Genomic DNA, 57,671 nt, shown 5'->3' on the forward strand with positions numbered 1-57,671 from the left:
AACCCGCCGCGACCACCCACTCCCGCCGTCACACTGGTCCCACCCACCAAACCAACCAGCAGACGCCAGAAAGCCACCTAAATCACCGGTATTGGGTCTAAGGCCTCCCATTTCGGGGTGCTCGGACAAGTAGAGGATCCGCGACTCGCATCCACCACGGCGGTCGCCTGCCGGGTCATGCCGGGTCATGCCCGCTCAGGACAACCGGTATGTGTGGAACCGGTTGGAGCGGATGTTCCCGAAGGACGCCGAGAGGTACGGAATCCCCTGATCCGGTTTGATCGTCAGACTCTTGCCTTTGTAGTGGACCTTGTTGTACACGGTCACGCACCGGCCCCGGAGATGGCCGTCCTTGCGCCATGTCCCTGCGCTGCTCCACACCGAGGCGCCGCCGTTGAGGCCGACGTAGGCGGTCGTCTCGGGATACCACGGCATGTCCTCCGAGACGAGGCTCACGACGCCCGTGTATCCGGGGCCGGTCCAGCCGCACACCCATCCGGACGTGCAGGGTTCGGACGGGGCGGTGGTGTCGGTGGAGCCGGCCCGTGCCGTGGGGGCGAGGGTGACGCTCGCCGCGATGATGGCGGCGGCCACCATCGCGCTTCTCTTGGTGATCATGATGGTGGCTCCTTGTCCGTGCCGACCGCGACGAAGGGCCCATGGCACCCCGGGCGGGGGCGGCCAGAAGCCAGGGCGCGTGGAAGGTACCGGCGACGGGGGAGCGGCTAGCGTGCTGTGACCGCATAGGTTCACCGGGTTAACCGTTGGATGGTGTCCTTGACCGCCCTGTAGGTTCCCGGCGTGAGTGACGACGGCAAAACTCGGATTCGATTCGCCGCGGAGGCGGATGCAGGCGTGATCGCACGCATCCACATGACTTCTCGGTCGGCGACTATGCCCTATCTGCCGCCGCAGAAGCGCAATCACGAGCAGGTGACCCGATGGGTCCGGGAGGTCCTGCTCAAGCAATGTCGCACCTGGGTCGCAGTGCGTGATGCGGAGATCACCGGCTATGCCGCCCTTGACGGCGACATGCTCGAACACCTCTATCTGCGCCCCGACGTCCGTCGGCAGGGCATCGGCACGCTACTCCTCGACGAGGCCAGGCGGCACAGCCCGGACGGGGTGTCTCTGCACGTCTTTCAGCAGAACACCGATGCCCGCGCGTTCTACGAGCGCCACGGTTTCACCGTCCTTGACACCAGCGACGGCGATCGCAACATGGAGAACCTGCCGGACATGACCCTTCGCTGGACACCCGCCCACACTCGGTGAACCGTGCCGCACGGACGAGCCGCACGGCGTGACCGGTCCGGTCACGCCGCGTTGGCGAGGGGGCGTCCGCCCCAGCGGATGCCTTTCTCGCTGCGGATGCGGGCGCGTTCCTTGCGTTCGGCGGCCAGGACGTCGCGGTGGCGGGCGTTGGCGTTGCGCCAGCGGAGGTAGGCGTGCAGGGCCCGGGTCTGGACGGAGTGGTTGGGGTGGTTGGAGTTGGCGATGGTGAACTGCCTCAGCGGTCCGAAGTGGGCCTCGATGGGGTTCGCCCAGGAGGCGTAGGTCGGGGTGAAACACAGCTCGACTTTGTTCTTCTTCGCCCAGCGGCGGATGTCAGCGCCCTTGTGGGCGGACAGATTGTCCAGGATCACGTAGATCGGGGCTCCGTCGGGCCGGGCGGCGCGTATCGCCTTGAGCGCGGCCAGCGTGTTCCCGGCACCTTTCCTGCGGCGGTTGACGCCCCACAGGATGTCGTCGCCGATGGAATAGCAGCCGTGGAAGTAGCGCACCCCGTGGGTGCGATGGTAGGTGGCCGGCAGCCGGTCGGGATGTTTCCGTCCCGCCCAGCACGAGCCTGCGGTGGGCCGGATACCGAGCGGGCCGAACTCGTCGAAGGCGAAGACCCGGTCGGGGAAGCGGTCAAGGACCTCCTCGATCCGGTCCAGCTTCGCCTCGCGGTCCGGGTCGGGGGATTCCTTCCATGTCTTGGTGCGCTGGAAGGTGACACCGCGGCGGGCGAGAAGGCCGCGTAACGCCTCACGGCCGATGAGTATCACCCGGCCGTGGACCTTCCGCAGGTAGGCGACGAGTTTGCGCAGCGACCAGCGGGTGAAGGGCTGGCCGAGCTTGGTCGGGCGGGTGGTGGCCGTCTGGACGACGAAGTCCTCGTCGTCAGGACTGAGAAGGCGGGGACGGCCTCACGCCCACCGAGGGTCCAGACAGGCCAGACCGATCTCATTGAAACGGTGGATCACGTCCCGGACGGTGTCCTCGTCGGCCTGCACCAGCTGGGCGATCACCGGTACACGGTTCCCGCCGGCCGAGGCCAGCAGCATCATCGCCCGCCGATGGCGCACCGAGCTGGTGCTGCCCCGGCGCACGATCTGCTGCAGTTTCTGCCCCTCCTGGTCGGTCAGTCTGCGCACACGGACAGGCTCGGCCACCGCGCCTCCAGCGGTCGGATCGGATGTCACCGCACATCCAACCGCCACGACCGCCGACCCGGCGAACCTATGCGGTCAGAGCACTAGCCGGACTGTTTGTCCGAGGGCGGATGTCGTTGCGCGCTGCATCCGCTTCGACGCTAGGACCGGCCGCGACGGGCCGCAACCTGTGCCGTGGAAAGCCACGCCGGAAGGACACGGGCCGGATGCCGTGGCCCTGCATCCGCGGGGCATCCGCACCTCGCCGGGCGATCCGGGCGGCGTCGTGGGCGTGCTGTTGAAGGCGGCGAAGCGTTCCTGGGCGGTCCGAGCCCGCGGCAGGCGCCGTGCCCGTAGTCGGACTCGCGCTCCCCTGGCGAGGCAAGCGGTGGCCACTACGACCGGGACCGCCCCGCGACCTGCAACCGCCGGCCACGGACACACTGTCGGCGGGGCGCGTCCGGGACCAGGCGATGACACTGGCAGGGCAGGGCAGGGCAGGACGGTGACCGAGCGCACCGGGACGTCGCCTGCCGCCCCATCCAGCCGGTCCGGCCGGCCCGGCCGCTCCACGCGACAGGTCCGCACTACGGCGGCGTGACGCCGCGGCGTGCGCCTATTGTGTCTTGCTCCGGTCGAACCAGATGGTGGCGAACGTCGGCACGAGCCCGGCCCAGAACAGTACCTGCGGCACCAGCCGATCCGTCCACGGAATCTGGGCGATCAGCAACGCACACAGCATCGCCCACGCCGCCTGGGCCACCACCACACGCGCCCACCGGCCACGCCGGATCAGCGACTGGACGTTCAACTGGACGCCGGTGCGCCGTCGGCGGTAGCGCAGCAGGGCGCCGACGATCCAGATGGCCGTCATCGGCACCAGAAACCACAGACGCTGGCCCAGCGAGAGCGGCAGCTCCCGCTGCTGCTCGCCCTCGACGGCGAACAGGTCCATCATCGCTCCGGCAAGACCCACGCAGAGCAGGGCGAGCCAGCGGACGCCGCGCAGCATGCGGTAGGTTGCCTGGTCGAGGCCACGCTGCATTGTGCCGGATTCGGGCGCCGCGGCGAGCCCGGCCGCGTACAGGTCGGCGGCCTCTACGGCCTTGACGCCCGGGGCGTTCGCTGCCCTCCTGGTCTGACGCTCGAGGGCCTCGGGATGGCCGGGGTCGAGCCGGAGGATGGCCTCGTCGAGTTGACCGGAGAGGGCACTGTCGCCCGACATGCTCGCGATGAACTGGGCGATCTCGTGGGCGAGGACCTCCTCGGGGCCCAGGCGCAGTGCCTCCCTCGCCAAGTCGGCTGCCTCACGGGAGAGCCGGACCATGTCGTCGGGCTTCAACTCGGCGGGCCTGTGTTCCCGGATGTGCCGCGCCACCGAGGTACGGAACACGGCGTCGGCGAGCAGTGCGTAGCCGTACCAGTGGTCGGGGGCGACGCGGACCGCTTCGCGCAGCACGGACTCGGCCTCGAACCATCCGCCCTTGTCGGGCAGTCTGCTCAGCGCCTTGGCACGCAGGACGAGTGCGCCGTAGTCCTCGGGGGCGAGCGCGAGGGCCTTGTCGGCTGCCTCCAACGCCTGTTCGGTCCGCTGCGTGTTCAGGTCGCAATAGCCGATCTTGGCCCAGGCCCGGACGTCTTCAGGGTCTTCGGTCAGGCGCCGTCCCAGTAGTTTCCGTGCCTGGTCGTAGCGTTGGAGATCAAGGAGCGCCTGGGCTCGTTCGACGCTCGGGTGCAGGGTGGTCACAGCTTCCGCTTCCTCTTCAGATAGGCCACCAGGTCGTCGTACATCCCGCCCTCGTTCGCGTACATCGCCACATTGCGGGCGGACGCGAACCACTGCTCGGTCGAGGGCGTGATCTGTCGGGCCGCGGCCATCAGGTCCTTCATGCCGATCATGCGCACGGCGCCGGTGCGGGCCGAATCCATCAGTGCGTACTCGGCCGCAGCCTCGCAGAGATGGGCCAGATCGGCCCCCGACAGACCGTCGGTGACCTTCACCAGCTTGGCCAGGTCGATGTTCTCGATGGGTCTTCCGCTGAGGTGGTAGCGCAGGATCGCCTCTCGTGCCGGTCCGTCGGGCGGCAGCACCAGCACGGTCCGGTCCAGCCGGCCGGGACGGCGCAGGGCGAGGTCCACGTCCCACGGCACATTGGTGGCCGCGAGCACGAACACCCCTTCGTTCGCACCGGCGTCGACGCCGTCCAGCTCGGTCAGCAGCTGATTGACGGTGGTGCGCATGGCACTGCTCTGGGTACGGCTGCGCTTGCCGCCGAGGGCGTCCAGCTCGTCCAGGAACACCACGCACGGAGCCTGACGGCGGGCGGTCTGGAAGATCTCGTGCATATTGCGCTCGGAGTTGCCGATCCACATGTCCAGCACGTCGTTGACCGAGACCGAGAGGAAGCCGGCCCCGAGCTCACCGGCGACGGCACGCGCGATGAAGGTCTTGCCGCAACCGGGCGGCCCGTACATCAACAGGCCACCGCGCAGGCTCTTGCCGTACAGGCGGCGCAGCTCCGGGTTCCGCAGCGGCGCCAGGAACGCGGCCTCCAGCCGCTCCTTGACCTCGTGCATCCCGCCGACGTCGGCCAGGCGGACCGTTCCAGGCCGCTCCACGTCCCAGGCTCCGACGCCCGGAACACCGCTGTCGTCCGCAGCGAGCGGCGGCTCCACGAAGCGTGGTGGTACGGCATCGCCGACCTGGTCCTCCGCGGCTTTCCAGTCGAAACCCGCGGAGTGTCCCGGGGTTGCTGCCGGGGGCTTCGCCGGCCCCGCGACCTGTGGCGCCACGGGCGCGGACGCAGCCGGCGACACGGGGACCGAAGCCGGCGTTGTGGCGGCCGGCGGTTCGGGGGCGAGGGCCGGCGGTGCGGGCGCCGACGGTTCGGTGTGCCCGGGGGCCGGAGCACCCATGGCACGGGCCATCAGCGCACGCGCCTGGGCATCACCGGGCGCGTGCTGCAACGCGACCGCCGCCTCAGCCACCGCCGCGTCGGAGTGCCCCGCGTCCAGCAGCAGTTCGGCGAGGTGCAGCCGCAGGGGTACGTCATCGGGCGCGGCCGCGACGGCCGTACGCATGCTGTGTATGAGGGGGGATTCCGCAGGCATGGCCCACACTCTACGTAGTCGGCACGCGTGGCCTTCGGACGCCCCTGCGCCCACATCGGCTGTCGGCGACATCGCCGTGCACGAGGAGCGCCGGGACGAGCCCAAGAACACGACTTCCAGGGGACTTTCAAGGACGAGCTGCTGCTGTACGTCAAGGGCGGACCGGAGGACTGTCCCGGCTGTTGCCCGAGGGGTCGGTCGTGCCGGCACACGGGGCCGCGAGATCTCACTGCGGCATCTGGCCTCCGCACCCTCCGGGTTCAGCGCTCCCAGGCAGTTTCGCTTGATGCACCGTTCGACGGGCGCTGCTCGTGGGTCTCCCGTTGTGAGGCCGGTGGCCGGGCTCCCCACGCTGCCGGGGAGCCGGTGCCACGGGGGCTGCCGATGGCTCGCACCGCCACCCCGGCGAGGCCCGATCATCTGGTGCCCGGCCGGGTGCCACGAGAGGCGCACCGCTGGTCTCCGCCCAGGCCTTCGCGGCCGTCGCTCTCGTCGGCGACCGTTCCCACGCAGGGACGGTCGCCGACGAGAGCGGGGCGTTGCATCCCCGCGCCCGCCGGTCGGCGGCACGCGGGCCGCGGTGCAGGCGGAGGAACCTGCGAGTGCCTCAGGATTCGGTCGTGGGTGCCAGCCCCACCAGGACCTGCTCGGTGGTCACGGTGTCGTTCAAGGCGCAGCGGATTTCCTCGACCGTTCCCGCGAACGCGGCGAGGACACGGTTCTCCGTCTTCATCGCCTCGACGATCGCCAGGGTCGCACCGGCTTCGACCCGGTCGCCGACCGAGCAGGGAAGAGAGACGACCATGCCGGGCATCGGGGACTGTACGGCGTTGTCGGCGGTGTCGGACTCGTGGTCGGTGGGGGTTCCGGATGCCAGCGCCGTCCTGTGGCCGTCCACGACGATCTCGAAGCCTTCGGCGGTGCGGCGTCCGCTCCACAGCCTGCCTCCTACGAGGCCTCCGACCAATGTGCTGCGGGTGAGCGGCGTGACACGGAACCGCTGGTCGTACACGGCGACGTCGACCGCGCCGCCGGCCGCGGCTTCGAACGTCTCGTCGTCGCCGCGCTCCAGGGCGGTGGCCAGCATGTCCTGCAGCTGCGGCATCCGCCGTGCGCGCGGCCCCAGAGCGTCGGCCAGACCCAGCGACAGCCGGAAGTCCGCCCGTTGGGCCGCGGCCGGCAGCCATGGGCGCAGTGCCTCCCAAGACCGCAGGGCCGATTCCGTGTCCGTCGCATGCTCGACCAGTACGCGCTCGGCGAGCGTGCGCACCGCTGCCCGCTTTCGGCGGAGCAGTCCCGTGCCGCCAAGGCGTCGACGGCGATCCGGTCCAAGAACACTGCGTTGTCGGAGCCGAGGGTGCGTTGCGGCAAGCGCACCGAGCGCCGCGGCGCGCACCGGGTCCTGCTCATTGCGTAGGCGCCCCATCGTGGTCAGCAGTTCGGTGATCGTCCTCCGGCTGCCGTCCCGGGCGGCGCCTGCCACCAGCACCGGCCACGCGGCGGCCCGGTCGCCTGCATCGGGCCGCCGGATCGCGGCCAGGAGCGCGGGACGCGCCTCGTCGAACGGACCGTGGGCGAGAATGTCCAGGTGGTCCAGCCAGTACCACCCGCCTTCGCCACTGGGTGCGGCCATCACTCGCCGAACCTCCGCCCAGCGGCGTTCGCGGGGGAGCAGGCCGAGCACTGCCAGAGATGGTTCCCCGCGGGTACCGCCGGCGATGACCTCGTCGAGGAACGCCGGGCGCCGGCCGGGGGCCATGGCCTTCAGCAGCGCGGCGAAGTGGCGGTCGCGGTGCAGCCGGTGGCGACCGAGCGCAGTCAGCGAGTCAGGCCCGGCCATGACGAGCCTGCGCAGTATCGCGTGCGGTGGCACCGGCTCGTGGCGCTGTCCGTGACGGTCGGGGGAAGTGATCCAGCGGATCACACGCTCGGGATCGGCGGCGACCAATGGCCCGAGGCCGGTGTTGACTCACGGCGGCAGGCTGTGCGGTCCGTACCGCTCCAGCAGCGTCAGCACCCGCTCCGGTCGCAGGGTCGCGAGCGCTGTGACCGTGGTGGCATGCAGGCGCCACCAGTGCTCCCGCTGCTGTCCGCCGGCACGGTCGGCCAGAGCAGCTTCGGCGTGGTCCAGCACCGGACCGGGATGTCGGCGTGCGAGCTTCGTCCAGCCGTCGACGGCGTGCCCGAGCCCGGGCAGTTGTTGTGACACGTAAGCGGTGGAGCATGCCGGCAGCAGGCGAGCTGCCTCGGCGTCGCCCCATTCCTCGCGCAGGCGCACGGTCAGCCGCTCGGCGAGCGCGGTACGGCCGCAGGAGGCGAGCAGGTGTACCAGCCGCTGCCGCAGGGCGGCCGGGGCGTCGTTCGTACGCGGCCTCCACCGCCTCGTCCGGCACCGGCAGTACCCGGGCGGCGCGGAGACGTACCCGGCGACGACCGGGTCGGGATCGGCCAGCCGTTCGGCGAGGAACCCGGCGTCCCCTCCGGCGGTTGCCGCCAGCGCCGCGAGCCGCCGCTCGTATCGGCCGCCCGCGTCCAGGTCGGTGAGCAACTGGGCGAGTCGCCCTTCGCCCACCAGCCGACGGGCGGTTCTCGCGGTGAGCGTGAGACGTGCGGGGAACGGCAGCGGTTCGAGTGCGGAGAGCAGGTGTTCCGCGGCGGTCGGTATGCGCCGAGTGTGCCCGATGCGATCCGTTCACGCGATCGATTATGTGGGTGGGTCCGTGGTGTGAACCGGGTTTCGGCGTGGAGCAGTTCGCGCATCACGGCCTCGGGCACCGACGCCGGTGGACGGCGGCGTGTTCGCCGGTCTCCGCGCCGCAGGGGAGGGTCAGCACGCCGCACGCCGGGCCGTCGGACCACTGTTCGCCAGGCGCCGGGATTCCTGACCACGTCGTTCGGACCGACGGCCCGGTCGAGGGCGTCCGGCCGACGGCGCGGGGCGCGAGTCCGGACGCCGACGGCCGCTGCGCTCACGGTGATGCGGGGCTCCCGGCCGGCGGACGACCCACATCACGTCCTCTCGCGTCAGCCGTGCTGCCGGAGGCGGCTCACCATTCCGGGAAGGCCCGGAGGAGTGGGAAGCGGCAGCTTGTTGACGCTGTGCTCCCGCTGCGGTGCGGGAGCCTGACAGGTCACGTCCTTCGCCGGGAGCCTGCCCGTGGTCAGATACGCGGTAGCCGTCTTGTCGGCGCACGACTTGGAGCCGTAGATGCCGTGACCGACACCTCCGGCGACCGTGACCATCCGCGATCCCTTCATGGCCCGGTGCAGGCCGAGACCGCTGACCAGAGGCGTCTGGGAGTCCCACTCGTTCTGCAGGACGAGTACGCCGGTCTTGTTGTCGATCCTGGTGGCGGACTCGCTGCCGCTCTTCTTCCAGAACGCGCACGGTTTGATGTGGGAAGCGAAGTCGCCGTACAGCGGATACCTCGCCTTGTCCCGGATCGCCTCTCGGCGGTACTGCTCGGCGTCGCGGGGCCATGCGCGAGTGTCGGCGCAGACGACGGTCCAGAAGCTCGCGTCGGCGTTGTCCGAGGGGACGGCGCCGCCGAAAGCCGGCGGGGCCGGGCGCTCGGGCGTCCTGGACCCACCGGCTGAGGCAGGGGCCTTGCCCGCGGCGGCCTTCTTGAGCTTGACGACCGTCTCGGCGGCATCGCGCACACTGAAGAACATGGCGCGGCTGCCACCGCGGATCGCGTCGCCGGACATCGGCGTGCCCTCGAACTCGATCGGCTTGCGATCGGCCTGGGCGACCAGGTCCCAGAAGGTCTTGCGGACCGCCTTCGGCGTCCTGCCCAGCCGGTACGTGGCGTGCCGCTGCGCGGTCCACTCACTCCAGCGCCGGAACGCGGGCTCCGCGCCCTCCGCCCAGACCTGGATCATGCCCCGCCAGATCCGGGCGGGGTCGACGGCGCTGTCCAGCACGAACCGGTCGGCGCGCTGCGGGAACATCTGCGTGTAGACGGCTCCGAGGTAGGTGCCGTACGAGTACCCGAGGTAGGAGATCTTCTTCTCGCCCAGCACGGCCCTGATCACGTCCATGTCACGGGCGGTGTTGCGGGTGGTGATGTGACGCAGGTTGTCGCCCTGCTTCGTGTGGCACTTCTCCGCGACGGTCCGGGCCCACTTCACGTCCTTGGAGAACGTCTTGGTGTTGAACGGGCGTTGCCAGTCCAGTTCCTCGTCCGTCAGGCCGCAGGTGACGGGGGAGCTCCGGCCGACGCCGCGGGGATCGAAGCCGACGAGGTCGTACTTCCTCTTCACGGAGGTGGGCAGGTCGGGCGCCAGCATCAGTGGCATGTCGAGACCCGAGCCTCCCGGGCCTCCGGGGTTGAGCAGCAGCACACCGTGGCGTTCGGCGGCGACGCTCGTCTTCATCCGCGATATCGCGAGGTCGATCTTCTTGCCGCCTGGGCGGCCGTAGTCCAGTGGGACCTTGACGGTGGCGCACTGGTGGGAGGCCGGGGCGTCACTGCTGCAGCGGTGCCAGGCGGGCCTCTGCCGGAGGTACTGCTGCAGGGGGTTCTCGACGGCGGAGGCGGTGGCGGGTGCCAGTGCCGGAATCAGCGTCGCGACGGCACTCGCCGCCACAACAGGGGCCAGTCGTCTGTTTCGCACGTGTGGAGGGTCCTTCGCATCAGTGCGTGTGGAACACAACAACTCTTGCGCACAGGACAGTTGGGGCGAGTCCTTCGCCAGGTCGGTATGTGTCCGACTTCGGATTGATGCGCCGTGCGGGTTCATGGTCCCCAAGTCGTACGTCCGCGACCGGACCGCGCCGCCTGCCGGGACGTCCGCGTCTCACTTGCCTGCTGCCGGGCCGCCCTGAACCACGACGTGGACGGGCCGCGCGTACTGGAGGGCGACCGGCTCCGCTGACGGTTCTTCATGTCGATCTCTGCGGCTTCCGGCCCATGCGAGCCGGCGGTTGCGCGATGGACACTCGTGTCCGCTGTCCGGAGTCGTCTCCGATCGCTCAGCTGGAAATCCTGTCCGCGACCGTCCGCGCAACCTGAGCGGGCGAGAGATCAGTGGTGTCGATGACTTCGGCCTCCTGCCGCAGCCAGGCAAGGGCGTTCTGGTAGCGAGGGATGTGGTCGAGGCGCCACTGCCGGGCACCGGTTTCGACCGTGTCACTCTCGATGCGTTGGACCAGCGTGTCCGGACCGGCGTGCCAGCACGAAGTGTCGCACCGGAATCCCGGCCTTCGCCAACCCGGCGTGGATCTCTCCCCAGTACTGCTCGACCAGCACCGACTGGGGGATGACGGGGACTCCGCCGACGAAGTCGAGGACCTGCGACGCGGTCTCCACGACCAGACCACGCCATGGCCGCCATTGCTGGAAGTCCGTGACGGGAACGGAGCCGAGGACATGCCGCAGCATGTAGCCGACGGTTTCGGAGTCGAAGACTCTTGGGTCCGGGAGGAGCGCGGCAAGTTCCTTCGAGGTCGTCGTCTTGCCGGCGCCGAAGGTTCCGTTCAACCAGATGATCACGCTGGTGACCCTGTCCGCGGGGACGGAACCACTGCAGGCGTCCCGGCCGGTACCGGTCGGCGGGATCCCAGGCGACGCGCGCCACGAGTGCCGTCGGTGCTGAGAAGTCCGCGTCATGGTCCTGCCACGTGGCGGGGCCGACGGCGCGGACCGGTGAACGGGGCGGCACGGCGGCACGTATGGGGTTGGGGTACCGCGTCCCGCGGTGCCCGGCGTCGGTGACGCCGTGTCGGACCGGCAATGAGGGTGACGGATGAGGCACGCGCGACGCAGGATGCAGAGGATCGCGAGGTTCGCGGCCGCCGGTGGACTGCTCTGCGGCGGGCTGATGGTGACGAGCGCCATGGCGAGCGAACCGGCCGTCCCCGGACCGGAGAGAACCGGCGGGTCCGGTGAGCAGGTGGCCGACCTGATGTCACGGCTCGGCCCGTCACGTACCGCGGGGACCTGGATCGGGTCCGACGGCCGTCCGGTCGTCGCGGTGACCGATGCGGACGCCGCGGCCGAGACCGCTCGGGCCGGCGCCCGCGCCGAGGTCGTCCGGTACAACATGGACCGGCTGCGCTCGGCCACCGAAGCGCTGAGCGCGGCGCCCCGGGTGCCGGGCACGGCCTGGGCGGTGGACTACAAGACCAACAGGGTCGTCGTACGCGCCGACAGCACCGTCTCGGCAGCCGACTGGTCACGCCTCACCCGCCTCGCCGAACGGATAGGCGGCTTCGTGCAGATGGAACGGACCAAAGGCGCCCTGTCCACCAGACTCAACGGCGCGGACCCGATCTTCGCCCGCAACGGGCGCTGCTCCGCCGGGTTCAACGTGACCGACGGCAGCCGCAACTACATCCTGACGGCAGGGCACTGCGGTCCCCCCGGTACGGTCTGGTTCCAGGACGAAGTGGGCACCCGCGGGGTCGGCACCACGACGGCCGGCAGGTTTCCCGGCAGCGACTTCTCCCTCGTCTCCTACGACAACGACGACCCGTCCGCCGCCCGCGCGTTCGTAGGTGTGGGCGACGGTCGCAGCGTGGCGATCTCCACGGTCGCCGACCCCGTCGTCGGCCAGGAGGTGTTCCGCAGTGGCAGCTCCACCGGCGTGCGCTCCGGACGCGTGACCGCACTCAACGCGACGGTGAACTACCGAGAGGGTACGGTGACCGGCCTGATCGAGGCGTCGGTCTGTGCCGAACCCGGGGACAGCGGGGGACCGTTGTTCGCGGACGGACGTGCCCTCGGCCTCACTTCCGGGGGCCGGGGCGACTGCACCACAGGCGGCACCACGTACTTCCAGCCGGTCGGCACCGCGATGGCCGCCCTCGGAATGAGGCTCGCCGGCACACCGGCGGACGCCGGCCCGGTCGCGGGCTCGGCCACCCCGCCCTTCACCGCGGGCGCCTCCGCGCCGGCGCCGGCCGGCGTGCCCCCGACGGCCGCCTGGACCTTCGGCGTCCAGACCGTCACACCGGGACTGCTGGTCGTGGCCGTGAGCCTCGTGGTGCTCGTGGGCTCCGGCTTCATCCGGTCCGCTCAGGACCGCAGAAGCTACCGCCGCGAGTACTCGCAGGGCTGGGGCTGAGCCGCCCGGAGGAGGCACCCAGGGAAGGCGAGCAAGTACGAAAGGGAGGGGCCGGAGACGGCCCCTCCCTTTCGTACGTCATGTCTCAGCCAAGTGTCTCGATCACGCCTCTGAACATCAGCCCGCATCCGAGTACGAGGACGACGGCGGCCGTGCCGAGCGGTGCCAGCCGGTTCGCCAGCGTGAGGATCCGGCCTCGCGGGCGCAGCGCCAGTCGGCGTGTGGTGGTGTCGCGCAGCCGGACCACCGCCAGTCCGCAGCCCACGAGAGTGAGGGCCAGCCCGGCGCCGTAGGCCAGGACGAGGAGGAAGCCGAACCACGCCTGACCGAGAGCAGCCGCGCCGACCAGCACGACTACGGCGGAGGGACTGGGAACCAGTCCCCCGGCCAGGCCCATGAGGATGACCCCACGGATACCGGGCGCGGGAGGAACATGGCTGTGTGAGTGCCCGTGCCCGTGGGTGTGCGAGTGCCCGTGACCCTGGCTGTGCGCGTGGCCACGATCGTGTCCGTCGGCGTGGCTGGGGGCGTGCCCGTGGGGCGCGTCGTGCCCGTGCGCGTGCCCGTCCTGGTGACCATGCCTGTGCTCGGCCTCGTGCTCCTGATCCCGCTCGGCAGTGGGAGCGCTCTTCAAGGCAAGCCCGTGCCGGTGAACCGACACGGTCGGGGCCGGCGCGCTGGAGTCGTTGCGGTGTGCGGCCGCCGCAAGTGCGGGCACCCGTTCCTCGGGCGCGGGCATCCGCTGCTCGGGCTGCTCGACGGGCGCCGCCCCCTCGTGGGCGTGGACGGGCACGGGGAGGGAGTCGTCGGCGTGGTCCGGTTCGCGGACATGGTCATGCGCGTGCTCATGCCCGTGTCCGTGCACGTTCTCATGCGCATGATCATGGTGATGATGGTGGTGCCCATGCGGCGCATGCCGCCGACGCCACGCCCTGCGCAGCAGCAACGCCCCCGACACGGCCACGAGGGCGCCGCTTGCGATGCCCAGCCAGGAGACCACGGTCGGGGCTGCCGCCGACCCGGCGGTGATGAGCAATCCCAGGACGAAGACGCCCAACGTGTGGGTGAAGGTCACCGACGCTCCGAGGGTCAGCACCTCCTTCAGGGACCTACGGCCGCCCGCTGCTGCTGCCGCTGCCATCATCGTCTTGCCATGGCCCGGTGCCAGCGCGTGCATCGCGCCCAGCAGTACGGACGCGCCGAGTGCAAGCGCCGCGAATCCCAGGGTCAGTTCATGCCGTGCGACCAGCCCTGTCAGCGCCTGTGCATAGCGGTCCGCCCCGCGCGGCAGCACGCCCGCCACCGGAGAGCCGTTCGCCTCGTCCTCGGATCCGGTCAGCGACGGGCCGCCCTGTTCCGCCGTGAGCGCTGCCGACCGGACGTCGGGCGGTGAGGAGAGCAGGTCGTCGGGATACGCGGTCAGCCGCCGGGAGACGGACTTCCCCGGCACGTCCGACGCCGAGAGCGTCATGCCGTCGCCCTGAGCGGTGATCTCCCGCCACCCCGCTCCGGTCGCGGCATCCGACGGACGGTACGAGATCCGGATCGCATCACCCTGCGGCAGCGAGGCCGTCAGCTTGCACGTCACGCGGAGCGTCTGCAGCCCAGCCTGCCCCGGACGCACCTCCGCCGCCGCGTCGCCTGCCGAGACGGCGAGCGGCCTGCCGTCGCCTGCTTCACCGGAAGCCGCCGCGGTGAGCCGGGCCCGGTCGGCGGCCGCGCTGCACCGCGTCTGTGCCCATGGCGACAGCTCCGCGGGAGTGAGCCTGCCGTCCCCGTCGGTGTCGATACGGTTCTGCTCCTGGGTGGCCGGTATCTCCGCCAGGTCCTCTACATGGTCGACGCTCAGTTTCCCCGGAGCGATGACCAGTCCGTCGTACTGATTGACGGTGAAATTCCCCAACGGGTGCGCCTGCGCCGCCTGCGCGGGGAAGAGGACCAGGGCGGCGCCCGTCACCAGGGTGGCGAGTGCGCCGACGGTGGTACGACGATTCATGAACCCTCCCCGGAGGAGAGTGCGGACAGAGCTGACGAGGCCTCGCGTGCCCCGAGCGGAGAGAATCCGGGATTGAGGCCGAGCGCCGCCCGCAGATGGCTGCGCGCCGCCTTCTCGTCGCCGAGAGCGCGCTCGATCACACCCCGGTGGTAGAGGAACGAAGCGTTCTGGTAGCCGGGTTGACGGGCCGTGGCCTTCTGCGCGTAGGCGAGCGCCTCCCGGTCCTGCCCGTTCGCGTGCAGCGCCCAGGCGAGAGCGTCCGCCGTGTGCACCGTTTCCCGGCGCGACCACTCCGCCCGAGCGGACTTCAACGCCTCTGCGGCATCCCCGTGTTCGGCCTCGATGACGGCGGACTCCAGGTCGGTCGCGACACCGTTCGCACGAGCCAGCCGCGTCCAGACGCGGACCAGTTCGTAGTGCTCTTCCGCCTGCTTGCCACGCCCCGTCGCCTCGTACAGATCGGCCAGCGCCGCGAGATGCCCCGGGAGTGGCTGGCGCCGTACGACATCCTCGAGGTCGCCGACAGCGCGCTTGGTGTCACCGAGGCCCGCGTGGGCGCGACCCCGCCCCTCCAAGGCCGGCACATAGTCCGGCTCGGCGCGCAACGCGGTCGCGAAATGCTCCACCGCCTGCTTGAAGTCGCCCTGACTCCAGGACAGCTGCCCGAGCGCCGTCGCGACGTACGCCACGTCGGATTTGCTGTACGCCGAGTCCAGCGCGCGCAGGAGCACCCGGCGCGCGCCCTTGACGTCACCATGCAGCTCCAGCACATACGCGTACCGCGTGAAGACGGGGATACCGGGGCGCCGCCGGTCGGCGAGCTCCACCGCTTTCCTCGCCTCGGCGTAACGGCCGAGTTCGACCAGGGCGTCGACCCGGCTGGACAGCGCCCGCTCACCGTACGGATTCACCTCCAGTGCCCGGTCGGCCTCGCGCAGCGCCGTAGTGAAGTCGTGCCGTGCGGCCGCGAGGCCCGCACGCCCGGCGAGCGCGGCGTCGTTCCGCTCGGCGGGGCGGAGCTCCAGGGAGCGCGCGAACGCCTTCTCCGCCTGTGGATACCGGGTCGGATCACCACTGGTCCGCGCCTGCTCGACGTAGGCCGCGCCCAGCGTCGCCCAGCCGGTCGCGTCCTTGGGCTGGGCCTTGAGGTGTTTCTGCAGAGCCTGGACGCCCTTGGCGAGGTCCCCCGCCATCGACGGTGTGACGGGCACATCCGCCATGACCGCGGTCACGGGCTGTTCGGACCGGTCCCTGTCGGCCTCCGCGCCGATCGCCACCGATGCGGCAGTGAGGCCGATGGCGACACCCATGATCAGTGGGATGCGCCACGGTCCCGGGCGCCCCGGCCCTCGCTCGTGCCAACGCGACGCGAATCGCGGCTTCCGTACGAGCATCAAAGTCTGCCTTCCTCGGTGTTCTCGACAGGGGGCCCGGAGCGACGCCGCGCGAACGGTCTGCCGCACCGGGCCGGGAGAGGAGTGGGGGTGGGAGTGGGCCGGACACGCGGACACACGCGGGACGGGCCGTCCGCGCGTCCGGCCGACCGGCCGTCAGCCGAGCCAGGAACGGCGCGCCGGCTGCCGGCGGCCACGCATCCAGCTCACGCCGAGGCCGATGAGCAGGGCCACCAGCGCACCCGACGCGGCGGACACCATCATCACGGTGTCGTTGTCCCACGAGGCGGTGAGTCCACCCGTGAGCCCCGTGGCGCCGGACTTGGTGGAGGCCTCCGCGGACCTCACGTCGGAGCCGGAAGCCGGCAGGGCGACGTAGGGGAAGCTGTCGCCGAACTCCTTGTCGTTGGCGTCGACGGCGTCACCCAGGTCGTTCTTGGAGCCGACGAGTTCGCCCTCGACGGCCTGCAGGGCGATGTCCAGCACGTCGTCGGTCAGCCGACGTCCGTTGGGGAAGCCGGCGTTGTCACCGTCCAGTACACCCAGCCGCTTCGGCTCCGCGACCGGCTTGATGGCCGTGTTGAGACGGAGCATCTCCGAAGGCTTCACCTTCGGCGGCTGGTTGAGGTCCTTGACACCGGTCAGGAACACCGAGACGAGGTCGTTGCGCGGCTCGGCCGGAGCCTTGATCTTGTAGATGCCCTCGATGAGCTTCGGCAGCTCCGGCTCGGTGACGTTCTTGAGGAAGTCCCCGTCGTTCGCCGGCGAGGAGGCGTTGAACTTGTCCTTGTCCTTAACCGGGTTGACGACCTCGTTGACCAGCGGCATGCCCAGCCGCGACACCTGCGTCCAGTCGCCGTAGGCGTTCTTGCGCTGCGTCGTCGTGTAGATGCCGACGACCGGCTGGTGCTCCGAATCCCGGATGTACGAGCTCGGCACCTGCAGGGCGATCGTGTTGACGTTGTAGCCCTTGAGCGTGTCGTTCCCGACCTCCGACAGGTTGCCGCCGTACAGCAGGTCGAAGACCCGGAGGTCGAGGAAGAACGGGTCGTCGGCCTGACCGGCGAAGGCCTTCAGCCCGCCGGGGATCTTCTTCACGGCCTGGTCGCGCAGCGCCTGGTAGTTGGGCATCGACGCCTTGCCGACGTTCGACGGCGCGACGGGCAGGTGCTGTGCGACCACCTGACGCGAGACGACCTTCTTGTGCCGGAGCCGCAGGAGTTCGATGTCGTAGGTCTGTGTGAAGTTGAGGTCCGGGTCGTCCAGGCTCTCCACGACGCCCGTGTTGTAGAGGAAGGTGTTCTTGTTCTTGCGGTGGTCCTTGAACGTGAACTGGTACACCAGGTCGTCCTGGGCGTCACCGTCGCTGTCGATGTGGATGTTGTAGCGCGCGTCCTTGGCGAACGTGAAGAAGTTCGGCCCGCCCGCCGGCTCCTGGAAGGGCAGCCAGTTCGCCACCACTGTCGTCGTATCGGGATGGTCCGGGCTCACGAACGCGTACAGGTCCGTGTTGTCGAACTGCGGCTGCCCGGAGATCAGCGGAGCCTCCCGGTGGCTGGAGGCAGTGGCGGTCTCCGGCTGCAGCACCGCCACACCGGCTGCCGTCAGCCCCCCTGCGGCCAGCGCGCCACACGTGATGAGAGCGACGCTCCTACGCGCCCGTCGAGTCTGCCCGCTTGCCGTGGTTGCACCCATCGTGTCCGTCCTTCATCGATCTTCGCGTTCCGGTCCCGGCTTCTTGTAGGTCGAGTACGCACGCGAAGGCCGTCGTGTTCGGACCGGACGGCAAAGAGATCGTCGGCATGCCCGGCGAGGGGGAACCAACCCGTCCGGATGAGGCGAAGAAGAGCATTTCGCGGACTCTCGGGGCGAACTCACCTATGAAGCAGGGCAGTCGGACCGACAACCGCATGCGCGGCGCCTGCTCTCCGAAGTGGTGGGTGGGACGGTCGCATCGAGGCGGAAGAGGCCGTGCGGTCCTGCCAGGTGCTTGCGAAGGCCGCCGGGAGGCGCCTGCGGGTCACCGCGGGTCCGTCCATCGCCCCGCCCGCCGGGGAGCCCGTCGACGGCGCTCGCGCGCTGCGGCGGGGTGTTGCGGAACGGAGGTGCGGGCGCCGGACACCAGGGCGCCGGACACCAGGGCGCCGGACACCAGGGCGCCGGGACGCCAGTGCGCCGGGACACGAGGAAGCGGCCGGCGCCTCACACCCGCATCGTGGAGATCGCCACCGTGCCGGGACGCCCCGAGCGGAGACGCCCCGAAGGTCCCGGAAACGCGCGAGGGCCCGGCGCCGTGACGCCGGGCCCTGTCGGCCGCTCGCTACTCGAAGCCGTCCACCTCGTAGAAGCGGAGCATCTCCATCGTCCGGTCCCTGAGCGGGCCCGACAGGTGGGGGAGTGCGTTGTGCAGCACCTGCTCGGACTCCAGGAGCTGTTCGAGGACCTGGAAGTAGACGGCGCCCCGCGTGTAGTCGCCCGCGAGGTCCCCGACCTCCGCGCAGAACGCGAAGCACCTCTCGACCAGGGCCCCGTCGGGCGAGTCCTTGCGCAGCTCGGGCAGCAGAACGCCCCAGGACAGCACCTCGAGAAGGTTCCGGTAGAGGTCCGGCCCGGTGCCCTCGACCGGAAGCACGTCCCCGGGGGACAGGTCGTACCTGTCCTCCGCGAACGGCCGTGCCTCCGGCACCACCTCCACCAGGCGCGTCAGCACCTCGTCCAGCGTCATCCGTCTCCGCTCCCGCTCAGGCCATCGGCGTCTGAACGTAGCACTCGCCGAAGAAGGCGCAGTCCGTGCTCTGTCCGGGGTCGAAGAGGTCGAGGGGATCGAGGAGGTTCTCCAGGAGGTTCTTCGACGCCTGCTTCGGACCGTTGTTGTAGATGTCGACCGGATACTGGGCCACGCCCGCCGCGCCGCCGACGACACCGAAGGCCTTGCCCATGCCGCGGAGGTTCTTCGGCTGCCCCACGGGCTTCGGACCCTTGAACTTCGTGTCCTCGAAGTCCTGCCCCGTGATCTCCTTGACCGCCGCCTTGCTGACGACATTGTCCCGGCTCGTCGTCATGGCCTCCTTCATCGCCGGATCGCCGTTGACCAGCTTGGTCACGTTGCCGGTGACGTCGTGACCGTTGAGGGCGTTCCACAGCTCCTTCGCCTCGGCCATCGCGAGCTTCCGGTCGGCGTCGCTGAGGAGGGCCTTCGCCGCCTTCTTCGGATCCTTGATGGCTCCCTCGCGCGACTTGCGGTCGTTCTCCAGCAGGTCGGACAGGCCCGACATGGTGGCCCAGCCCTTCTGCCAGTGCCAGTCCAGCGGCTGGCCCTTCTTCGGGCCGTCCTGGTGCACGAGCTGCTTGCCCGTGTTCAGCTCGTGCAGCAGAGCCGTCGTCGTCTTGCCGTCGCCCATCACCTTTTTCGCGACGGGCTTGGCGTAGAGCTGCTGGAGGAGCCCGACGAGCTTCTGGTTGGACGCCTGCGGGATGGCCGCACGCGACTTCTTCATGCCGGGGTTGGCGTTCCTGAACTTCTTGAGGGTGGCCTTGTAGCTGCTGAAGGCCTTCTTGATGAAGTCGAAGAAGAAGAGCCCGGTCGGGTCGCTGTGGGTGACGGGGTTGTTGTTGCTGTAGGCGTACCCGTTCATCTGGAGCGGGTCGGAGACGTCGACGACCGGGTCGGCGGACAGGAAGCGACCGGTGGCCTGGTCGTACTCGCGGGCGCCGATGTGGGTGAGCCCGGTCGGGTCGTCGACGCCCACGCCCAGGTAGGACCGCTTGTTCGGCCAGCTCGTCGGCTTGGGGCCGCGCACCTCGCCGTAGGGCTTGAACGCCCGGCGGACCACGGGCTGGCCCGTCGTCTGCTCGATCGACGTGTTCGCGGTGCCGAGGTGGTCGGTCACCAGGACGTGGAGCTTGTGGCCCGTGGTGGCACCGTTGACGGTGGAGCGGATCACGGTCGGGGCGCCGGGATGCGCATAGGCACGACTGGCCTTGACGATCTTGGTGCCGTCGGTGGTGAGCTCGGTCTCGCCGAGGTAGAGCACCGAACCCGTGGGCGACTTCTCCAGGATGCGGTTGCCGTCGGCGTCGTACACGTACTGCGTGGTCACACCGTCGTCGGTGATCGTGTCGAGCCTGTTCTCCTCCGTCCAGGTGAGGTCCTGCGTGGTGTTCGCCAGGTCGCGGCGCTTGGTGTTGCCCGTGGAGTCATAGGTGTACGAGCTGCCGTTGCCGGCCACCGTCGACGACACCCAGGCCAGGGTGTGCGGCTGGATCCTGACCGGTGGCTGGGTGCCGTTGCCGGGCACCGTGGTGCCGTAGCCGTACGTGAGGCCCACGTCCTTCGTCGCGTCCGCCGGGTCGTGCCTGACCATTCCCGAGCGGTTGCCGATGACGTCGAAGGTGTAGCTGTCCCAGTAGGCGGTCGCTCCGGTGGCGACGGTGCCGGAGGCGGGTGCCGCCTTGGCCAGGGAGCCGGTCAGGGCGGTGTCCGGGCTGCTGGTGTCGGAGACGTCGTCCGCCGCTTCCGCGATGGGCCCCCGGGAGGCGAGGCCGTCGGCGCGGTGGCCCCATGCGGTGCCGTCGGAGGCCTTGCAGCCGGTGCCGGCGCCGGTGGGCTCGATGCCCGAGGTCCAGGCGTGGACCAGCTGTCCCATCCCGTCGTACGTGAAGCACTGGGTGTCCCAGGCCGATGTGGTGCCGGTGGTGAGCTTTCGGGCGCTGGCGGTGATGTTCCCCGCGATGTCGTAGGCGTAGTGGTTGTCGCTGACGCGGTGGGAGGCGGCCGTCTCCCGGTCCACCACCGACCGCTGGAGGCGGCCGGTGTGCTCGTCGACGAAGTTGGTCGTCCACACCCGGTAGGGCTGGGGCCCGCTGACGGAGCGCAGCGCGTCCCCGTACGGCGAGTAGGTGACGTCGCTGGTGTACCAGTCGCGTCCCGAGGTCGACTCGGCCAGACCGTCGCTGTTGTAGCGGGTGATGACCTTCTCGGCGGTGAGGCCGCCCTTGGCCGGCATCGTCGCCGACAGGAGCTTGCCGGTCGGCGTGTAGGCGTACGAGTAGGTGTAGGTGCCCGAGACGCCGGCGGTCATCGCGTTCGACGGGATGACCGTCTCCCGGCCGGTGGGCCGGTACTCGGTGTCGTAGCCGGTGACACGCGTGATGTAGTCGCCGTTCTTGTCGTGCCGGATCGAGGCCACCGGCTGGCCGACGGCACCGCTCAGCGTGTCGTACGTGAACGTCTTGACCGGTGCGGACGTCGCGGATCCGACCCGCACCGCGGTGATGCGGTCCAGTTGGTCATAGGCCGTGTGGACCGTCGACCTGGAGTCGGTGCTGACGATCCGGCGGTCGGCGTCGTCGTACGTGTACGAGGCGCTTCCGGTGTCCGGGTCGGTCTGGGCGACGAGCCGGGCGCGGGCGTCATGGGTGTACGTCCAGACGTTGCCCGCCGGGTCGGTGACCTTGTTGCGGTTGCCACGCACGTCGTACCCGTAGCGGGTGTTGCGCCACTTGTTGCTGTCCGTGTTCGTGTAGTGCTGGACGAGCGTGACCCTGCCGCGGGCGTCGGTCCACGTGTTGGTCGCGGGGACGGCGCCGCCCGCGGGGTGCACGTAGGTGTTGGTGTCGCCGTAACTGGTCGTCGAGTAGTACGCGGACTTGCCGGAGTGGTAGGTCGTGACGCGCACGGCCCGCTCCAGGCCGTCGTACCGGGTCCGGGTCAGACTCGGTACGAGCGTGTCGTTGAGCCGCTTGAACTGGGTGGGCTGGGGGTCGCCCTGGGCGAGGTAGGGGCTGGTCTTCTCGCTCACCGAGCCGTGGTCGTTGTAGCGGGTGTCGGTGATGATGCGACCGGGGCCGTGGGCCTCGTGCTGGGACTGGACTTCCCGCATGAGCCCGTCGTAGACGGTGACCTGCGTGGCGTACGAACCGTCGTCGTTACGGGTCCGCTTCGTGACCGCGGTCGGCTTGGTCACCTTGGGGGTGGCCTCCGCCATCTGGTAGACGAACTCGGCGTCCGGGGCCTGGTTGCCGGAGGAGCGGGACGCGTTCCAGCCCTTGACCAGCCGTCCGAAGGCGTCGTACTCGGAGCGGGTGACCCGGCCGTTGGTGTCCGTGACGGTCAGCGGCAGGTCCCGTCCGGGATCGAGGGTCGTGGTGGTCGTGTGGCCCTTGGGGTTGATGGACTTGACCGTGGTGACCGGGCCGCCCTTGTCGGGCGTGTACTGCGTCTCGGTGGTGCCGGTCAGCGGCCTCGTCACCTTGCGGATACGGCCCAGTTCGTCGTACTCGGAGACGCTCGCGATGGAGTGCTCGGTGCCGTCGCCGTTGATGGAGGCGACCCTCGTCGACAGACCCTTCGTCGGGGTGGCGCCCCAGGCGAGGTCGTCGTACGAGATGCGCGTCGAGCCCTTCACCTCCGTGGCGGGATCGGCCGACGCGAAGCCGGCGCAGGACGTGGCCGTGTTCCGTGCGGACTTGGGGAGTCCGATCAGGCCGGCTGCCGGGTTGTGGACGTACTCCGTCTTGGCGCAGGTGTAGTCGCTGAGCGTCTCACCGGTGGCGTTGGGCTTGACGACGGCGGTCTGCACCTGGACCGGGAGCCCGTAGACGTCGTCGACCTCGGTCTCCGTGCGGATGGCCTGCCAGCCGGTGCCGACCGTCTGGATGTCGTCCGTGCGCCGGACTCCCGACTGGTAGGAGCGGATCGGGTCGAGGCCGCCTTCGCGTGCGCGGGACGCGGTCTCCCGGGACCACGGGAAGCTCAGCGTCCGGCCGGTGACCTTGCCGCCCGTCCCGATGTACTCGATCTCCTCGGCCACCTGGCCGGCGTACTGGGGGGCGTCGTCGGCCACCAGCGTCACGACGCCCTTGGAGTCCTTGACGGGGCCGCCCGCACCACGGAAGTACCGGGTGACGCCGTACGACTGGGTCTGTGGCACACCGGATGCGGGCACGTTCTTGCTGCCCTTGACCGTGGCGACCTGCTGGTACCCGCGCCAGACGCTGTAGGTGCGCAGATCCGGCTTGGTGAACTCGTCGTCGCTCTTGCCCCAGGCGGCGTTGGAGTAGTCGTACCGCGTGGTGATGCGGTCCGACACGCCCGTGATCCGGTCGGTCTCGGTGACCGTGTGGACGACGTACTTGTTGAACCAGGCCAGGGCCGGCTTCTCCTCCTCGCCGTCCGGGGACCAGCGGACGGGGAAGCAGGTACCGGTGTTCTTGTCGGGGTCGACCGTCGGCTGCACCCTGCAGCCGCCCTTGTAGGTCACCTCGATGTCTCCGCCGTGCTCGGTGGACACGGTTCCGATGCGGGGCCGGGTGAACCCGGGGCGGGGGTCCTTGCTGCTCCTGGGCACCAGGTTGGGGAGCTGCTTGTCCTTCAGGTAGCCGCTCAGGGGGTGGGCGGCGTCGGAGCCAACCACGTACGGCTTGAAGCTGACGCCCGCCTTCGACAGCAGGGTTCCGTTGGTGTCGCCGGGCTTGAAGCCGTAGCGGGTGATGGAGTTCAGCCACAGTCCCGGCGCGGTGTCGTACCAGTCGCGGGGGAAGGAGTGGTCGAGGAGGTACGTGTCGACCTTGGCGAGCCCGGTGACGCCCGGACGGTGAGCGTACGTGGTCACGCCGCCGAGCCTCAGCCGGTTCCAGAAGGACGGGAAGGCCGGGCAGAGCTTGGAGTCCGCCTTGCAGTTGAGGTTGCCGGGGCTGTCCCACCACGGGCGGTAGGACGCGGGGTTCTTCGTGTCGTCGAACTTCTCGGAAGTGCACGCCGTGCTGCCTTGCAAGCAGCGTTCCCAGAGCAGGAAGTCGACCTTCGCGGCGGGGGTGGCGCCGAGGTTGTCGTGGCGCAGGCCGTACTCGATGGAGTCCGGCAGGCCGCCGCGGTCGTACTTCTCGGGCGACTTGAACTTCTTGTTGACGGCGTAGTGGTTCGTGGACTTCTGCCAGTTGACGATCATGGCGTTGCCGTTGGCGTCGACGACCTTGTCCAGACCCCAGTGCCACGCCTGCTGCTTGTTGGTGTCGTTGTTGCAGCGGGACGCGGCGAATGTCGCCGCGTGGCAGGGCTCACCGGGGTGGTTGCCGAAGACGGGGACGGTGAAGACGGAGTTGGTGTCGGCGTGACCGCCGCCGACCTTGTTCAGGCCGAAGGAGTACTCCGTGCCGTCGGGCGTGGTGACGACCCAGTACTCACCGTCGTTGTCCGCGTTGTTGCTGCCGCCCGACCTGAGCTCGACGCGCGTGCCGTCGTCGTGCTGCGGCCGGTACCGGTTGGTGCTGCCCTCCCGGACGAGTTCCATGGTGCGGCCGCCGAGCGACATCACCGCGTTGTAGGAGACCCAGCACAGGTCGGACGTCTTGTCCTTCTTCGCGGTGTTGTTCGGCGTACCGTCCGACGTCTCCTTGCGGTCGTCCTTGCAGGTCCGGTAGCGCCGCTCGATGTAGCCCGGGTTGTAGTCCCAGCCTTCGCCGATCCAGGAGGCCTGCGGGGAGGAGGTGGCGGTCTTGCCGTCCACCTCCTGGGAGTTGTACTCGAAGCTGATCTGAGGCTCGTGACCGGCCGGAGCCGGGGGCACCTCCAGCGGGTACGACCAGGAGAACCCACCGGACGAGTTGCCGGCCTCCCACTTGCCGCTGGAGATCAGCGGCGTGGCCTTGAACGAGCCGCCCTCTCCCGCACCGGAGTCGACGGCGCCGACGACGGCCTTGTCGCCGGAAGCCGCCACCTGCTGGATGCCCGACGGGCGGTAGGCCGCCTGGATGACGCCGGAGGCGGGCGTGGTGGCCCGCGGCGCCGAGGCCGGGGTGACGGTGCCGTCGGCGGCGGTGTCGACGGTCGCCGTGATGGTCCGGGCCTTGGTGTCGTTGGTGGTCTCCAGCTCCGTGTAGGTGCGGCACTCCTCCAGGTCCGGTGTGGTCAGGTAGCACTCGGGGAACTGGACGAAGCTGAGCCGGGAGGCCCAGTCCGCGCCGTAGAGGTTCTGGTACTTGGCGTAGTCGAGCTGGACGGAGATCGGCACGGAGCCCGTCGAGGGTGCGGTCACGGTCACCACCGCGCCGTCCACCCCGTCGGACTCGGGAGCCGTACGGGCCGAGACCCCCACCTGCCAGGTGCCGGTCGGCGTCGGGGCGCCCGGAGCCTGGCCCAGTTTCACCGGGAGGTCCTCGACGGGCTCGAGGGCGGCCGGTGCGGCGGTGGCCACCGGCGTGGCTCCGCTGGGCGCGCTGGTGAACGCGGCCGGCTGTGCGGGGGGCGCGCCGAAGCTGACGGTGCCGCTGTCCGCCGCGGGCGGTGTGGCGGTGCCGGCGGGCGCCTCGGTCTGGTTCTCGGGCGCCTCGGCCGCGATGCTGTCCAGGCCCGCGTTGCGGTTCTCCCCGTCGACGCGCTTCTCGTCGGGGAGTTCCTCGAGGACGAGTTCCTCGCGCGGAACCTCTTCCTTCGTGGGATCCGGTGGCAGGGCCGCTGCCTGCGTCGGCAGCAGCGAGACGAGCAGTGCGGCGCCGATGGCCGGAACCACTGCGGTGCGCAGGCGCTTGCGCTGCGCGGATGAGAAGGCAGGCACGGGTGAGGTCCCCCCGGACGACATGGAGCGGCGCCTGGGCGGACCGCAGGTGTAGCCAATAACGGGGCGATTCTGTGCGTCAGTTGAGGATAAAGACCAGGCACGAAGTGATCATGTGGTGATGATCACAGCCTTACTTCGGCATGATTCCGTAAGTATGCGGCCGGTTGAAGCGAATGCCGACCAACAGGGCATGAGCGGTGCATGATCGGCTCACCGGTGCTTCACGGGGCATAGGGATATGAAAATGGGCAAGGTAATGCAGATTTGCCGGTGATATGTAAGCTGAAATCCGTTTCGTTCAGGGTCTTTCCCATGGCCGACCTCGCGGTGTCACGGTCCCGGTCCGGCGGAATCGACTGACCGCACCCGGCCACGGTTCCCCTCTGCCGCGTGACGGCACCCTCGCCGTGGGACATGATCTGCTCGCATCCGTCACGTCCCGGGCGCGCTCCGCCGTGCCCAAGTGACCAGCAATCAGGAGCCCGGTCGGCGGTCTGCCGTAAGCCGGTTTCGAGGGGGGAAGGAACCTCGCTCATGACGAGCAGATGGCGCCGCATGCCCGGACGCCGGCCACTGGGGGCGGTCGCCGCGGCTGTCGTCGTGGCGTCCGGTCTCACATATGTGGGGCTGAACAACAGCCCTGACGTGGAACGGGATTCGGCCAGGCCAGGCACGAGGAACAGCGCTCCCCTGAGCGAGTCCGACGCCGGTTCCGAGGCCCGGAAGACCGGCAAGGCCGTCGAGGCCACCGCCATGCGCACGGCCTACTCGACCACGTGGGCCCGCCCGGACGGCCTGATGCAGCGACGCATCCACGCCAGCCCGGTCCGCGCCAAGGTCGACGGTGTCTGGAAGGCCATCGACACCGACCTGAAGCGCGTGGACGCCGGATGGTCCCCCAAGGCCACCAACGCGAGCATGGTGTTCTCGGCCGGCTCCGGAGCCAAGGGAGGCGACCGGGCCTCACGCGCCGGAGCACAGCGCGTCTCGCTGCTGCCCGCTACCGTCGCCGCGGAGGGCAACACCCTCGCGACACTCACCGTCGACGGCCACAACATCGTGCTGACCTGGCCGGGAACCGTTCCGACACCGGTCATCGACGGACCCCGCGCCCTCTATCCGGAGATCCTTCCGGGCGCCGACCTCGTGCTCACGGCGGACGACGGCGGCTTCGCCCAGCTCCTCGTGGTCAAGAACCGGCAGGCCGCCGCCGATCCGAGGGTCGCCCGCCTCGCCTACGGACTGTCCTCCCCGGACCTCTCTTTCAAGCTGGACCCGGTCAGCGGGGTCGTCTCCGCCTCCGATGCCGGTGGCCAGGACGTCGCCGAGTCCCCCACCCCGCTGATGTGGGACAGCTCCGGCACGCCCGCCCTGACCGACGGGCAGGCCGGCACCAGCGCCTCCCCGACCGCACCCGAGGCCATCCCCTCGGAGTCGCCGGTGCCCACGACCGACCCGGAGGCGTCGCCCTCCGCGTCCGCCGAGCCGACCGACTCGATGAACGACAGCGACCAGGGCGACATCTACAACGAGGTGCTGCCGGAAGCGACCGACGAGGGCGCCGACCCGTCCGTGATCGGCGAGATCGAGGGCAGCGCACCGCCCGTGCCGGCCGAGCCCAGCCCCGAACCCTCGCAGACCGGTGCCGCGGCCACGCTCTCCCTGCCCGGCGTCAACGGCCCGCAGCCCGACTCCAAGGGCACCCTCGTCGGGACGGACCTCGACGGCTCCGACTGGGTGATGACACCCGACCAGGAGTTCCTGAACGACCCGGAGACCGTCTACCCGGTCTTCATCGACCCGTCGGTCAAGAAGCACACCAACGACTGGACGACCGCCTACAGCCGCCACCCCAGTGCGAGCTTCTACAACGGCAAGAACTTCAACAAGGGCGGCACCCATGAGGCCCGCGTCGGCTACGAGTCCGACACCTGGGGCACCTCGCGGTCGTTCTTCAGCATCGACTGGGACCCGGACCTGAAGGGCTCCACCGTGCACAGCGCCAAGCTGCGCGCCCTGGAGACGTATTCCTGGTCGTGCAGCGCACGCAGCATGTCCGTGCACCTCACCGGCCCGATCAGTTCCAAGACGAACTGGAAGAACGCGCCGAAGATGACCAGCGCCAACAAGATCGGCGGCGGCAGCTTCGCGCACGGCTGGAAGTCCTCCTCCTGCCCCGACGAATGGGTCGCGTTCGACGTCAAGTCCACGGCGAAGAAGGCCGTGGACGGCGGCTGGAAGACGATGACCATCGGCTTCAAGGCCGTGGACGAGGGATCGCAGTACTCCTGGAAGAAGTTCCAGGCGAACGGGGGCCACGACCCGTACATCGAACTGTCCTACAACCGCCCGCCGGCCACCCCCTCCAGCCTGGTCCTGGACCCCAACGCCACGCGGTGCGACACCACGTCCCCGTATGTCAACGTCAGCGCCTCCTCGATCACCCTCTGGGCGAACAGCAGCGACAAGGACGGCAATCTCCAGTCCGTCCACTTCGAGCTGTGGCCCACCGGAGGCAGCACCACCAACCTGCTCGGCAGCAAGGGCAAGGTGTCGGTCGGCAGCCAGACCGGCTCGGCGAAGGTCCACACCGACCCGTTCTCCACGAGCGGGCTGAAGAACGGGACCACCTACTCGTGGCGGGCCAAGGCCGTCGACAAGTTCGGCGCGACCTCGGCGTACTCGCACACGAAGACCCCGTGCCGGTTCGTCTTCGACACCTCGAAGCCGACGCCGCCGACGGCCACCTCGTCGCAGTTCCCGGACGCCGACGCCAAGGACAACGGGTTCGAGAACGACTCCGAGGACTCCAAGTGGAGCACGGTCAAGTTCGGCACCGCGGGCTCCTTCACCTTCCAGGCCGCCCAGACGGACGTGGTGAAATTCGAGTACGGCTTCAACCAGGCGTCGTACCCCTTCTCGGTGGCGCGGACCAACGGCGCTCCCGTCAGCACGAAGACGACCGTGTCCAACGTCAAGCCGCCGCTCGCGGGACCGAACGTGCTCTACGTGCGCGCGGTCGACGACGCGGGCAACGCCTCGTCCCCGTTGAAGTACTTCTTCTACGTGACCCCGCGGGACCAGGCGGACACACCGGGAGACTTCACCGGTGACAAACTGCCCGACCTGATGGTCGTCGACGGCAACGGCAACCTGCGCCTCTACCCGTCCGAGGCGACCACCGACCTGGTCAAGGGCACCGGCGACCTCGACTACTCCATGTCCGGCGGGTACCGGAGCAACCCGGCAAAGGACCCGAACGGCGACGACGGCCTGCCGGTCTACGTCGCGGCACCCTCGGGGTACTGGAAGAACACGCTCATCACCCACCTGGGCGACGTCTACGGCGGTGACGGTCTGCAGGACCTGATCGCCCGCCGCGAGGGCAAGCTGTGGGTCTACCCCGGTGACGGCTACGGCGGCGTCAACATCGACAAGCGCCAGGAGATCCTGCTGCCCTCGAACGCGCCCGCCCCGGACACGATCACGCAGATCGTCTCCGCGGGTGATGCCACCGGCGACGGCAAGACGGACTTCTTCCTGAAGGTCGGCGACGCGTTCTGGGCCCTGATCGGCTACAACGGTGCCTCGGTCGAGCAGGCGGTCCTGCTGTCCGGCTCGGCCTGGCTGGAACGCGACATCGTCACCGTCCAGGACGTCACCGGTGACGGAGTGACCGATCTGATCTACCGTACCGACGTGTCCGCCCGACTGCTGCTCCGTACCGGCAAGAAGGACGCCGACGGCAGCGGAGTGGACATCACGTCCCTGGCGTCCGCCGCCAATTCCGCCACCGGGGCGGACGCGCAGTACGGCGCCTCGGGCTGGGGACGCAGCAGCATCCGGCTGTTCCACGGCACCCCGGACGCCAACGGCGACGGCATCCCGGACATCTGGACGCTGCGGGTCGACGGAGCCGTGCGCTTCTACGCGGGCACCCGCGGGGAGATGTCGCACGGTGGTGTCGAGATCGTCAGCAACAGCGACGGCGTCGGCTGGAAGAACAAGCTCGCCATCGGATGACACGCGCCGCGCGATGACAGTGGGGCCCGGCCGTTTGGCCGGCCCCCACTGTCATCGGCGATCCGCCGGGGGCAGCGCGGCAAGCGGCGCTGCGCACCAGGCCACGGGCATACGGCGGGTCCGAGGCCTGCTGCCCGTACCTGCTGCCCATGTCTGCCGACAACCGGCGGACTGTGGCGGTCTGGTCCCGGTCGCTCCGCGGGCATCGCGAATGTCATGACCCTGTACCGGTGCCGGCGCCGGCCCTGCCGGTCGTATGACGCTCTCAGTACGCTCCGCCCACTGACGACCAGTTGGGGGAGACGCCATGCGCACCAGACCCCGGCCCGCACTGCGGGCCGCGCTCGCCGCCGTGGTCGGCGCCTTGCTGACCACGCTCGTGATCCTGCCGTCGGCCCGGGCCGACGGTCATGACCGGACCCCGCCCGAGATCCTCAGCGCCTCCGTCAACGGCGGCCGGCCCATCGTCCTGGGGCCCGGCCAGTCCCTCACCTTCCAGGCGACCGTCACCGCCAGGGCCGACGCGGGGATCCACCCCAGCGGTATCGAGATCAACCTCCGGGGCCCGGGCGGGCAGATGCTGGACGGCCTCAACGAGCCCGCGCCGCGGTGCTCACCGACCGGCGCGACCACCGCGCTGTGCACCGAGTGGTTCCGCATCGAGACCGGCAGTGCCCAGGTGACCAACGACTGGGCGGGAAGCTGGCGGATGTGGGCCCTCGTGGCGAGCAACAACATCGACGAGGATCCGGGCAGCAGCATCACCACCCGATCGTTCCCCGACGCGTTTCAGCTGCTGCGCAGATCCAAGCTCACCTTCGTCGCCTCCCCCAACCCCTTGCCCCTGGGACGCAGCGTGGGCCTGCTCGGCAGGCTGACGACGGCCGACTGGAGCACCGACAGCTACGTCGGCCGCTCCGGTGAGACCGTCGAGCTCGAGTTCTGCGCCGTCCCCTGCCGCGCGGTTGAGCCGGTGGCCTCGCTGACCACCGGCGCGTCCGGTATCACCGGCACCACCTACCCGGCCACCCGGGACGGCTCGTGGTGGCTGAGGTACCGGGGTGGTCCGACGCTCTCCGCCACCTACTCGCCCGGCGTCCTGGTCGACGTCGTGTAGGTGCTGACGCAGCCGGTCCGCGACGTGGGCGCGGGGCCTTGCGGTACGTCCCGGGTTCCGCCCCCCCACAGCGGGGGTCGGGTCACCCAGCCGGCTGGCCCCGGCGGGCTCAGGGGAGACCGGTGCCGTCCACATGAGTGTGATCCGAGGCCGCACCCTTCAAGAGGAACCCGATCCCCCACCGTGGGCGGCATGTTAGCGTCCCCTCATGGGGGAGCAGCATGTAGTGGTCGTCGGCGGAACCGGCTTCTACGGCCGATATGTTGTGGAAGACGTGCTACGGCGCTCCGCAGCGTCGCGGGTGACCGTCGTCGCCCGCCGGGCGCCGCGGAAACGGTTCGCGTCGGAGCGGGTCGACTGGGCTCCTGCCGACCATCGGGACGTCGGGAGGCTGGTGGAGCTCCTTGACGGAGCGGCAGCCGTCGTGCACTGCGCCGGTCCCTTCCAGTCGATCGACGGGGACGACACGCATCCCTGGGGACCGCTGCGGGCCGCGCTCCTGGCCGGTGTGCCCTACGTCGACATCAGCGAGGACCGGGCGTTCCGGCGCAGCGCAGTCCTCATGGCCGGCGCTGCCGACACACCCGTGCTCACGGGCGCGTCCGTGGTGCCGGGGATGCAGGCCTTGCTGGCAGCCGACCTCTCGCGGGACCTGGACCAGGTGGACGCCGTCCGTTCGGCTGCCGCCCCGGACACCCGTAGGCACCGAGGCCCGGCCATGTTCGAGGCGATGATGCACGGAGCGGGCCTGCGGTTCACCGCACCGCGAGACGGTGTGCCGACCGTCGTACACGGCTGGTCCGAGCCGGATTGGGCGGTGTTTCCCCCTCCCATAGGGCGGCGCCTGGTGCACCAGGTGTACGAGATGGCCGACCTGGATGTGCTGCCGGACATGCTCGGTGCCGGCACGGTCAGCTTCAAGGCGGGCAGCGAGTTCACGGCGCTGAACCGGATACTCGGCGCGTTCGCTTCGGTCCGGGCACGGACCGGGCTGCCGCGGAGCCCTCATACCTGGACTCCGGTGGTGCGCGCGGGGTCGTGGCTCGCGGGGCGTGCCGGTGACGAGGCGGGTGGCTTCATGCTGTCCGTGACCGGGAGACGTGGTGGGCGGACCGTGACGCGCAGACTGGGCATGACCGCGCTGGAGCATGGCGGCCGCATACCGTCGTTGCTGGCAGGCATTGCGGTGGAGCGAATCCTCGAGGGCCGCCTCGACGCCCGAGGCATCGTGCCCCCGCACTTGTGGCTCTCGGCCCCGGAACTGTACGCCGCGTTGGTGGAGCGCGACATCCGCCTGTGGCACAGCTCGGACGACGGCTGGGAGCTCGGGCGCAGCTGACTCTGCACCCGCGTCCTCTCTGTAGGGGCAACTGACCAGAACAACGGTCCCGGCTGATGGGAATCCGCGCCCGTGCTCGTCCGCCCTGGCTCCACCACCAACCGTGTCCTCTCGCGGCGGACTTGCATCTCGGCCGGCGGTGCAGAGCACTCTTCATGCCCACCCCGATCCGCCGGCGCCGCCGGACCGCCGCGGTCGCCCGAGGGCCCTTGCTACAGGGAAGCCACGACCTGGCCGGACATGACCTGAGGAGGATTGGGGAGCAACGGCGCGAGGTGGTCCCGTACGAAGACGGCTGCCTTCTTGATCGATTCCTCGGCCCCCGCCTCGCTTTCGAAGACGCTGGTCGAGACCATGACCCCGTTCCCGGCGTCGACCCAGTAGTAGGCAAGGAGACCGGGGATCTCACGAATGAGCGGCACGAACCCCTCGCTCACCCGGCGCCCTGCCTCGGCCGGATCGGTGACTCCCTCGTACCTTCTGACGGCTGCGTACACGCTTGAGATCCTCACGGTCAGGGGCGGTCTGCTGCGGAGACGGCGTACCCCGAGCGACGCGTGCTCGGCCCCGAGTCGTCCGTCAATCACCGGAAGGGCCCCGGGCGGTGGTCCGAATGGCGGCGCCCCGGTCCGTTCCGCGCCGTCGGCCGTGGTGAGACGGCTGGTGACGCCCTCGCCGTCCTACGCGAACGACACCAGCTCGGTGCCCCGCTCGATCCGGGTGCCGAAATGGGAGAGATGTTCTTCGATGATGCGCTCGGTCTCGTACTGCGGCATTACCGCGAACCCGTACGGGACCTCGGACGGGAGCTCCAGGTCGATCCGTACCCGCTCCTCGCCGTTGACGTAGACGAGCTGCCCGCGCAGGGGCGCGGCGGCATCGAGGGCGGCACGAACCAGGCCCATGCGGTCCCACAACTCGAGCGTCCGGGGCTGGATGCCCACGGCCTTCGCGTAGGGCAGCCGCGCCGGGAGCCGGTCGACGATGCGGCAGTCGGCGCCGTGCCGGCGCAGTTCGGCGGCCGCGGTCAGCCCGACAGGGCCGGCACCTGCGATCAGTACGTCGGTGTCCACCACTGGTACCTCCCGCCGACGCTTCCCGGTGCGGTCCGGTCCCAGGGCACCGGGCATGGCCGGATGCGCCGGCGTCCCGGCTGCCCGGGGCGTCTCCCATGGTCGCCCGCCGACGCCTCCGCAGCGACTCCGGCTGATGAGTCGTCGACGGACCCCGCCCTCCCCCCGGAGCGCCCGCATCACGTGATCGATGCAACACGGCATTGGTATGCGGATCACCGATGAACTCTTGACGTTACCGGTAGGTACGCAATGAGGTGGCTGGCAGCATGGTCTACGTCGCCGGCAGGCTGAAGGGATCCAGGATGTTCCGCAAGGTGCTGGTCGCCAACCGTGGCGAGATCGCGATTCGCGCATTTCGCGCCGGCTACGAGCTGGGCGCGCGCACGGTCGCCGTTTTCCCGCACGAGGACCGCAACTCCCTGCACCGGCTGAAGGCCGACGAGGCCTATGAGATCGGCGAGCCGGGCCACCCGGTGCGGGCCTACCTCTCCGTCGAGGAGATCGTCCGTGCCGCGCTCCGGGCAGGAGCCGACGCCGTCTACCCGGGCTACGGATTCCTGTCCGAGAACCCGGAACTGGCCCGCGCCTGCGACGAGGCGGGCATCACCTTCGTCGGGCCGGGCGCCGAGACGCTCGAGCTGACCGGCAACAAGGCCCGCGCGGTGGCCGCTGCCCGAGCGGCCGGCGTACCGGTGCTCGGATCGTCCGAGCCGTCCACCGACGTCGACGAGCTGCTCCGGGCCGCCGAGGAGATCGGCTTCCCCGTGTTCGTCAAGGCGGTCGCCGGCGGCGGGGGACGCGGCATGCGCAGGGTCGAGGACCCGGCAGCGCTGCGCGAGTCGATCGAGGCGGCTGCCCGTGAAGCGGCGTCCGCGTTCGGCGACCCCACAGTGTTCCTGGAGAAGGCCGTCGTCGACCCACGCCACATCGAGGTGCAGATCCTCGCCGACGGCAACGGCGACGTCATCCACCTGTACGAGCGCGACTGCTCGCTCCAGCGCCGCCACCAGAAGGTGATCGAGCTGGCACCCGCGCCCAACCTCGACCCGGCGCTGCGGGACCGGATCTGCGCCGACGCGGTGCGGTTCGCCCGCGAGATCGGCTACCGGAACGCGGGCACCGTGGAGTTCCTGCTCGACCGCGACGGCAACCATGTCTTCATCGAGATGAACCCGCGCATCCAGGTCGAGCACACGGTGACCGAGGAGGTCACCGACGTCGACCTGGTCCAGGCCCAGCTGCGCATCGCGGCCGGCGAGACGCTGACCGATCTCGGACTGTCGCAGGACACCATCACCCTGCGCGGCGCCGCGCTCCAGTGCCGCATCACCACCGAGGACCCGGCCAACGGCTTCCGCCCGGACACCGGCAGGATCAGCGCCTACCGCTCGCCCGGCGGCTCCGGCATCCGCCTGGACGGCGGCACCACCCACGCGGGTACGGAGATCAGCGCGCACTTCGACTCGATGCTGGTCAAGCTCACCTGCCGCGGCCGGGACTTCCAGGCCGCGATCGGCCGGGCCCGGCGGGCCGTGGCCGAGTTCCGCATCCGAGGCGTGGCCACGAACATCCCCTTCCTGCAGGCCGTCCTGGACGACCCGGACTTCCAGTCCGGGCGGGTCACGACGTCGTTCATCGAGGAGCGGCCGCACCTCCTCACCGCACGCCACTCCGCCGACCGCGGCACCAAGCTGCTCACCTACCTCGCCGACGTCACGGTGAACAAGCCCAACGGCGAACGGCCCGCACTCATCGAACCGACCACCAAGCTGCCGCCACTGACCACCGGCGAGCCCCCCGCGGGCTCCCGTCAGCGACTCGTCGAGCTCGGCCCGGAGCGCTTCGCCCGGTGGCTCCGCGCATCGCCGACCATCGGAGTCACCGACACCACCTTCCGCGACGCCCACCAGTCGCTGCTCGCCACCCGCATCCGCACCAAGGACCTGCTCGCCGTCGCCCCGACGGTGGCGCGGACCCTGCCGCAGCTGCTCTCCCTGGAATGCTGGGGCGGCGCCACCTACGACGTCGCCCTGCGCTTCCTCGCCGAGGACCCCTGGGAGCGACTGGCGGCACTCCGGGAGGCCGTTCCCAACATCTGCCTGCAGATGCTGCTGCGCGGCCGGAACACCGTGGGCTACACCCCGTACCCCACGGAGGTGACCGATATTTTCGTCCGCGAGGCGGCGGCCACCGGCATCGACATCTTCCGGATCTTCGACGCCCTCAACGACGTGGGTCAGATGCGGCCCGCCATCGACGCCGTGCGGGAGACCGGTACGGCCGTCGCCGAGGTCGCCCTGTGCTACACCTCCGACCTGTCCGACCCCTCCGAGCGGCTGTACACGCTGGACTACTACCTCCGCCTCGCCGGGCAGATCGTCGATGCGGGCGCCCACGTCCTGGCCGTCAAGGACATGGCGGGGCTGCTGCGTGCCCCGGCCGCGGCGAAGCTGGTGTCGGCACTGCGCCGCGAGTTCGACCTGCCGGTCCACCTGCACACCCACGACACCGCGGGCGGCCAGCTCGCCACGTACCTCGCCGCGATCCAGGCCGGCGCCGACGCGGTGGACGGCGCCGTCGCGTCCATGGCCGGCACGACCTCGCAGCCGTCGCTGTCGGCCATCGTGGCCGCGACCGACCACTCGGAGCGCCCCACCGGCCTCGACCTCCAGGCCGTCGGTGACCTGGAGCCCTACTGGGAGAGCGTCCGCAGGATCTACGCGCCCTTCGAGGCCGGCCTGGCCTCGCCCACCGGACGCGTCTACCACCACGAGATCCCCGGCGGACAGCTGTCCAACCTGCGGACCCAGGCGGTGGCCCTGGGCCTGGGCGACCGCTTCGAGGAGATCGAGGCGATGTATGCCGCGGCGGACCGGATCCTCGGCCGTCTGGTGAAGGTCACCCCGTCGTCCAAGGTGGTCGGCGACCTCGCCCTGCACCTGGTCGGTGCCGGCGTGGCGCCGGAGGAGTTCGAGGCCACGCCGAACAGGTTCGACATCCCCGACTCCGTGATCGGCTTCCTGCACGGTGAGCTCGGCACCCCGCCCGGCGGCTGGCCCGAGCCGTTCCGCAGCAAGGCGCTGCAGGGCCGCGCCGCCGCCAAGCCGCTCCAGAAGCTGGCCGCGGAGGACCATGAGGGGCTCGAGAAGACCCCCCGCGCCACGCTCAACCGGCTGCTGTTCCCCGGCCCGACGCGCGATTTCGACACCCACCGCCAGGCATTCGGCGACACCAGTGTGCTGGACAGCAAGGACTTCTTCTACGGCCTGCGCCCGGCGAAGGAGTACGGCGTCGACCTCGAGCCCGGCGTCCGCCTCCTCATCGAGCTGCAGGCCATCGGCGAGGCCGACGAACGAGGCATGCGCACCGTGATGTCCACCCTGAACGGCCAGCTGCGGCCCATCCAGGTGCGGGACAGGTCGGTGGCCTCCGACGTACCGGTCACGGAGAAGGCCGACCGGTCCAACCCCGGCCATGTCGCCGCACCGTTCGCCGGCGTCGTGACGCTCGCGGTCGACGAGGGCGACGAGCTGGAGGCCGGAGCAACGGTGGCGACCATCGAGGCCATGAAGATGGAAGCCACGATCACCGCCCCGAAGGCCGGTCGGGTCACCAGGCTCGCGATCAACAGGATCCAGCAGGTGGAGAGCGGCGACCTCCTCGTCGAGATCGCGTGAGTCACCCGGCTCCCGCCCGCGCCACACCGCGGGCGGGAGCCGCAAGGACCGGGCGGTGCCTCCGGAAGGCGGGCAGTCCGGCCCGTACTCGTGCCGTTCAATTCGCTGTGCATCGACGAGAAGTATCCATAGGGTTCGTGCATGACCGACGACAGCGAGCCCACCGCACGAGCAGCGGCCGACGCCGTACAAGCAGCCGTCGACGGGGAGTTGCGGCTGCTCGATCCTGAGGTGCGTGCCTCTCCGGCCCTGGTCTCGGAGCTTCTGGACCCGGAGTTCACCGAATTCGGAGCGTCTGGACGCCGATGGGACGCGCAGTCGATCCTCTCGGTCACGAGCGCCGGAACGGTGTCACCGGACTCCCCTGTGAAGGTCGGCGAGATGTCCGGGGTCGTCCTTGCCCCCGGCATCGTCCATCTGACGTACCTCGCCGACAACCACGGACGCAGGGCCTGGCGAAGCTCCTTGTGGCGGCTGACGGAGACGGGCTGGCGCATGTACTTCCACCAGGCGACTCCGACCGGCTGACCGCGGAGAGCTCCGCCGCCAGTGGCCGTGGACGGCGAGGGCGGGGATGCTCTCCGTGCTGATGACGGTGCGGCCGCACCGGCCCGTGCAGGAGGTCATCGAGGCGTTCCTGACCCGCACCGGATATCCGCGGGGGAGGGTGTCCCCGGCGGGCAGGCGGTGGTGGGGACGACGGAACGGCTGAGCGCTGCGGCCATGGCAGCGGAGCTGAGCTGGAGAACGGAGTGGGCGGCCCCCGCCTGCCGCCCGCGCTCGCGACCAGCGGTCCGAACGGCCGGCACGGTGATGCGGCGGCCTTGCCCGGCTGCTGTCCGAGGCTCGCGCGGCGCCGGGTCGATGCAAACTTGGCCGATCCGTATGCCTTTCGTGATGCTGACCAGGCATGATCAACCCTCGTGTTCACCAACATCCTCACCACCGCCGGCTTCTTCGTCCTCGCCTGGGCGATCTACGACGTCACTCGTAAAGCCGTATTGCAGCGCAGGGCCAAGCGCGGTATCGATCCCGCGGCGTACGGGCTGGTGCCCCGTGAGGAACTGGACGCGCGGCGGGCCGGCCCTCCGCGGGAGCATGACGACGAACCGCACCAGGTGGTGGAGTCCGTCTGCAGAGGCGAATGGGAACCCGCCGCCCGCTACCTCGCCGACGCCGGCAAGGACTGGGAGGAACGCTGGGACCGGCTGCAGCTGCTCGCCGGGATCGCCGCCGAAGACGAACACTGGCTCAGGGCATGGCGCGCGAAGCGGCCGAACGACGCCTCGGCCGTCGCCGTGCACGCCGCGGCACTGCTGGTGCGGGCCTGGGACGCCCGTGGCACCGCGTACGCCCACAAGACGTCCCAGGAGCAGATGGCCGAGTTCGAGGAGCTGCTGCCGACGGCGATGTACGCCGCGCAGGAGGCGGCGCGGATGGCCCCGGAGGACCCCTCGCCGTGGATCACGATGATCACCGCGGCGCGCGGGCTCAACCTTCCGCACGACCGGTTCAGGGAGATGTGGGACGAACTGGTGGCGCGGGCTCCGCACCACTACGACGCCCACTGGCAAGCCCTGCAGTACTGGTGCGCCAAGTGGCACGGCTCCGACCACCACATGTTCACCTTCGCCGCGCGGGCGATGGATACCGCACCGGCGGGGAGCCCGCTGCCCGCGATCTATCTCCACGCGCTGGACGAGGCGGCGAGGCAGCAGGGCAACGCCGTGTACTCGGGCCGGAAAGTGCGGGCGAAGGTCGGCGAGGTACAGCAGCGGCTCCAGCAGATCCCTGCCGATGATCACAGGCTCCCCCCGATACGGCACCTGCTGGCGTCCGCGCTGGTCAAGGGAGGCCGGAACGCGGAGGCACTGGAGCAGTTCCGGCTGATCGGACGCTGGTGCGGAGCCGCACCGTGGGCGCGCAGCGCGGACCCCGTTGCCGAGTTCGACCGCTGGCGCGCAGTCGCGGCCCTGGGAGCGGGACGCCCCGCCGCCTGATCCCGGCCCCGTGACCGGCGACGCGCTGCCCCCGGCGGCCGCCGCACGACCAGGAGTCGTCACTCCCCGTCGTGTGGCGGCCGCCGGGACTTTCCGCCGGTCGAGCCGACTGCCCTGTCCGGCCCGACGGGCTCCGGCTCCTTACGGCTGGGGCCGCAGGAGGAATTCCCCGGCCAGGCTGATGGCTTCGCGTCTGGTGCGTCCCGGGTGGTCCGCAGCGATGAAGTGGCGGCCGATCGCGAGCGTGAAGGTGAGCGTGCTCCGCGCCTCGACTTCGTCGGGGTCCGTGATGAACCTCCCGAACATCGCACGCAGGAAATCCATACGGGCGTTGTCCACCCGCTGCAGCCGCGTCGCGACCGACGGGTCATGGCGAGCCCATTCACGGACCGCGAGATCGATCCGGTGCAGGTCGTCCGAGAAGGACAGGTGGCCGGCGCGCCGGACCCTTTCGGCGGCGTCCCCACCCTCGGACTCGACCTGCTCGAGGATGTCGTCACTGCAGCGGCGTTCCCACTCGTCGAGCATCTCGTCGAGCAACGCGGAACGGCTGTCGAAGTACCCGTAGAAGCCGCCCTTCGTCACCCCGATGCCGGCGGCAAGAGCCTCCACTCGGACGGCCTCCGGTCCGCCCCGGGCGAGGGCGTCGAGTCCCGCTTCGATCCAGCGACTTCGTGGGGTACGAGCGATGGGAGGCACCTGCTCACCTGTTCCGTGGAGTGTTGCATCCGGGGTCTGTACGGTACCGTACAGATGATGTATACGGCTGCGTACAGAATGAGGGGTCGAAACCGTGGCACGACTCGCGAAGTCCACCTGCACGGAGTATCCGTGGCGCATCCACGAATTCACCGCCGACTTCCAGATAGAGGACGTCTGGGCGTTCCGCACCCCCGGAGCCGGCCCCGACGACTTCCCCGCGATGCTGGCGGCGCTGCGCACGGCAGGCGGTATGGCGCGCCAGCCCTGGCCGGTGCGGTTCCTGTTCGCCGTTCGGTGGAAGCTCGGCGGACTCCTCGGCTGGGACGACCCTGCGGCGGGTGTCGATGCGCGGGTTCCCTCGCTCCGTGACCGCCTGCCCGGGGACCTCCGGGATGTTCCCCGGGGCACGGACGACGACGACATGCCGCTGAAGGCGGTCTACGAGCTTCCCATGGAGGCCGCACGCGAGCTGGCGAACAGGACCGTCCACACCGTGATGCACCTCGGCTGGGTCGAGGGGGCGAACGGCGACCACGAGCTGCGCATGACCGTCCTCGTCAGGCCCAACGGTTGGTTCGGGCGGCTCTACATGTCCGCCATCGCGCCCTTCCGGTACCTCGTCGTATACCCCGCCCTGACCCGCCAGTGGGAGCGAGCGTGGCGCGAGCGCGACGGTCCTGTGGCACGGCATGGTGAGCGGGGCCGGCGATGAACTCCGGTGGACGACTGCTGCGCTGGGCGAGCGGCATCATGCTCGTGCTCGGGGCCGGACACCTGCTGCTGCTGGTCCTCTTCGCCTGGAAGGACGTCACAGGCTGGGTGGACCGGGGACTGTGGGCAGCCGTCCCGCTGGCGCTGACGGACGGGGGAGCAGAGCGGACGGTGGAGGCTCTTGGCAACGAGGTCGCCTTCTGGGCCGGTCCGGGCAGTTTCGCCGTGCCTCTGGTTCTCCTGGGTTGCCTGATCCGGCATCTTGCCGGACGCGGAGTGGCCGTACCTGCCGCTGTCGGCTGGGGCCTCGCGGTCTGGTGCTTCGTCGGCGGCGTCCTGCTCGTACCGTCCCCGTACTTCGCAGGCATGATCTCCGGCGCGCTGATCGTGCTGGCGGCGCGCAGGGCCGATCGGTCAGGGTCGGGCCGCGACGGGGGGAGCGGCCCGGCGTGAGGCCGTCCGGTTGCGCGGGTGGCAGCGGAAGCGTGCCTGCCGCGGGTCTCCATTCACGAATGGATCCGCCGATGGCGGGTCGGGGCTGAGGCCGGCCACCTGCCGTCTGCGCGAGCCCCGGGGTGCGCCACTTCGTCGTCCAGACAAGTGTGTTGGCGACGACGGCCGTCGACCACCCCTGGGAGTCGCGGCCTTGTCATGGGCGACGTGGTCGCCGGCGCCTTTGCCCTTGGGGCCGCCGTGGTGCTGGTCCGTGCCGTGCTTCCCGGCCCAGTACCTCGGCGGCCGGGGGAGGGGGAAACGCGGCCCCGCAAGCCCGGCCCCGATCAGGGGTCGGCATCACCGGGTGGACTGCCAGTGACGCCGCACACCGACTGCCCGGCAAGTCCCTGGGCAGTCGGTGTGCGTAGGCGGCCGAACTTCGTGGGCGAGGGTCAGCCGTCGGCAGTGGCCGTGCTGCGACGCCGGCGAGTGAGCACGAGGTGGGCGGCGACGCCGAACACCAGCCCCCAGAAAGCCGATCCGACGCCGAGGAGGGTGACGCCCGAGGCGGTCGTCAGGAAGGTGATCAGCGCGGCCTCCCTGTCGTCCTCCTTCGTGACCGCTCCGGTCAGGCCCCCGGCCAGCGCGCCGAACAGGGCGACTCCGGCGATGGCCGCGACCAGTTCCTTCGGCAGTCCCGCGAAGAAGACCACCAGGGTGGTGCCGAAGGCTCCGATCAGGAGGTAGAACGCCCCGCACGCGACCCCGGCGACGTAGCGGCGCCGTGGGTCGCGGTGGGATTCCGGACCGGTGCAGATCGCGGCCGTGATGGCCGCGAGGTTGATCGCGTGGGAGCCGAACGGCGCCAGCACGGTGGACACCAGGCCGGTCGAGCCGATCAGCAGCCGGTCCTTCGGCTGGTAACCGGAGGCGGTGAGCACCGCCATGCCCGGGGCATTCTGCGAGGCCAGGGTCGCCAGGATCATGGGCACCGCGATGCCGATGAGCGAGGCGAGCGAGAACTCGGGCGTGGTGAGGACCGGGCGGGCGAGCTCGATGCTGTTGAGCCGGATGTCCAGGCGCGAGGTGGCCGCGCTGCACACCACACCCGCCACCAGCGCGAGGAGCACCGCATACCGGGGCAGCCACCGCTTGGCCAGCAGATAGGCCAGCAGTACCGCCCCGGCGATCCACGGCGCGGTCTTCAGCGACGCGAACACGCCGGTGCCGAAGGAGAAGAGGATACCGGCGAGCATGGCGGAGACCACCGCGGTGGGAATCTGCCGCATCAGCCGTCCGAACACGCCGGTCAGGCCGACCAGGGTGATCACCACACCGGTGACGATGAACGCCCCGATGGCCTCCGCGTACGAGTAGGCCCCCAGGCTGGTGACCAGCAGTGCGGCACCGGGCGTCGACCAGGCCGTGATGACCGGCATCCTCGTGCGCAGACTGAGCCCGATGCAGGTCAGGCCGCTGCCGATCGATATCGCCCACACCCAGGAGCCGGTCTGGGCCTGGTCGAGGTGACCGGCCGAGGCGGCGGCGAGCACGATGACCAGCGGGCCCGAGTACGACACCACGACGGCAACGAAGCCCGCGAGGACCGCCGACAGCGACGCGTCATGCAACAGCCCCCGCCGGCCGGGCGCTTGGTCCACTCCGGCCGGCGGGTCGGCGGCGGGCGCGGCGGCTGTACCGCGGTCCGCTGTGTTGCTGGTGTCAGAACTCACGCTACGTCCTTCGCGGCCCGTTCCAGTGCCTGCTCCAGATCGGCGACGAGGTCGGCCGTGTCCTCGAGTCCGATGGACAGCCGGAGCATGTCCTTGGGTGAAGTGCTGTCCGGTCCCTCGAATGTGTACCGGTGTTCGACGAGGCTTTCCACCCCGCCCAGAGAAGTGGCGCGAATGAACAGTTCGCAGTACTCGGCCGCGCGCAGCGAGCGCTGCCAGTCCCCGGCGATGTGCAGCGAGAGCATTCCGCTGTATCCGCCGGTCATCTGCCGGGAGGCGACCTTGTGTCCCGGGTCCGTCGGCAGGCCCGGATACGCCACCCGGCTCACCAGCGGATGGTCGGAGAAGTGCTCGGCGAGCGACATGGCGGTGGCCGAGATCTGACGCATGCGCGGGTACAGCGTCCGGATGCCGCGCAGCAGCAGATACGCCTCCCAGGGGCCGAGGATGGGACCGGTCAGGCGACGGTGCAGCCGCAGCCGTTCCCAGATCGCCTGGCGCTCGTCGGTGCGCTCCGGCGCGGCCACGAGGAGTCCGGCGACCACGTCGTTGTGCCCGTTGAGGTACTTCGTGCCGGAATGCATGATCAGATCGGCGCCGAGGTCGAACGGCCGCGTGTGGACCGGGGTGGGCACCGTGTTGTCCACGCCGAAGAGGGCGCCGGCCCGGTGCGCGATGTCCGCACAGGCCGCCAGGTCGGTCACCAGCCACGTCGGGTTGGCCGGCGACTCCGCCCAGAGCAGTGTGGTGGGGGCCGCGTTCACCGCCTCGGCCACGGCGTCCAGATCGTCCATGGGGACGGGTACGACGTCCAGACCGCGCTGCGCCCCGAACTCGAGCAGCCACTTGGTGAGCCCGAAGTACATCGTTCGCGGTACCACCACGCGCGAACCGACGGGCAGGACCTGGAAGACCGCGGTGGCGGCCGCCATGCCGGAGGAGAAGACCAGCGCCTCGGAACCGCCCTCCAGCCCGGCGACGACGTCCTCGACCTGCTCGTAGCCGGGGGTGCCCTGGTCGCGGAGATAGGCGAGACCGGCCGGGGTGCGGTACTGGTCGTCGCGGGCGTACGTCGCACCAAGGCTGACGGGCGGCGGCACCGCTCCCGTGGTGGGGCAGCGCCAGCCGTCGCCCTGCGCGGCCCGCGTCTCGGCACGGTATTCCCGGGTCCAGGGGGTGTAGGTCTTGCGGTTGCTCATGATGTCCTCGAGGTCAGGGCCGGCAGGGCGGTACGGAGGGCGAGTTCGGCGTCCTGCAGCGCGCGGGACGGTGCGCCGGGCGACGGGACGTAGTGGTTGTAGTAACTGGATCCTTCGGTGTGCGGGCCGAGGAAGAACAGCGTGGACTGGATGTCGCCGGCGGGCCCGATTCCCTGTCCTTCGCGGGTGACCCGGAGCCCGGCGGCCCGCCTGCCCAGGGCGGAGAACGTGGAGGCGCGGCCGGCCGCGACGAGCCGGCCGAGCAGGGAGGCGGGGAGCCGGTCCGCACCGGGTTCGGTGACGTACGCGTGCACCACGCAGTCGGCCTCGACGGTGACGGGCTGCGCCAGGCACGTGGATTCCAGGCGCCAGCGGCCCTGCCCGGGCGGGGCGATGACCTTGGGACGCGGTCCGGGGCCCAGCCGGAGCACTCCGGCGTCCAGCAACGACAGCAGTTCCATCGACCTGTCCAGCTGCGGACCGATCACGAGGCGGTTGACTGTGGAGCCGAACTCCCCGAAGAAGTGGTCCAGCGAGGCATCGTCGACACCGGGGTCGTCGATCACGGCCCGCAGGGCGTCGCGGTGGTCGCGCAGCACCTCCAGGGCTTCCTTGACCGGGCTGGCGCCGAGCCCCTCGTGTGCCTGCACCAGGTCCTCCTCGACCCTGGCGGTGAACCACGCGGTGTACTCCGCCTGGTCACGCCACTGCCGGTCGACGAGCTGCTCGGACAGCACTCCGTCCAGGGGGTAGGGCCCGTGATCCTCGCGTGCGGAGGCCAGTGTGCGGTCCCAGCCCATGGCGTGCACCCGGCGGGCGAACTCCGCGCCCGCGCCCTTGGCATCGCCGGTCTTCCGGGCCAGGACGGCGCGGTGGTAGGCGAGTTCCATCTCCGCCTCGACCAACGGCAGTACGTCTTCGGCGAAGTGGAGGCGGCCGCCCTCACGTCCCCGGCGCAGCGCCCGGAGCCGGTCCGGTGTCAGCACGAGGGGCGCGGGGCGGACCCGGCCGGGATTGAGCCTCGGACGGCTACGCGAGGGCAACCCCGAGCGGCTCGCCAGCACGATCCGTGGCTCCCGGCCGCTGGGCAGGTACCGCAGACCACCGTCGGGCGTCTGCTCGTGGCGACCGCCGCGGCCCAGGGTCAGACTGGCGATGACGTCCATGGCGGTCAGTCCCGTGCCCAGGACCACGGCGTCGTCACCCGGAGCGATGTCGTCGAGAGCCTCGGGCAGCGGATACGGGGAGGTGATCAGTGTGGGCGCTTCGACCGGTTCGGCAGGCAGATGCAGCGACTGGTGCCCCACGGTCACGAAGACCGTGTCCGCCTCCACATGGGTGCCGTCGGCCAGGAGAACGGTCTCCCCGCTGCCGGGACCCCGCCGGATGTCAGTGGCCGTCGTGCTGTGCCGTATCAAGGAGAAACAGGGAGGGGCGGCGGTGACGATGTGCTCGGCGGCCCAGGCGAGGTACTCGCTCAGCAGTCGCCGCGGCAGGAAGTCATTCGGCCGGATCTCCCGTCCGTCCCCCGCTCGGACGGTGAATCCGTCGGCGGCCAGCCGCAGATCCCGGTCACGACACCATTCGTACAGGGAGGGTCCGCGGACCTCCGTCGGCCCTTCCACCATCTCCTCGTCCGCGAATGCGGTCACCTGCCCGCACACCGTGTTCAGCAGCAGGTGATCGGGCTGGTCGGCACGGTGGAACCCGGGCCCGAGGGGCTGCGGGTCCACGAGGTGCACGGTGATCGGGAAGTCGGCCGCGAGACAGTGGCTGACCAGGCGCTCCACGATGCCCAGCCCTCGCGACCCGGCTCCCACGACGGCGACGACGGGATGCCGTCCCGTGTCCCCGGGCGGTGCTTCGGCGGTCATCGTGTTCTCCGTCGTCACCATCGGCGCGTCTCCCCGAAGAAGTTGGGGATCGCGATGGCCGACCCCGCGGCACGGGCCTGCTCCAGGACGTACGCTCCGACAGCGAGGTCGAGGACCCCGAGGCCGAACGGGGAGAAGACCACCGGCCGGTTCGCGGACAGGGACACCTCGCCGTTCAGGACTCCGGCCAGGGTGCCGGTCACGAAGTCGCGTGAGCCGGTCGCCTGCTCGGCCAAATGGGGCGAGGTGTTGGCCTTCAGGCAGTGCTCGACGTCGTCGAGGATGTTGTCCGCATCGAGCAGCACCTCGGGCGCGAGGTCGCGCAGCGAGATGTTCAGTACGAGCTGGCCCGGCTTGAACGGTGTGGTGACGTACGGCTCCAGCGCCGTCGTGGCGAAGACCACGGTGTCCGCCTCCAGCGCCGTGCCCAGATCGGGCGTGAACGACGCGCTGCGTCCCAGGGAGGTACGCAGGTGGCCGACGAGGGCCTCGCCGGACCCCTGGTGGAGGTCGTGCACGACGTACGAATCCGGCGTGCAGCCGGCGGCCTCCAGATAGTCGCAGATGTTGCGGGCGATGACGCCACCGCCGACGATCCCGATACGCGTGCCCTCGAAGCCCGCCGGACGCAGCGTCCTCGCTGCGAGAGCGGCGGACGCGGCGGTCCGGGCGGCGCTGATGTTCGCCGCCTCGAGGCATGCGACCGGGTAGCCGGTCTCGTAGTCGTTGAGGACGAGCACGGCCGAGGCACGGGGATTCCCGGCCTCCGTGTTCCTCGGGAAGCTGGCGATCCACTTGATGCCCGCGAGCTGGACGTCGGCGCCCAGATATGCGGGCAGCGCGATGATCCGGGAGTCGGGCTTCTCGGGGAACCGGAGGAAGTAGCTGTCGGGGTTGACGCTGTCGCCCGCCTCGTGACTCCGGTACGCCTGGCTCACGATGTCGAGCACTTCGGAGCGTTTGTCACTGAGCACGTCGCGGACGGTCTCGCCCGCGACCACATCGAAATCGAACATGAACACACCTCTCCTCAGGCAGGTATCTGGGATATGTCCGGGACGTCTCGGTCGATGAGCTCGGGCCATCGATCCGCCACCCAGGCGTCGTTGTAGATGGTCTCCAGGTAGCGCTCTCCGAAGTCCGGAGAGATGGCCACCACGACGCTGCCGCAGGGAATCTCCTTGGCCTTTTCCTGGACCGCGGAAAGCACCGTGCCGCTGGATCCACCGAGGAGCAGACCGCGTTCCTCGGCGAGTATCCGGCACATTCTCACGGCGTCCGCCTCGGGAACGATGACGACTTCGTCGACCATGTCCTCGTCGAGTATCTCCGGGCGTCTGCTGGTGCCCAGTCCTGGAATGTGACGGCGAGCCGGCGGCCCGCCGAAGGAAACGGATCCCACGGAGTCGACGGCGATGATCCGGGTGGCCGGGCTGTGCTGCCTGAAGAACTCCGCGCAGCCCATCAGCGTTCCGGTCGTCCCCGCTCCGACGAAGACGTAGTCGACGTGACCGATCTTGTCGAGGACCGAGCGGCCCGTACGCTCGCGGTGCGCCCGGGGGCCGGCCGGGTTCGCGTACTGGTTCAGCCAGTAGGTACCCGGTTCACGTCGGACCCGGTCGTGGATGTAGTCGATACGGGACTGCAGATAACCTCCGTTGCCGTCCCGGACGTCGATCACGACGACCTCCGCGCCCAGCGCCTCCATCAGTCGTACCGACTGGGCGTTGGCATTGGGATCGGTCACACACGTCAGGCGATAACCCTTGGACGCGCAGACCATGGCGAGGGCCACACCGAGGTTTCCCGAGCTCGATTCGATGAGCCGCGTGCCCGGGAACCCGTGCCCTGATTCTTCCGCCTGGGTGACCAGTGCGATGGCTGTCTTGAGCTTGACCGAACCTGCCGGATTGAGGCCTTCGAGTTTGAGAAAGACGGTGCTTCCGGGCACCAGATGATCCGCCCGGATGAATAAGTCGTCCAATACCAGATCGTAAACTTCTTCCGCTATCACTGAAGTCCCAACATGTTCTTTGCGGGCACGCAGACGCGCGGCATCACGCCGGAACGCGAGAGCCCATGGGTGTGATGAATGCGCATGGATGGCGCGCATGGATGCAGAAGGTCGTATCCCCCGTTCACCGCCTAGGTGTCCCCCGAGACCGCGGCATTTGAATAATGACACAACCACATGCCGCTCGTCCAAGACAATTTTTCCCGCACCGAGACGTTAAGAATTAAACATTCCGAATGGTGCCTTGAACTCCGAATGCGCGTGTTCGTGGCGGGAGATGTGGGGGAGAGGGATTCCGGTCGTGCAGGTCCTCCACGAAGGAGTGCGGGAGGCGGCGGACGTGCGCTTCCCCCCCCGCCGGACCTGGGTACGGCCGCCACTCCCGCGGCCCTGGTGTCGGCCCGAAGTGCCCGTTGCTCCGGAGTCGTTCGCGGTCCACTCGGTGGGAGTCGCCCGGTGTGAAGCGTCCGTCCGGCTCCCGCACACGTCGCCTCGGCCGCCGCCCCGTCAACTTCCCGCCCGTGGCGTCCCGGCCGTGGCCCGGAGTCGTCGAGTGGCGCCTGTCCGCGATGAGGCGGGGGAGACCACGTCACATCCCGCCGATCGGTTCCGTCAGGGAGGCGTAACCACCAGCAATGCAAGGGCAGTTCACCACCGATCCGCGTGTGAACCTCCCAGTACACGGTGTCTCAGGGCAACGAACGCACCGAGTGCAGTGGCTTCAAGGGAGCAGCGCAGGACTGAGGATTCCAGCCACAGCCCGATGCCACCATCGGGAGGGAGCGGCTGCGTCGCCGGCAGGAGAGGGTTCGTCAGCAACCAGGATCGATGCCACGCGGGGGGTCGCGCACCTGGACGATGCCCGCCTACGCCTCCCAGTCCCAGCTGTCGAAATACACAGGTGTGCCCGTACGACGGGCGGTCATGACGGCCTCCAGCCGCGCGTGGTCCCGGCCTGGCATGAGCGCCGCCCACTCAGGCACCGTCAAGGAGCGGACCTCGTCGTGCTCGTCCGGGTCCAGGACGAAACCGGCGACCTGGTCGGCCGTGAGGCGGCCGCCGTCGAAGACGAACCCGACCGTGCTCAGCGGCCAGTCCTTCCCCGGCAGCCCGAACACCGCCGCCAGCAGCCGCGGCGGCCCCGGCACCACCAGCCCGGTCTCCTCCCGGCACTCGCGGACCGCGGTCTCCCACGGCCGCTCGCCCGCCTCCGCCACCCCGCCCGGCCACTGCCACGGATGGATGCTGGAGTAGGTGGCGCGCAGTTGGACGGGGCGATCGTCCTGATCCGTGAAGAACACGGCACCGAAGACAGACGCCTTCGGCAGCGTCGCGGCGAACTGCTCCGGCGGCAGCCACTCCGTGCTCATGACGCGCTGCCGCCGACCTGGACCGGGAGAAAGACCATCCGCATCAGCGAGGGCTGGGGCGAGGCGCAACCGAGCCCCTCGCGCAGAGCTGCGAAACCATCGCCGGGGTACGGCCCGCACAAGGTGACCCCGCCCGCCTCCCCATGGGGCCGGCCCGCTGCGCGCCCTTGGCCGCCCGCCAGGGCCGTGTCGAGCGGTGTCCACTTGGGGGCAGGAAACGGGACCAGAGGGTTCGAGGCCTGCGGTTGGTCGCCTGCGGTTGTGACCGTGGGATTCACGCCGTCCTCCGAACGAGCGCACGACTGGTACTGATGCACTGAGAACGCCCGTCGCCTTGGCCTCGTCACGGCTGATACGACACCAATCGGTCAACTGACGTTGCCGGTGCACGGCGAACCAGTACGGGCTCAGCTCACCCTCGCTCAGGAACGTGAGGGGCTGATCCTCCGCTTTGGCACGCCAGGCGTACGGGAACCGTCAAGCGACGCGGACGTCCCGGACGCGACGGGCCCGGATGAGAATCCACAGAGGTGCCAGCGTTCCGCACCCCACGTCCCGCCGCAACGCGTGTACCCCGGCTCGCTCGAAAGCCGCCAACTGGGGGCCCATCAGCTCCGTCATCACCAGAGTCACCCCGTCGCAGCCCTGGCACCGCCACGTCCACTCCATCCGCCGCTGCCACCAAGGCCGCCCGCCCGCGCCCGTGCGCACTCGTCTGCCAGCAGTGCCTGCACGGCCGGCTCGCCGTCGTAGAGCAAGACACCCACGAAGCGATCGGCTTCGGCCGGATCGCGCTCGATCCACAGCAGCAGCGCGCGGCCACCTTCGGCTTCGCGCTCCGCCCGGCCGCATGGGGGTCGGCTACGGGCTCGAGACAGTACGCCTTCTTCTTGCCCTCGGCTTCGAGGACTTCGGCCTTCATCGCATCTGGGGAGCCCGTCCACCGCTGAACGAGGCATCTGCAAGGACGATGACAGCGACGGGCCTGACCGAAGAAGGCCGTATCCGCGAGCACGTCCTCAAGGCCGGCAAGTGGCGGGACTCCGTCGTGCACGCGATGCTCGACCGGGATGGCGAGCTGCTCAGGGTTCAGTGCCACACGAGCACTGAGCAACCGGACGCCAGGTGAGCCGACTGGTCGACGACGACCGTCGAGCGCCGTCTTCCAGGCCCGGGCCGCGGCGGTGGCGTGGCGTTCGCCCCCGCCGACCCCCGGGCCGAGGAAGAGGCGATCACGTACAGACTCTCGAGTAACGGTCACGCATGGGGGTCGAACGGGATGCCGGCCGGCTTGGCCTTGGCAAGGTGACTCGCGAAACTGCCGTCCTTGAGCCCGAAGTGAGCGCTGCCGAAGTCGGCCTGGGAGAGCTTGTCGCGCAGGCCCGCCGGGTAGCCGTTCCAGCCGACGAGCTTGGGGAACTGCCAGGTGCGCTGGTGGTTCTCCGGTGGTTCGTCGTTGGAGTTGGCGGGGCGGAAGCAGTGGGTGCTCACACCGTCCTTGTGGTATACGACCTTCGGATGCGTGCCGTCCCAGCGGATCCGGTCCCGCGGGTAGATGTCGAAGTCCCCGTGGGCGGAGGTGGCGACGTACCTCGCCTGGTTGTCCTGCACCCAGACCACGACGTGCTCCCAGTCGTGGCGGTGTCCGCCGAGGCTGATGCCGGGAATCGCCTGGTCCTTCTCGAAGTAGAGCCCGTAGATGATGGCGCACCAGCCGTTGTTGCACTTGGCTCGTGAGTAGCCGTTGGTGTTGACGAGGTCCGATGCGTCCCGGCAGTTGCCGTTGAGCGCTCCGGTGGGCCTCAGGCCGGGGTTGATGGTGCCGTCGGGACCGATGGCCGGCGTCGAGTAGCAGCCGTCGGTGTCGTAGTCGAAGGCCGGCTGGAACGTCTGATCGAGCGCGTCCGCGTTGGCCGGCAGGGCGGGCGGCGGCGCGGCGAAAGCAGTGTTCGGAACGGTGAGCACCAGCGCGAACGCGCCGGCGAGGGTGAGCGAAGCCCTGCGAATTCTGGAGCGCTGCTGCACCAAGTCCTCCTGGAGACCGCGGTGTGGGGTACCCGATCCATTGGCATGTCCGCCACAGCTTTCAGGTCCTTGGCTGAAATGCCAAGAGGAGTGAGGTGATTATGTGATGAAGAGTGGACCAGGAAGGGGGACGGAGCCCGCCGAGCGAGCCACCTACGCTTCCCGCGCGCCCCGGGCAGCCCTCCTTCGGCACGCTGTTCGGGCCGAAGTCGGTCGTGCCGCTTGCCGAACACCGCCAGCCTGGATGGCGACACGGCGGTCGAGGAGTATCGATGTGCAGCCTCCGGGTGTACCAGACGAGTCGTGTCCCGTCCTCGCCGTTCCTGCGCTCATCGCGGGTGAAACCTGCCCGCAGGGCAGCGCGAACCAGTGGGCGCGGGCCGTGTTCCATGCTTGTGCGGCCTGATTCCACATGGACGAGTCGTTGCCACGGCGCACGATCATCGTGTCGCGGTCCAGCGGATGCCGGTTCCAAGCATCCTCCAGCAGTTCGGCGACCCGGCGCAGGAAACGGTTCCATCGCACCAGCAGCTGTGTGAGGTCCTGGTCTGACCACGGGCCAGCACCTCGGCCGTCGGGTGCACGTGTTACCAGCAAGTCCGCTCGGGCTGGATCCGCAGACGCTGGAACAGGGCCGCGGCGACCTCGTCGTAGACGTGACGCTGGCGACCGTTGGTGAAGACACTGCGCATGTAGCCGCGCGCGTGACGTAGGCGCTGAAGGCCGCCGTGTCCGGGTCCGTGGTGAACAGGTCGTACGGCAGGACGTGGGCGAACGCGCCCTTGCCGGTCATGGTCACTTCGCGGCGTCGCTGCTCGTGGATGATCCGGGCCCGCTTGGTTTCCATCCGGCGGAGCAGTCGGAAGCGCTTGTTGTACTGGCGTTTGGAGATCTCGCCGAGGCCCGCCGAGGTGCGCTCGGCGCGGTTGAGGCGGTCCATGCCGAAGTCGTTCTGCCCGTACGAGCGGCCGATCTCCTCACCCGCTCGCCGGATCACCGCCTCGATGCGGGCGGGGTCGTCCCCGGCGCTGCCCGGTAGGTCAGGCACGCTCGGGAACAGGCATGCCGCTCGGGCGAGCTGGCGTTGTGCACCGACCGGACGGGCGAACTCCTCCAGCATGGAGGTATAGCCGTGCCAGAGGTTGTGCAGTGAGTGCTCGGAGGCCTTGGCGAGCGCCGACTCGGTCGCGACATCCAGGTCGGTTCCCTGCGCGGAGTAGAGATCCTGGATGAGCCGGGCCACATCCTCCGGGCGCTTGCGCAGTGTGAGCGATGCGTGCAGTTCATGGAGGAGTTGCTCGACGACGGGCACGGCATGAGCCTCACCTTGCCATCAGCACGACGAGGTCTCCACCGGATGTCCGCCTGCAGCCTGCGCACGGCGAGTCGAGGGGGCGAGGTCGTCGCCGGCGTCCCGACGTCTGGCCGAGGCGATGCGGCGGACCGGGGCCGGTCCGGCGGCGGTCACGTCTCGGATTTCGTGGGAGGCCGTCCCTGGCCGCCGGGCTCATCGGGGGAGTGCTCCAGAACCTCGACGACCACGCGTAGGTCCGCTACGAGGCCCTGGTAGGCGGAGTCGCGGTCGTCGGCGCGAAGAACGGCGGATGGGTGAATCGTCGCCACCAATCCCCCGGCGAACGCTTCAGAACCATCGTGATCGTGGCGTGATGGCCAGGGCAGTAGGGCGCCTCGCTGTTCGCCTACCCGAAAGGACGGCCCCAGGAGCGCCTTGCCCGCCGTCGACCCGAGCACCACCACCACCTCCGGGGCGACTACCTTCAGCTCGGCCATGAGCCATGGCCTGCATGCTGTCATCTCTCTCAGGGTCGGTGCCTTGTGGATGCGGCGCTTGCGGCCTTGGAGGGTCGTGAACTTGAAGTGCTTGACCGCGTTGGTGACGTAGGTCTGTCGCGGGTCGATCCCCGCGTCCTGCAGCGCACGCGCCAGGACCTTGCCGGCCGGACCGACGAACGGGCGGCCCTGGCGGTCCTCCTGGTCGCCCGGTTGCTCCCCGACGATCAGGACGCGCGCGGAGCGGTTTCCCTCCCCGAACACGGTCTGGGTGGCATCCTCGTGGAGGGGGCAGCCCCGGCATGCGGCCGCGGCCTTCCGCAGGCCCGGAAGCCCCGCCCGTCGGTCGGGCAGGAACGGTGTGGCGTCGTACGCCTGTTCCGCTACGTCATCAGCCGTACGGACCATGACGACTCCTTTCCTTCACGAGCACGGCGCCCTGATGGCCCGGGCCCATGGGTGGCTTCCTCGGCCGCTCCTGCTGCGTCGTTTCGCGCGCCATCAGGGCTTCAACAGCGTTTTGATCATGCCGTCTTCCTTGGCCTGGAAAGTTTTGTAGGCCTGAGGGCCCTGCTCCAGGGGAAGTTTGTGGGTGGCGAAGGTCTCGACTCCGAGGGGGTCCTGGTCGTTGAGGAGGGGAAGGATGTCGTCGACCCAGTGCCTGACGTTGGCCTGGCCCATCCGCAGTTGGATCTGTTTGTCGAACAGGGTCATCAGCGGCAGGGGGTCGGCGGTGCCTCCGTACACACCGACGACTGACACCGTGCCGCCCCGGCGCACGAGTTCGATGGCCGTGTAGAGGGCGCTGAGCCGGTCGAGACCTGCATGTTCCATGAGGCGTTGGGCTACCGGGTCGGGCAGTAGTCCTATCGCCCAGTGGGCAGCCTTGGCCACCGGGGCCCCGTGGGCCTCCATTCCGACCGCGTCGATCACGCCGTCAGTGCCACGCCCGTCCGTCAGCCCCCGGACCGTCTCCGCCAGGTCCTTGCCGTGGCTGCGCAGGTCGAGCGTGGTCACTCCGCGTGAGTTCGCCCGTCCGAGTCGTTCGGCCACGAGGTCCACACCGATGACCGTGCGGGCACCGCGGTGCAGGGCGATACGCGCAGCCATCTCGCCGATCGGACCGAGTCCGAGGACGGTGAGGGTGCCCTCCGGGGGAAGGGCTGCATACTCGACCGCTTGCCATGCGGTGGGGAGCACGTCCGAGAGGAAGACGTAACGTTCGTCGGGCGGGCCGTGGGGGACCTTGACGGGCAAGGTGTCGGCGAACGGGACCCGCAGGAACTCGGCCTGACCGCCGGGTACCTGGCCGTAGAGCTTGGTGTAGCCGAACAACGAGGCTCCCATGCCCCGCTCCTTGACCTGCGTCGTCTCGCACTGCGACTGCAGCCCCCGGTCACACATGAAGCACCGGCCGCAGGAGATGTTGAACGGAACAACGACCCGGTCGCCGACGGTGAGTGCGGTCACCTCGGCGCCCACCTCTTCGACGATGCCCATCGGCTCGTGGCCGAGGATGTCGCCCGGATCGAGGTACGGGCCCATCACTTCGTAGAGGTGTAGGTCGGAGCCGCAGATCCCGGTGGACGTGATCCGGACGATCACATCCGAAGGTTCCTTCAGGATCGGGTCGGGCACGGTCTCGACCCGGACGTCACGCTTTCCGTGCCATGTCAGTGCACGCATGGTTCCTCCGCTCAGCCGCCGAGCGATCCGCTGCCGAAGGCGCCGTTGTCCTGGTCGTGCGTACGCCGTTCCTCGGATCCGGGCCGACTGCTATGTGGCTTGAGCTCGTGCGGCGACAGGCGTGAGCCGTCGTGGGGAAAGGACGACCCCGCCCCGGGCTGCCAGCCCGGCACCCGGCGGGCGATGCCGAGGGCCGACGCCACACGGGGGCCTTCGGCCAGGGCCTGGACGACTTTCGTCCCTACGTTGCCAGGTCGCGCCGATGACGACGACCCGGAGTCCGCCGGATCCCTTCGTGCCGTGCGATGCGTTGCCGGTCATGTCAACCGCCTTCCGCAGAGGTTTTCTCCCGGCAGAGATCGGCTACCCGAGCTGTGACGGGACACGCTGGCTGGTCTCCACCGCTCCTCCTGCGGCGGGCGAAGGTGCTCGCGGAGCAGTTCCAGTGCCGCGACGACCGCCGTCCGCTGGATCGCCTCACGGTCCATGGTCTCCTGCCTGCGTCGGCTCGGCCACGACCGTCCCCGTGCGACCCGCCGAGGGCAACGAACAGGGTTCCGATCCGATCCCCGTCCTGGGTGTCCGGGCCGGCGACTCCGGTGGTGGCCAGGCCGTACGAGGCCCATGAGCCGCCGGACACCCTCGGTTGTCTGCACCGCCACATCGGGGTGGACGGTCCTTTCGGTGTTCAACAAGGAGCGGTCGACACCGAGCACGGCAGCCTTTACCTCGGTCTGGTAGGCGATCACCCCACCGCGGAACGTCCGTGAAGCTCCCGGAGCTTCCGCGAGCGCGGCGCCAGCCGCGGCCAGCGGTGAGGGACGAGGCGACCGCGACCGTGTGCCCAGTAGCGTCCAGAGCGCGTGCGACCGACGCGCGAGCCGCTCCACCCGATCGAGCCCTCGACCGGCGGCCGGCGGGGCCCAACGTGAATTGGGCCGTATGGACGACAGATCCTTATCGTGAGGCGACTTCGGTGTGCCGTCTGCTACTGAAGGGGGGTGTTCATCGCTGAAGACATGGACCAGCTTGGATACCCACCCGCCAGCGTCACACTTACCGGGGCGGTCTACCGGTCCGCTGCCTCGCGTGGCGGCGCGGAAACGTCCGTGGCGGCCTTCACTCACAGTGTCCGTCGAGCACTGGGCCGCTGCACAGAGATCAGCGCGCAGGCCGACCGGCCTGACCTGGTGTAAACAAGCTTGTGTGGACACCAGCCAGCCTGAGGAGAAACCAGCGGGGCGATGCCACCTGTGCGGTGAGCCCGTCCTGGGAGACCAGGGGCTTTGCACGCGTGCACGGGACTCATCCTTCATCCATCCGGAAGATCCCAGCCTCGACGGTGAGCGACTCCTTGTGGCGTGCTCACCCGAGCACCTCACAGACCTGATCAAGCGGAGCAGCGAGCGGCCGTACTCCGAGGCCGAGCTCTGGGCTGGGAAGATCGAACGAGTCCTCGCCAATCACTCCCACGGTCTCAGCCTGTATGGGCTGGCCATGGAGTCAGGTCTGACCCAGGCGCAGATCGCAGAGGCCGCCATGTGGTCGGGCCAGGCCTCCGGCTCCTCCCCAAGAGTGCCTCCCACCTCTCGGTGAGCCCCGTTTCAGCACGTCCTCCAGCGCCACAAGGTGATCACATGGAGCTTCGATGAGGGCGGGAGCCCGGTGTGGCGACGCTCGAGCAGGTACGCGCGCGGTTGCCCGCGGTTCCACCCGGCCGAACCGGCCCGCGATCCGGGCCACGGCCTGGTCGAACAACGCCCGCCATCGGGCAGGGTCGACGCTACGGCCGCGGCCACCGCACGATCGTCAGGAGTCCACACAACCCCCGATGATCACGCGGTGGCCGCTCCCGCTCCTGGCCGGGTCCTGGGCAGTGCCGAACTCCTCACCTCGGTCCTACGCCCTCTGACCGACAAAACAAGCGCATGGACAGCGAACCTCTGCAGATCCCGCTTGATCAGCTTCGGCGTGCCTTTGACCTCGCCCTTCCACACATCGAAGCGTCAGCCGACAGTGCAGGGACGCTCGAACACGACCACTTCTGGTCCGTGCCGGGCGATGAACTCTACGACGTGCCCAACGAACCGAGAACGATCACAATCGGGCAGCTCTCCGAGTCGTGGAAGGCCCTTGAGGACCTTCTCTCCGACTCTGGCTCGCCGACGTCCCCGTGCGATTGGGCAGGACAACGCTCAGTAACCACCACATGCGCACCGTGACCGAGCGATGGGTGCAGACAGCCTCGATCCTGCATTCCGACGGGGACGCGATGGACATCGCCACCATCGACGGACGCATGGTGGGTGTGCGGGGCCGGGCGCAGGACCGTGTGAATCGCGGTCGGCTTGGGCCGAAGGAGTTGTTCGCGTGGGAGGCCAATGCCTCGCCGGACCGTCTGACCCGGCCTCTCGTCCGTGAGGGCGGGCGTTTCGTCGAGTGTGACTGGGACACCGCGAGGGATCGCGCGGTGGCCCGCTCCCAGACTCTGCTGGAGGAGTGTGGCCCTGGTTCCATCGGCTTCTACACGGACGGCCCTGCGACTACACCGGCCTGACCTACGAAAGGCTCCGCGGCGGGAGCGGCATCCAGTGGCCGTGCAACGAACAGGCCCCGGACGGGACCGAACGTCTCCACACCAACGGTGTTCGGTGGGCACACCCTGACGTCTGCGAGTCCTACGGGAAAGACCTGATCACCGGCGCGGCCGATGACGTCATCGAGTACCGCTCCCTCAACCCGGACGGCAAGGCCGTGATCAAGGCCGCCGACCTGGGCGCCAGCTCCCGACCCGGGCTGCCGGCCACGCAAGGCGCCGTCGAGGAAGCCGTCCTAGAACTGCTGGCCTGACGAGCTCGTGGCCGTTCACGAGTAGGAAGGAGGCCTTTCTCAACAGCCGGAGGTCGCCGCGGCTGTTGACCAGACGATGGTGGGTTATGGCGGCAGCGCGTCACACGTGAGAGACAGTGAGCCCTTACCAACCTGCCGTGCAGTTGGCCTGACGGACGGGTGAAGCCCCTGGTTGATGGGTTTTCGACCAAGAGAAGGTGTCCGCTGAGAAGCTCCTCCACGGTGGCGAGCCGCTGCCGGTCACGGCGCTGGTTGCGACTTGGCAGCCGATTCCACCGTGTCCGCCCCCTTCCGCTCCACCACTGCGCGCGATCTCGGTCCACTCATCCCCGCGACCGGTCGGCCGTGAGCTCCGATCGGCCGCGCTCCGACCGGAGAACATCGCAGAGGCGTCCAGCCGGACGGCCTCGCCATCGCGGGCTTGCCAGCGCGACAGTGGTCGTGGCCCCTTCGGCAGCCTGGTGCGCGACCCGATCGTCGAGCATTCGCCCCTGGTGGCCACGGGC

35 protein-coding genes and 5 pseudogenes are annotated in these 57,671 nt (G+C 69.7%); 13 read left to right on the forward strand and 27 right to left on the reverse strand.

Annotation, left to right across the window (positions count from 1 at the left end; genetic code table 11):
- Positions 1–195 precede the first annotated feature (195 nt).
- Positions 196–618, reverse strand: coding sequence for a hypothetical protein (locus tag ACZ4Z5_RS27870; RefSeq protein ID WP_468267495.1), 423 nt, complete (start codon positions 616–618; stop codon positions 196–198).
- A gap of 183 nt (positions 619–801) precedes the next feature.
- Here ACZ4Z5_RS27870 and ACZ4Z5_RS27875 point away from each other — a divergent pair, with 183 nt between their 5' ends.
- Complete coding sequence (locus ACZ4Z5_RS27875) at positions 802–1,275, forward strand: GNAT family N-acetyltransferase (protein ID WP_468267497.1); 474 nt, start codon at positions 802–804, stop codon at positions 1,273–1,275.
- 41 nt (positions 1,276–1,316) lie between these two features.
- On the opposite strand, the pseudogene ACZ4Z5_RS27880 reads toward ACZ4Z5_RS27875, so the two are convergent.
- The 7 genes and pseudogenes from ACZ4Z5_RS27880 to ACZ4Z5_RS27910 form a co-directional block, all read right to left on the reverse strand.
- Positions 1,317–2,438: pseudogene (locus ACZ4Z5_RS27880) on the reverse strand (IS630 family transposase).
- Between the two features lie 595 nt (positions 2,439–3,033).
- Positions 3,034–4,164, reverse strand: a complete 1,131-nt coding sequence (locus ACZ4Z5_RS27885; protein ID WP_468267500.1) for a tetratricopeptide repeat protein — start codon at positions 4,162–4,164, stop codon at positions 3,034–3,036.
- On the reverse strand, positions 4,161–5,528 hold the full coding sequence (locus ACZ4Z5_RS27890) for an ATP-binding protein (RefSeq protein ID WP_468267502.1): 1,368 nt from the start codon (positions 5,526–5,528) through the stop codon (positions 4,161–4,163). The genes ACZ4Z5_RS27885 and ACZ4Z5_RS27890 overlap by 4 nt, the downstream gene beginning before the upstream one ends.
- 607 nt (positions 5,529–6,135) lie before the next feature.
- A complete protein-coding gene (locus ACZ4Z5_RS27895; RefSeq protein ID WP_468267504.1) occupies positions 6,136–7,368 on the reverse strand; it encodes an acyl-CoA carboxylase biotin carboxyl carrier protein subunit in 1,233 nt (410 codons plus the stop codon).
- Positions 7,369–7,497: 129 nt separating this feature from the next.
- Positions 7,498–8,100: a hypothetical protein gene (locus ACZ4Z5_RS27900; RefSeq protein WP_468267506.1), complete on the reverse strand. Its 603-nt coding sequence runs from the start codon at positions 8,098–8,100 to the stop codon at positions 7,498–7,500.
- 452 nt (positions 8,101–8,552) lie between these two features.
- On the reverse strand, positions 8,553–10,145 hold the full coding sequence (locus ACZ4Z5_RS27905; RefSeq protein ID WP_468267508.1) for an alpha/beta hydrolase: 1,593 nt from the start codon (positions 10,143–10,145) through the stop codon (positions 8,553–8,555).
- A gap of 358 nt (positions 10,146–10,503) precedes the next feature.
- Positions 10,504–11,023, reverse strand: a pseudogene (locus ACZ4Z5_RS27910) (P-loop nucleotide/nucleoside kinase family protein).
- 253 nt (positions 11,024–11,276) lie between these two features.
- Between ACZ4Z5_RS27910 and ACZ4Z5_RS27915 the strand changes: the two are divergent.
- A complete protein-coding gene (locus ACZ4Z5_RS27915; protein ID WP_468267510.1) occupies positions 11,277–12,596 on the forward strand; it encodes a S1 family peptidase in 1,320 nt (439 codons plus the stop codon).
- Between the two features lie 85 nt (positions 12,597–12,681).
- On the opposite strand, the gene ACZ4Z5_RS27920 is transcribed toward ACZ4Z5_RS27915, so the two are convergent.
- The 5 genes from ACZ4Z5_RS27920 to ACZ4Z5_RS27940 all read right to left on the reverse strand — a co-directional run bounded on the left by ACZ4Z5_RS27920 (position 12,682) and on the right by ACZ4Z5_RS27940 (position 25,540).
- A complete protein-coding gene (locus ACZ4Z5_RS27920; protein ID WP_468267512.1) occupies positions 12,682–14,592 on the reverse strand; it encodes a nickel transporter in 1,911 nt (636 codons plus the stop codon).
- On the reverse strand, positions 14,589–15,902 hold the full coding sequence (locus tag ACZ4Z5_RS27925; protein ID WP_468267514.1) for a tetratricopeptide repeat protein: 1,314 nt from the start codon (positions 15,900–15,902) through the stop codon (positions 14,589–14,591). The genes ACZ4Z5_RS27920 and ACZ4Z5_RS27925 overlap by 4 nt, the downstream gene beginning before the upstream one ends.
- Before the next feature lie 240 nt (positions 15,903–16,142).
- On the reverse strand, positions 16,143–17,681 hold the full coding sequence (locus ACZ4Z5_RS27930) for a DUF4331 domain-containing protein (protein WP_468267516.1): 1,539 nt from the start codon (positions 17,679–17,681) through the stop codon (positions 16,143–16,145).
- A 625-nt stretch (positions 17,682–18,306) separates the two neighbouring features.
- Positions 18,307–18,711: a hypothetical protein gene (locus ACZ4Z5_RS27935; protein WP_468267518.1), complete on the reverse strand. Its 405-nt coding sequence runs from the start codon at positions 18,709–18,711 to the stop codon at positions 18,307–18,309.
- Positions 18,712–18,727: 16 nt separating this feature from the next.
- Positions 18,728–25,540: an RHS repeat-associated core domain-containing protein gene (locus ACZ4Z5_RS27940; protein ID WP_468267520.1), complete on the reverse strand. Its 6,813-nt coding sequence runs from the start codon at positions 25,538–25,540 to the stop codon at positions 18,728–18,730.
- 537 nt (positions 25,541–26,077) lie between these two features.
- Between ACZ4Z5_RS27940 and ACZ4Z5_RS27945 the strand changes: the two genes are divergently transcribed.
- From ACZ4Z5_RS27945 to ACZ4Z5_RS27955, 3 genes are all read left to right on the forward strand, one after another.
- Positions 26,078–29,566: a DNRLRE domain-containing protein gene (locus ACZ4Z5_RS27945; RefSeq protein WP_468267522.1), complete on the forward strand. Its 3,489-nt coding sequence runs from the start codon at positions 26,078–26,080 to the stop codon at positions 29,564–29,566.
- Positions 29,567–29,873: 307 nt separating this feature from the next.
- Entirely contained in the window at positions 29,874–30,683 is an 810-nt protein-coding gene (locus ACZ4Z5_RS27950; protein ID WP_468267524.1) for a hypothetical protein, read from the forward strand.
- Between the two features lie 208 nt (positions 30,684–30,891).
- Positions 30,892–32,022: a saccharopine dehydrogenase NADP-binding domain-containing protein gene (locus ACZ4Z5_RS27955; protein ID WP_468267526.1), complete on the forward strand. Its 1,131-nt coding sequence runs from the start codon at positions 30,892–30,894 to the stop codon at positions 32,020–32,022.
- Positions 32,023–32,234: 212 nt separating this feature from the next.
- Here ACZ4Z5_RS27955 and ACZ4Z5_RS27960 read toward each other — a convergent pair whose 3' ends face one another.
- Positions 32,235–32,519 (reverse strand): hypothetical protein, encoded by a 285-nt coding sequence (locus tag ACZ4Z5_RS27960; protein WP_468267528.1) that lies wholly within the window; start codon positions 32,517–32,519, stop codon positions 32,235–32,237.
- A gap of 186 nt (positions 32,520–32,705) precedes the next feature.
- Positions 32,706–33,098: pseudogene (locus tag ACZ4Z5_RS27965) on the reverse strand (FAD-dependent monooxygenase); the annotation flags it as partial.
- 302 nt (positions 33,099–33,400) lie between these two features.
- Between ACZ4Z5_RS27965 and ACZ4Z5_RS27970 the strand changes: the two are divergent.
- From ACZ4Z5_RS27970 to ACZ4Z5_RS27980, 3 genes are all read left to right on the forward strand, one after another.
- On the forward strand, positions 33,401–36,775 hold the full coding sequence (locus ACZ4Z5_RS27970) for a pyruvate carboxylase (protein WP_468267739.1): 3,375 nt from the start codon (positions 33,401–33,403) through the stop codon (positions 36,773–36,775).
- Positions 36,776–36,916: 141 nt separating this feature from the next.
- On the forward strand, positions 36,917–37,303 hold the full coding sequence (locus ACZ4Z5_RS27975; protein WP_468267530.1) for a nuclear transport factor 2 family protein: 387 nt from the start codon (positions 36,917–36,919) through the stop codon (positions 37,301–37,303).
- A gap of 395 nt (positions 37,304–37,698) precedes the next feature.
- Entirely contained in the window at positions 37,699–38,775 is a 1,077-nt protein-coding gene (locus ACZ4Z5_RS27980) for a hypothetical protein (RefSeq protein WP_468267532.1), read from the forward strand.
- A 141-nt stretch (positions 38,776–38,916) separates the two neighbouring features.
- On the opposite strand, the gene ACZ4Z5_RS27985 is transcribed toward ACZ4Z5_RS27980, so the two are convergent.
- A complete protein-coding gene (locus tag ACZ4Z5_RS27985) occupies positions 38,917–39,474 on the reverse strand; it encodes a TetR/AcrR family transcriptional regulator (RefSeq protein ID WP_468267534.1) in 558 nt (185 codons plus the stop codon).
- Positions 39,475–39,568: 94 nt separating this feature from the next.
- On the opposite strand from ACZ4Z5_RS27985, the gene ACZ4Z5_RS27990 reads away from it, so the two are divergent.
- Both ACZ4Z5_RS27990 and ACZ4Z5_RS27995 read left to right on the forward strand, forming a co-directional pair.
- Entirely contained in the window at positions 39,569–40,189 is a 621-nt protein-coding gene (locus ACZ4Z5_RS27990) for a DUF2867 domain-containing protein (protein ID WP_468267536.1), read from the forward strand.
- Positions 40,186–40,641, forward strand: coding sequence for a DUF6463 family protein (locus tag ACZ4Z5_RS27995; protein ID WP_468267538.1), 456 nt, complete (start codon positions 40,186–40,188; stop codon positions 40,639–40,641). The genes ACZ4Z5_RS27990 and ACZ4Z5_RS27995 overlap by 4 nt, the downstream gene beginning before the upstream one ends.
- Positions 40,642–41,075: 434 nt before the next feature.
- Here the strand turns inward: ACZ4Z5_RS27995 and ACZ4Z5_RS28000 are convergent, their stop codons facing one another.
- The 6 genes from ACZ4Z5_RS28000 to ACZ4Z5_RS28025 form a co-directional block, all read right to left on the reverse strand.
- Positions 41,076–42,356, reverse strand: a complete 1,281-nt coding sequence (locus ACZ4Z5_RS28000) for a benzoate/H(+) symporter BenE family transporter (protein WP_468267540.1) — start codon at positions 42,354–42,356, stop codon at positions 41,076–41,078.
- Entirely contained in the window at positions 42,353–43,555 is a 1,203-nt protein-coding gene (locus ACZ4Z5_RS28005) for a trans-sulfuration enzyme family protein (RefSeq protein ID WP_468267542.1), read from the reverse strand. Before ACZ4Z5_RS28005 ends, ACZ4Z5_RS28000 begins: the two co-directional genes overlap by 4 nt.
- Positions 43,552–45,429, reverse strand: coding sequence for an FAD/NAD(P)-binding protein (locus ACZ4Z5_RS28010; RefSeq protein WP_468267544.1), 1,878 nt, complete (start codon positions 45,427–45,429; stop codon positions 43,552–43,554). Before ACZ4Z5_RS28010 ends, ACZ4Z5_RS28005 begins: the two co-directional genes overlap by 4 nt.
- Positions 45,430–45,443: 14 nt before the next feature.
- A complete protein-coding gene (gene sbnB, locus ACZ4Z5_RS28015) occupies positions 45,444–46,445 on the reverse strand; it encodes a 2,3-diaminopropionate biosynthesis protein SbnB (RefSeq protein ID WP_468267546.1) in 1,002 nt (333 codons plus the stop codon).
- 14 nt (positions 46,446–46,459) lie between these two features.
- Positions 46,460–47,413, reverse strand: coding sequence for a 2,3-diaminopropionate biosynthesis protein SbnA (sbnA, locus tag ACZ4Z5_RS28020; RefSeq protein ID WP_468267548.1), 954 nt, complete (start codon positions 47,411–47,413; stop codon positions 46,460–46,462).
- 896 nt (positions 47,414–48,309) lie between these two features.
- A complete protein-coding gene (locus tag ACZ4Z5_RS28025) occupies positions 48,310–48,813 on the reverse strand; it encodes an NUDIX domain-containing protein (RefSeq protein WP_468267550.1) in 504 nt (167 codons plus the stop codon).
- Between the two features lie 740 nt (positions 48,814–49,553).
- Between ACZ4Z5_RS28025 and ACZ4Z5_RS28030 the strand changes: the two are divergent.
- Positions 49,554–49,942: pseudogene (locus tag ACZ4Z5_RS28030) on the forward strand (GNAT family N-acetyltransferase); the annotation flags it as partial.
- 128 nt (positions 49,943–50,070) lie between these two features.
- Here the strand turns inward: ACZ4Z5_RS28030 and ACZ4Z5_RS28035 are convergent.
- The 5 genes from ACZ4Z5_RS28035 to ACZ4Z5_RS28055 all read right to left on the reverse strand — a co-directional run bounded on the left by ACZ4Z5_RS28035 (position 50,071) and on the right by ACZ4Z5_RS28055 (position 55,631).
- Positions 50,071–50,838, reverse strand: coding sequence for an NPP1 family protein (locus tag ACZ4Z5_RS28035; protein WP_468267552.1), 768 nt, complete (start codon positions 50,836–50,838; stop codon positions 50,071–50,073).
- A gap of 61 nt (positions 50,839–50,899) precedes the next feature.
- Complete coding sequence (locus ACZ4Z5_RS28040) at positions 50,900–52,150, reverse strand: hypothetical protein (protein ID WP_468267554.1); 1,251 nt, start codon at positions 52,148–52,150, stop codon at positions 50,900–50,902.
- Positions 52,151–52,302: 152 nt separating this feature from the next.
- On the reverse strand, positions 52,303–53,037 hold the full coding sequence (locus ACZ4Z5_RS28045) for a UdgX family uracil-DNA binding protein (RefSeq protein ID WP_468267556.1): 735 nt from the start codon (positions 53,035–53,037) through the stop codon (positions 52,303–52,305).
- A 93-nt stretch (positions 53,038–53,130) separates the two neighbouring features.
- A complete protein-coding gene (locus ACZ4Z5_RS28050) occupies positions 53,131–54,315 on the reverse strand; it encodes a zinc-dependent alcohol dehydrogenase (RefSeq protein ID WP_468267558.1) in 1,185 nt (394 codons plus the stop codon).
- A 317-nt stretch (positions 54,316–54,632) separates the two neighbouring features.
- A complete protein-coding gene (locus tag ACZ4Z5_RS28055; protein WP_468267560.1) occupies positions 54,633–55,631 on the reverse strand; it encodes a CinA family protein in 999 nt (332 codons plus the stop codon).
- An 893-nt stretch (positions 55,632–56,524) separates the two neighbouring features.
- On the opposite strand from ACZ4Z5_RS28055, the pseudogene ACZ4Z5_RS28060 reads away from it, so the two are divergent.
- Both ACZ4Z5_RS28060 and ACZ4Z5_RS28065 read left to right on the forward strand, forming a co-directional pair.
- A pseudogene (locus ACZ4Z5_RS28060) lies at positions 56,525–56,851 on the forward strand (nitrate reductase); the annotation flags it as partial.
- The gene (locus ACZ4Z5_RS28065; protein WP_468267562.1) at positions 56,815–57,165 is read left to right on the forward strand and encodes a hypothetical protein; all 351 of its coding nucleotides are present in this window, start codon (positions 56,815–56,817) and stop codon (positions 57,163–57,165) included. The pseudogene ACZ4Z5_RS28060 and the gene ACZ4Z5_RS28065, both read left to right, overlap by 37 nt.
- Positions 57,166–57,671 lie beyond the last annotated feature (506 nt).

The organism is Streptomyces sp. NPDC030222, assembly GCF_055573115.1.

Coding starts and splice junctions, on each gene's coding strand:
- ACZ4Z5_RS28010 (WP_468267544.1), bottom strand. CDS start 45,429: ATGACCGCCGAAGCACCGCCCGGGGACACGGGACGGCATCCCGTCGTC.
- ACZ4Z5_RS27945 (WP_468267522.1), top strand. CDS start 26,078: ATGACGAGCAGATGGCGCCGCATGCCCGGACGCCGGCCACTGGGGGCG.
- ACZ4Z5_RS27950 (WP_468267524.1), top strand. CDS start 29,874: ATGCGCACCAGACCCCGGCCCGCACTGCGGGCCGCGCTCGCCGCCGTG.
- ACZ4Z5_RS27890 (WP_468267502.1), bottom strand. CDS start 5,528: ATGCCTGCGGAATCCCCCCTCATACACAGCATGCGTACGGCCGTCGCG.
- ACZ4Z5_RS28055 (WP_468267560.1), bottom strand. CDS start 55,631: ATGAAGGATGAGTCCCGTGCACGCGTGCAAAGCCCCTGGTCTCCCAGG.
- ACZ4Z5_RS27975 (WP_468267530.1), top strand. CDS start 36,917: ATGACCGACGACAGCGAGCCCACCGCACGAGCAGCGGCCGACGCCGTA.
- ACZ4Z5_RS27870 (WP_468267495.1), bottom strand. CDS start 618: ATGATCACCAAGAGAAGCGCGATGGTGGCCGCCGCCATCATCGCGGCG.
- ACZ4Z5_RS27955 (WP_468267526.1), top strand. CDS start 30,892: ATGGGGGAGCAGCATGTAGTGGTCGTCGGCGGAACCGGCTTCTACGGC.
- ACZ4Z5_RS28050 (WP_468267558.1), bottom strand. CDS start 54,315: ATGCGTGCACTGACATGGCACGGAAAGCGTGACGTCCGGGTCGAGACC.
- ACZ4Z5_RS27970 (WP_468267739.1), top strand. CDS start 33,401: ATGTTCCGCAAGGTGCTGGTCGCCAACCGTGGCGAGATCGCGATTCGC.
- ACZ4Z5_RS27920 (WP_468267512.1), bottom strand. CDS start 14,592: ATGAATCGTCGTACCACCGTCGGCGCACTCGCCACCCTGGTGACGGGC.
- ACZ4Z5_RS27935 (WP_468267518.1), bottom strand. CDS start 18,711: ATGACGCTGGACGAGGTGCTGACGCGCCTGGTGGAGGTGGTGCCGGAG.
- ACZ4Z5_RS28005 (WP_468267542.1), bottom strand. CDS start 43,555: ATGAGCAACCGCAAGACCTACACCCCCTGGACCCGGGAATACCGTGCC.
- ACZ4Z5_RS27995 (WP_468267538.1), top strand. CDS start 40,186: ATGAACTCCGGTGGACGACTGCTGCGCTGGGCGAGCGGCATCATGCTC.
- ACZ4Z5_RS28025 (WP_468267550.1), bottom strand. CDS start 48,813: ATGAGCACGGAGTGGCTGCCGCCGGAGCAGTTCGCCGCGACGCTGCCG.
- ACZ4Z5_RS27915 (WP_468267510.1), top strand. CDS start 11,277: ATGAGGCACGCGCGACGCAGGATGCAGAGGATCGCGAGGTTCGCGGCC.
- sbnB (WP_468267546.1), bottom strand. CDS start 46,445: ATGTTCGATTTCGATGTGGTCGCGGGCGAGACCGTCCGCGACGTGCTC.
- ACZ4Z5_RS28045 (WP_468267556.1), bottom strand. CDS start 53,037: ATGGTCCGTACGGCTGATGACGTAGCGGAACAGGCGTACGACGCCACA.
- ACZ4Z5_RS27895 (WP_468267504.1), bottom strand. CDS start 7,368: ATGGCCGGGCCTGACTCGCTGACTGCGCTCGGTCGCCACCGGCTGCAC.
- ACZ4Z5_RS27925 (WP_468267514.1), bottom strand. CDS start 15,902: ATGGGTGTCGCCATCGGCCTCACTGCCGCATCGGTGGCGATCGGCGCG.
- ACZ4Z5_RS27930 (WP_468267516.1), bottom strand. CDS start 17,681: ATGGGTGCAACCACGGCAAGCGGGCAGACTCGACGGGCGCGTAGGAGC.